The organism is uncultured Gemella sp. (genome assembly GCF_963525875.1).
Classification (GTDB): domain Bacteria; phylum Bacillota; class Bacilli; order Staphylococcales; family Gemellaceae; genus Gemella.
The window spans coordinates 1-57,671 of the sequence record NZ_CAURMG010000006.1 but is presented as its reverse complement, the minus strand read 5'-3'; the positions used below and the strand labels follow the sequence as shown (position 1 = coordinate 57,671).

The window sequence follows — 57,671 nt, the reverse complement described above, 5'->3', positions numbered from 1 at the left end:
AGTCAGCTAGATAATATAGTTGATTACAGTGATGAAAATGTAAAAAAATTGATAGATAAGTTTTGGCCAGGTCCTATGACTTTAATTTTAAATGTTAAAGAAAATAACGGTATTTCTAAAAAGGTTACTGCGGGCTTAAATACGTTAGCTGTCAGAATGCCGTCTAATGTTACTGCTAGAGAATTATTAAAAGAAACTAAAGTTCTATTAGCAGCACCGAGTGCTAATACAAGTGGAAAGCCATCTCCGACAAAATTTGAACATGTTTATCATGATTTGAATGGGAAAATAGATGTAATAATCGAAGATGAACAATCAGATATTGGTTTAGAAAGTACGGTTATTGATTGTACAAGATATCCACTTGTTATTGCGCGCCCTGGGGATATTACTAAAGAAGATATTGAGTCTGTATTAGGAGAAGGTAGTGTGAAGTATAATGAAGAAGTACTTACACAGAATGCTGCACCTATATCGCCAGGAATGAAATATAGACATTATTCTCCTGAAGCGGAATTAGTATTGTTTAATGATTCATTTGAAAATTTAATAAATATTTTAAAAGATAAAAATCAAAAAACAGGTTTTATTACATACAAAGAAATGGAATCTAGAGTTAATGATTTAAATGTTTCTATAAAATATTTAGCAGATAATGAGAAAAGTGTTGAACAATCTAATAAAAATTTATATAATATTCTAAGGGAGTTTGATGAAGAAAAGGTAGAGGAGATTTTTATACTACCAATCGAAGAAACGAAAGAGAATAAAGCTTTGTTGAATAGACTTAATAAAGCTATAAGTAAAAAATAAAATAGGAGATTTGTAATGAAAAAGTTATATGTAGTTATACCTTGTTACAATGAAGAAGAGGTATTAAACGAAACTGCGAAAAGATTAGAAATTAAAATGAATTCTATGATAGAAGAAGATTTAATTTCAAAAGATAGCCGTGTTGTTTTAGTGAACGATGGTTCAAAGGATAAAACATGGAAAATGATAGAAGAACTTCATAAAAAGAATCCATTATTTAGTGGTATTAACTTAAGTAGAAATAGAGGTCACCAAAATGCGCTTTTAGCAGGACTTATGACTGTTAAAGATCACTGTGATGTAAGTATCTCAATGGATGCAGACCTACAAGATGACATTAATGCTATGGATGAAATGATGAAAAAATACCTTGAAGGTGCAGATGTAGTTTATGGTGTTCGTTCAGCAAGAACTACGGATACATTCTTTAAACGTTTCACAGCTGAAGGTTTCTACAAGGTTATGGAAAAGCTAGGAGCTAATACGGTATTTAATCATGCAGACTATCGTTTAATGAGTAAACGTGCGTTAGAGGGATTAGCTCAGTTTAAAGAGGTAAACTTATTCTTACGTGGTATTGTTCCTATGATAGGTTATCCAAGTGATATTGTTACATATGAACGTGCAGAAAGATTTGCTGGAGAAAGTAAGTATCCATTATCTAAGATGTTGGCATTTGCTTTTGAAGGAATTACTTCTTTATCCGTAAAATTAATTAGATTTATTACTATAGGTGGAGCATTAATGATATTTATTGCTGCGATAGTATTTTTCTACACATTGTATAGTTATTTTGCAGGATTTGCAAGACCAGGATGGTCGAGTTTAATGATATCAATGTGGTTTATCGGTGGGATGATTATGATTTCGCTAGGTATTGTGGGTGAATATGTTGGTAAAATTTACTTAGAAACAAAAGAACGCCCAAGATTCATTGTTGAAAAATTCTTAAACGAAGAGAAAAATGAAGAGGAATAATTGACAATGAACAAGGAAATATTAAATAAGTTTTCTAACTTTTTAGTAAAAGTTGTAGCTGTAATTTTTATGGTACTTATGGGGATAAATTCTTTATTAGTATTAACAAAAACAGCGGTATTTCCGAAAGATTATCAAGAAACTTTATATTATGAAAATGTTAGTGCTATACTAAATATTATATTCCTTATAATATTTAGTATAGTTATCTTAATATTAGCAAAGTATTTAAAGAAAATAATTAGTGTCCAAAGATTAGTATTAATAGTAATGATTTATGCATTTATTATTAGTATCTTGTTTGCGATATTGAGAAGAGACTATGTTCAGTTTGATCCATTTAACGTAATAGATCAAGCTAATAATTTTATAAGAGAAAATTACAGTGGACTTGATAAAGGAAATAATTATTTATACATATATTCTCATCAAATAACAACAGTATTTCTTTTCCAGATAATACTGTCACTATTTGGAAGAGCGACATTTATTTTATATATAATGCAAAGTTTTTCAATCAGTTACATTATTTTTATGTTATATAAAATTTCGAATATAATGTTTGATGATGAAGATACAAATTATATCGTTGTAATTCTTAGTGGTCTATGTTTTCCGTTAATATTTTATGTTGCATTTGTTTACGGATTATTACCTGGTATGTTTTTAACATTACTGGCTTACTATTATTTTATAAAGTATATTAAACATAAAAAATGGTATATGTTGGTAATAAGTACTATTAGTATTAATTTTGCAATGCTATTTATAGGTAATAACTTAATACATATGTTAGCTATATTCTCAGCGGCAGTTATTTATCTTATTAGAGTAAGGGATAAAAAAGTCATTGCGTTTATAATCAGCTGTCTATTTTTAATGAGTGCTTCTAAGAGTTTAATTTATAATTATTATGAAGTGAAGAGTCAAAAGACAATTGCTGACGGCGTACCGAAAATTACATGGATAGCGATGGGAATGCAAGAAGGTGATCGTGAAGCTGGTTGGTGGAATAGATTTAACTATGATATTATGCCAGAAGAAGATTATGATACAAAACGCATAATTGAAATCTCTAAAGATTCTATAAAACAAAGATTAGAAGTATTTAAGAAAAATCCTAGATATGCTGTAGATTTTTATCAAAGAAAATATGAAAATCAGTTTATAGAACCAACATTCCAGAGTTTATTAGTGACTGCACCTCAAAGGAATTTTGACAATGAAACTAAGTTAGAAAAAGTGAAAGACTTTTTTGTAAAACAAATTTACTTTGATGAAACTCATCACGTACTTACTTTTATTATGAAGGTATTTCAAGTATTTGTGTATATATTTTCTGTAGTATTTGCAGTAAATGTTTATAAAAAGAAAAAAGAAATACTAACGATAATTCCAGTTGCTTTTATCGGTGGAACGTTATTCCATATGATTTGGGAAGCGAAAAGTAGATATGTATTCCCGTACTTTGTATTTTTAATTCCACCTGCAGCATATGGACTAGTAATTGTAAGAAATAAAATAACTGAGTATAGAAAAAATAAAGAGGAAAAAAATGAAAAAGGTAATATATAAAGCTTTTATCATAACGTTATTAGGATTAACAGTATCTGCTCCTTCGATAAAGGCTAATGATGTCTATGTACCCTTTGGAGAAAAGAAATTTACTGAAATTGAAAATAGCGAAAAAATAGAGTTCGATGATCTAAATCTTAAAGCAGCTTTAATAGAGTACTATAAGTTTCATATTAATAAAGACTTTAAAGGTGAGGAAATGACTGTAGGTATGATGGAACAATTTACAAGTCTGTCATTACCTTGGAAAAACATTTTTTCTCTAAAAGGTTTAGAATATGCTGTTAACTTAAAAAATCTAAACTTATCTAATAATTTTATCGAAGATATTACACCATTAGAAAAGTTAGTTGAATTAGAAGATTTAAACCTTACTAACAATAAAATAAAAGATCCAAAGAGCTTAGCTAAATTAACAAAGTTAAGACAATTAGTGCTTAGAAAAAATTTAATGAATAATTTAGATTTTCTAAATGATCTAAAAGTAGAATCATTAGATATTTCTATGAACAGTGTTTTAAAAGATTATATTCCGAATAATTTAAAACTAGAAAATCTAAGAAGTCTAAATCTTTCAGGTATAGGTTTAGATAATATCTCATTTTTAAAAAATGCAGGGAAACTTGAGAGTCTAGTTGCTGAAGAAAATGCTATTAAAGATGTTATGCCATTAGCTGAATTGAAGTCTTTGAGGACTTTATATTTAGATAGAAATAATATTAGCGATATTACAGCGCTAAAAGATTTAGCCAGTTTAGAAGAACTACTATTATATAAAAACAATATCGAGAATGTAGATGCGTTAAAAGATAAAAAATATCTATATCGACTAATGTTGAATGATAATCTAGGTTTAAAAAATATAGATGCATTAAAAGATGTACCAAATATTTCTAGCTTAGATATATCTAATACTTCGGTAATCGATATTTCAGCATTAAAGGATGCTAAGTATCTATATTATATCGCTTTAAAAGATACTAAAATTAGTGACGGTGATATAACTGCATTTGAGAAAAGTAATCTAGAAGTTAAAAAATCTAATAACATAGATAAAAAGCTAGAAATAGTAAAAACAGAAGCTGCGAAATATTTTAGTATTAAAAATTATATATTTATGGTATTAATACTAATTTTCACTTTTAGTGGTATTAGAAGCTACTGGAGAAAAAATAAATAAAATTGTGTAAAGTATTAGTAAGAATACTAAAAAAATTATTACATTGATAAGAGCGCTAGAAATTAATTATGTAGGATTAAGGAGACATAACTATGGAATTAATAACAATTTATTATAAAGTTTCTAAAAATAGAATTTTAGGAATTTCTACAGAAATAAAAACAGAAGAATATGTAAATTTTATTGAAGCAGAAAATTTTGATAATGCAATATTAAAATTTAGTGAAAAAGAATATGAGTTAAGTGATGAACAAAGGGAAGAGTTAGAAGAAATTTTTATGGATGATGAATCTACTGCAGAATATACAAATGAGGATTTAAGTGAAGGATTTAAAATCAAACACTGGGTGAGTAATCGTTCTTTTGGAGAATTAATTGATATGTATGAGAATAAAGAAATAAAAATTCCAGAAATGCAAAGGGAGTTTGTTTGGAATTCTGGTAAAAGTTCAAGATTAATAGAATCAATTGTTTTAGGATTACCAATCCCCCCATTATTCTTATTAGAAGTTAATGATAATGAATATGAGATAATAGATGGATACCAGAGATTAACTACTGTATTTAATTTTGTGCAAGGAAATCCATGGGGAGGCAAAAAGGAGAAGGGAAGAAATATTGCTGCTAAATTGTCTTCAAAAAATATATTAAATGAGATAGCAGGGAAAAAATTTAATGATCTGGATGAGAAATATCAAAGAAAAATAAGACGAAGTACAATACCATTAATGGAATTTAAGCAATTAACTCCAGGTGATTTTAGTTCTAAATATTTAATTTTTGAGCGTATAAATACTGGATCGGATAAACTAAATGCCATGCAAATTAGGAAGTCTTTGGCTTATGGAGAATTTATGATTAATCTTTATAGATATGCAAATTCAGATGAAAATTACTTGAATTTATTTAGTGTTTCACAAATAAAGAGAGATATCCACGTAGAAGCGCTTTTACGTTTTTTAGCTATAACGGACTTGGTTTATGGAAAAATACAGATAAAGAGAAATGGAATAAAAAATATCTTAGATGAGTATTGTGAATTATGTAGGAATAGAAATATTTCAGAAGATAGAATTAAACAGTTCTTTAAAATTTTACATGAACTTTTGCAAATTTTTGGTTCGGAAAATATATTTAGAAGAGTGAATTCTGATGATAAATATGAGGGGGTGCTTAATATTGGTATTTTAGAAGCATTATTAGGGACTATTGTAGAAGAGGGGGTATCAGTAAAAGAAGATATCGAAAGTATGTATAAGTCTATTATGAAAAGAATATATGAAGATGCGATTTTAGATAAGAAACCTAATCCATTTTCTGCTAATACTGGTACTGAAGAAATGATAAAGAAAAGATATGAAATTACTAAAGAAATTATAGGTGTATAAAATGCTGATGTCGCGTGACTATACAGAGTTTAAAGAAAGATTACATACTATAGACGAGAAGATAAAGAAAGCAGACGATATCAATAAAAGCTTATCAGATAACCGAAATGCATATAGAGAATTTGCTAGTAGTATTGATATAGATTTTTCAGTACTACTTACGGCATTTGATTTTTATGTTCCAGCATTACTAATAGATATATATACTTTTTGTGAACAACTATTTAAGAAATTTATTTATAATATTTTAGATGCTGAAATAGACGAATTGGACAATAAGCATGTGTATAAATTTATAAAGTATCAATTACCTGAAAATAAATTTTCACCCGATGTTAAAATAAAGAGTATTAACTCACAATTTAAAAAGTATCTTTTTATGGATGAAAATGAAATAGATAGAATAACATTACTCAAAATACCCCAAAATGAAGATCTTTTTCGGTCTTATGATAAACTAATTGAACATCGTCATAAATATGCTCATAGAGGAATAAACTCAGGATTTGATTTAGATTTAATAAAAGATGGATTTAAAGTAGCTGAATTTCTTCTTAATGAAGTAATTAATATAAATAATTTTTTTACAGAAAGAGTTAGACTACAGGAAATAATTGAGGAAATAAGAGAAAAACAGAAAAAGTTAAAAGAAAACTCAGAAAAATATGAAACAAAACGAGCAATCAATGCTATGGCTGAAAAAATAAGAACACTTGCAATTGATGGGATTAATGTGTTAAAAAAAATAAATACAGATTCAGTATTATTACAAAACTTAAATAATAGTCTAACAGAGTTGTCTAAAATGGATTTACGTAATAAAGTGGAGATTAATTTAAGTATCCTAGAAAAGAATAAAATGTAAAAGATAGATGAGTTTCCCCTTGAAATTCATCTATCTTTGTGCTAGAATTACATTAATGAAATAAATTAACATATACTTAGGACAAGATATATATTTAACTTATTTAAGAGAGGGTATGGTGCTGAAAATACCTATAAGCAATATATGTTACTACCTAGCAATAGTATTAACATAGTTAGTGAGCTTTATTCACAAAGAGGAAGTAAATTTACTTCGAATTTGGGTGGTACCACGAAAAGATTCGTCCCTTCTTTAGTTTCGGCTAGAGAAGGGGTTTTTTAATTTTTGAGTAAGTTAGACTAAGTATATAAAAAAGAAGGAGACCTTAATATGGCTAAATTAGTTTTTCCAGATGGAAATGTAAGAGAATATGATAATAAAACACCATTAGAAATCGCTGAAAGTATTAGTGTAAGTCTTAAGAAAAAAGTGATTTCTGCAAAATTAGATGAGGACTATATTGAAGTTAACAAACCAATAACAAAAGATGGTCACTTAAAACTTATCGTTGCAGATGATGAAGATAAAGATAGTTTATATGTATTACGTCACACTTGTGCACACGTATTAGCGCAAGCATTAAGAAGACTGTATGGTAAAGATGTACACTTCGGTGTTGGTCCAGCTATTGATGGTGGATTCTACTATGATTTTGACGCTGAATACAAAGTATCAGAAGAAGACTTCAAAGCAATTGAAAAAGAAGTTAAGAAAATTATTAGCGAAAATCATGCAATTGAAGGTCGCGAAGTAAGTAAAGAAGAAGCTTTAGAAATCTTTAAAGAAGATCCTTATAAAGTAGAATTAATTAACGATCTTCCAGCTGATGAAGTTATTACAGTTTACACACAAGGAGACTTCACTGACCTTTGTCGTGGAGGACACGTAAGTGCAACTTCAAAAATTAAAGAATTTAAATTATTATCTGTAGCAGGTGCATACTGGAGAGGTAATAGTGATAATAAAATGCTACAACGTATCTATGGAACAGCTTATTTCACTAAAGAACATTTAGAACAACACTTAGTACGTCTACAAGAAGCACGTGAACGTGATCACAGAAAACTAGGTAAAGAATTAGGAATCTTCACAACAAGTCAAAAAGTTGGTGCTGGATTACCATTATGGTTACCAAATGGTGCTACTATCCGTCGTACTATCGAAAGATATATCGTTGATAAAGAAGTAGAATTAGGATACGATCACGTTTATACTCCAATTATGGGATCTAAAGATCTATATATTACAAGTGGACACTGGGAACACTACCAAGAAGATATGTTCCCACCAATGGAGATGGACCACGAAACAATGGTACTTCGTCCTATGAACTGTCCTCACCACATGATGGTTTATAAAAATGAACGTCACTCATACCGTGAACTTCCAATCCGTATCGCAGAGCTTGGAATGATGCACCGTTATGAAGCAAGTGGAGCAGTAAGTGGATTACAACGTGTTCGTGGTATGACTCTAAACGATGCTCACATTTTCGTTCGTCCAGACCAACTTAAAGATGAATTCAAACTTACTGTAGGTCTTATTGAAGAAGCGTATAAAGACTTAGGTATTAAAAACTTCAGCTACCGTCTATCATACAGAGACCCTGAAAACACTGAGAAATACTTCGATGATGATGCAATGTGGAATAATGCTCAACAAATGTTAAAAGAAACTGCTGATGAGTTAGGATTAGACTATGTTGAAGCTGAAGGGGAAGCTGCATTCTATGGACCAAAACTTGATGTTCAAGTAGAAACAGCAATTGGAAAACAAGAAACATTATCTACAATTCAATTAGACTTCTTATTACCAGAAAGATTCGAATTAGAATATATTGGTGAAGATGGAAAAGCTCACCGTCCAGTAGTTATCCACCGTGGTATCGTATCAACAATGGAGAGAATGGTTGCCTTCTTATTAGAAGAGTACAAAGGAGATTTACCAACATGGTTATCACCAAACCAAGTACGTATTATCCCAGTAAATAATGACTACCACTATGAATATTCTAAAGAAATTATGCAAGAACTTAAAAAAGCTGGTGTTAAAGTAGCTATCGATGATAGAGATGAAAAACTAGGATACAAAATCCGTGAAGCAGCAAGTAAAAAAATTCCATATACTTTAGTAATTGGAGATAAAGAAGTAGAAAACAGAAATGTTAATGTTAGAACATTCGGTTCATTAAACCAAAAAGAAGAAAGTTTTGCTGAATTCAAAGAAAATATCTTAAGAGAAATTAGCGAAAGATTAATCGAGAAAAATGCATAGTAAAATAAAATGAGGAGGGATGGAAGTTATCCCTTCTCACTAATAAGGAGAGATATAATGTTAACTCAATTAACAAAAAATGTAAAAAAAGGTCAAGTTAAAGTGAAAATTAAAACTACTCACGGAGATATGACTTTCAAATTATTTGAAAAAGATATTCCAAAAGCAGTAGAAAACTTTTTAACTCATGCAAAAAATGGGTACTATAAAGGTATTATTTTTCACCGTGTAATTAAAGACTTTATGATTCAAGGTGGAGATCCAACTGGTACAGGTATGGGAGGAGAGTCAATCTGGGGACGTAGTTTCGAAGATGAATTCTCAATGGATTACTTCCATTTCTATGGTGCGTTAAGTATGGCGAATGCTGGACCAAATACAAATGGAAGTCAATTCTTTATTGTTCAAAATTCTCACGTAGATGCTAGAACTTTACAAGCACTTGAACAAGGTGGTTGGCCACAAGAAGCTGTTGAAGGTTATGCTAAACTAGGGGGAACTCCTCACTTAGATCATCGTCATACAGTTTTTGGACACTTAATCGCTGGTGCGAAAACTCTTGAAAAAATTGCAGCAGTAAAAACTGGAGCTCAAGATAAGCCGGTTGAAGAAGTTGTGATTCTTGATATAGAAGTTAAATAAATATAAGAAAACAAGGTTAATGAGAGATTAATCTTGTTTTTATATATATTTATGAAGAAATAATAATTATATAATTTTAGAATTTAGATTTTAGAGTCTAAGATAATTTAAGAAATAAAATAAAAGTATTATTTATAATAAAATATTATTAGTTAATTTAAAATTTACTTAAAAATTAATTTAAAAAAATAGAAAAAAACACTTTCAAATTGACTATTCATGTGATATAATTATGAAAGTTTGAATATAAAAAAAGGAGAAGAAGAATGGCAGAAAAAACAAGAGTAAAACCAATTCTAGATGTTCATGAAAAGCCTAACTTAGCTCTATGGGTAACGTTAAGCTTACAACACTTATTCGCAATGTTTGGAGCGACGGTGTTAGTACCAATTTTAACAGGATTACCAGCAAGTACTGCTTTAACGACATCAGGTATTGGAACACTTACGTATTTATTAATAACTAGAGGTAAAATTCCAGCGTATTTAGGATCTTCATTTGCCTTCATTAATCCGATTATTGTGCTTTCAACTACTCACAGTGTTGAAACAGCAATGCTTGGTGCATTTTTAGCCAGCTTAGTTTATGGTGTTGTAGCAATGTTAATTTACAAATTTGGTGTAAATTGGTTATTGAAACTTTTACCACCAGTTGTAGTTGGACCTATTATCATTGTTATTGGACTTGGAATTGCTCCTACAGCAATTAGTATGGCGATGTACAAAACCGTAAATGGAGCTAAAGTTTATGATTTAAAATACTTCTTAGTAGCTCTTATAACATTAGCAGCAACAATCTTCTGTTGTGTTGCTTTAAGAGGATTTGCTAAACAGATTCCAGTACTATTAGGAATTGTATTTGGATATATCGTTGCTGTAATTGCAGGATTAGTTGATTTCCAACCAGTTATCGATGCTCCTTGGTTTAGCTTACCGAAATTCACAATTCCATTTGTAACATATGTACCTGAGTGGAATGTAGCAGCATTAGCAATGGTACCTATTGCTATTGTAACTATTAACGAACATATAGGTCACCAAATGGTATTATCTGAAGTAGTAGGAAGAAACTTCTTAAAAGATCCAGGATTACACCGTTCAATTTTAGCTGATGGAACAGCGATGATGTTTGCATCACTTTTAGGTGGACCACCAAGTACAACATATGGTGAAAACATTGGGGTTCTTGCTATTACACGTATCTTCTCTGTATTCGTATTAGGAGGAGCGGCGGTATTCGCACTTATCTTAAGTTTTGTAGGTAAGTTCTCAGCTCTAATCTCTACGATTCCATCACCAGTTATGGGTGGGGTATCAATTTTACTATTCGGTATAATCGCTTCAAGTGGACTTAGAATGTTAGTAGATGAAAAAGTAGACTTAAGTATCAATAGAAACTTAGTAATTTCATCAGTAATCATCGTTTTAGGTGTTGGTGGAGCAATGCTAAAATTCGAAAGCATTAACTTCGAACTTCCAGCAATGGCTCTTGCAGCTATCAGCGGTGTGTTATTAAATGCATTCTTACCAAAAGAAGATAAAAAATAGAAATTAATTAAATAGCTAGTAACTTGTATTAGCAAGTTACTGGCTATTTTTTTGTATAAAACAATATTGTAAATTAATATGTATATTATATTTATAACAGTAAAGTATATTTCTAAGTAGAAACTATGATATTTTAATCTCTTATTTCTAGTAATTTTGAAAAACTAAGTAAATTCCTAATATTTTTATTGGAAAACCAAAATAGAAATATACTAAAAATTAATAGCGAAGTAATAATTATAATAATCTTAGTATTGAATTTTATACTTAATATTCCTGCGAATAAAGCTCCAAGAGGGCTTAGAGCTATCGATAAACCTATCATGGTAGACATAGCGACATCTAATTTATCTTTACTTATGATACATTGAATCATTGTTTGAGAGTATGTATTTAAAATCCCGATTAATATCCAGCCAAAAAGAAATAATGAAAGATTGATAATTTTGTTTGTAATAGAATTATTGTTAAGTATGCTAAGTGCTCCCCAAGAAAGACCGATGCCTAGTGTAAATGTAGTGTATAAAACGCTCAATCTTATATTTTTTAATATTTGGCTGTTAGAAAGAAAGGCTCCTATTAGGATACCAAGACCAGATGCACTAAGTAAAATTCCATAAAAATAACTAGTTTCTGAATACTCAGGAAGTAGCGTTAGTAATGAACTGGTAGAAAAATTAATTATTATGATTCCAATTAATAATGGTTTTAATAATGGTGTATTCCAAATTTTTATACCGCTACTTAATTTTGTAAAGTAATTTTCTTGAATCGAATTAGTGTTTTTAGATAAATCATTTGATAGGAATATGAATATAGCACTATTGATAAAAAATGTAATGCTATTTATAATGAACGCATATATTGTCCCAAAAACTGTTATAATAAATCCGCCTATTGAATTAAAGAGTGCATCACTACCTTGATAAGCTATAGAAAATAATGAATTTTCTTTTACTAAATCTTCTTGTTTAACTATTTTTGGAAGTAAGGCAAGTTGAACAGGATAAACAATTTGATTAATGAAACTAATACAAACGATAAAAATTATTAGTGTAGTAATCTGTAGCTTATTTACGTAGATTAGATAAGTAATATATAGCTTGAAATAACTGTGAAATAATTAAAAACCTCTTTACATTAAATTTACTGATTAGTGGCGACACAAATATTTGTAATATAGCGGTAAATGAAATTAGAAATAAAGTAATACCACTATAAAAAGTAGATTTAGTTAATGTGTAAATTAATGTTAGAGTAGCTATTGAATATATGCTATCACCAAAATTAGTGATTAATCTACCGAATAGTAAAATTGAAAAGTTTTTATTTTTAAACATAGAGTCCACATCCTTTATAAAAATTTTAACGATAAAAAATATTTGACAGTTAAAATATTATTTTACAGCTCTTAACGAGCTGTTGAAATAATACTAATACTAACACCATCAGTATCTTTTGAGGAGAATTTTTTTTCTAGTTTTTTAACTTCATCCCAGAAATCTTTCACATCTTCTTTCTTTACATTAAAGTTAATTGAAGTATTGTTAAATAAGTCGTTAAAAATACTAGGAGAAGGTACAAACGCTTGTGCAGTCGGTAGATAGTATTTTTGGATTATTCCATTTATTGAATCTGTATCAACTACTTCGATAAAATTATTCTCTTCTAGTATATTAAGATGATAGTGTATTTTAGTTCTATTAATTTTTAATAGTTTAGCTAGTTGTTTTGAGTTTTTCTTTTCTGTACCGAGTGTAGTAAGAATACTTATTCTTAAAGGATCAGAAATGACCTTCAACTTCTCGATATCTGTAATATATTGTATATCTTTGATAATAATCATCCTTTCTTACTAATATTATATAACTATTAACAACAACTGTCAATATTTTTTAAACGTTATAATATATTTTATTGATGGAAATATGTAGAATCAAATTTTAGAAGATGAAATTTACTGAATTTTAGCTAAACAATAGTTTGACTACCACTTTTATATCTGATATAATTTACTAGGTATAATATTAGTAAAAAAAAAATACTAAAACTACAAAGTAGAAATAAAATATAAGGAGAATGAAATTGAAAAAACTATCAGCAATTTTATTAGGTTTGCTTGGTGTAGTTACTCTTTCAGGATGTTCACAAAATGATCGTTCTGGAACGTTTTACGAAATCTTCGTAAGACCAATGGACTTATCACTGAGTAAAATACATGAGTATACAGGAAGTTGGGGTTGGTCAATAGTTATTATTACTTTAGTAATCAGACTATTAGTTTTACCTTTCATGTTAAATAACTACAAAGTTCAAAACAAATCAAGAAAAGGACAAGAATTAGCTCGTCCAGAATTAGAAGTAGTTCAGAAGAAACAACAAGCAGCTAAAGAAAAAGAAGCAAGAGCTATCTCAAATGAAGAAAAAATGCAAGCTCGCAGTGAACTTATGGAATTACAAAGAGAACAAATGGCTATCATGAAAAAATATGATGCAATGCCATTAAGTTTAGGTGGATGTTTACCAATGCTTATTCCACTTCCATTCTTAACTGGATTGTTCTATACGTTATCTAATCCATTATACTCTGCTGGAATTATTGACTCAACATTCCTAGGAGTATTTAGTCTTGGTACTCGTTCATATACATTACCATTAATTGCGTTTGCTGTATATGCTATCCAAACAAAATTACAAATGAGTTTAATGCCGACACCAACTCAACCAGGTCAAGAGCATATGCAAAGTCAAATGAAGATGATGCAATGGTTATCACCGATAATGATTACAGGGTTCTCATTCATCGTAGCTGGAGCGGTAGCCGTGTATTATATCGTTGGGGGATTATTCATGATATTCCAAACTTACTTAGGACATGCTTTATATCCACCATATAAACCAGAAAAACAAAAGAAACAAGCGTTTGATCCTGAAAAAGTTACACTAGTTTCTAACAAGAAAAAACGTAAATAGTTTATTAAATCAGTAAACATTAGAAATATTGTTTACTGATTTAATTTTTTGAAAAAAAAGTAAGAAAAGTTATCAATATAGTTGACGTTAGAGTATATATGTGTTAGAATTGTATTGTTGTGTAGCTCCTAAATAGCTACTACAACCGCACGTATAAGGTAAATAAGAGAGAAATCCACCTTGTATGGCGAGTCTTAGTAAAAAATATTTAAGGAGGTGCAGATATGTACGCAGTAATTAAAACAGGTGGGAAACAACTACGTGTTGAAGAAGGACAAACAATCTTAGTTGAGAAATTAGCAGCTGAAGTTGATTCTACAGTTACTTTTGATGAAGTAGTATTAGTAGGTGGAGAAACAACAAAAGTTGGTGCTCCTTTAGTAGCTGGTGCAACAGTAACAGCTAAAGTAGTTGCTCAAGGTAAAGGTAAAAAAATCACAGTATTCAAATACAAACCTAAAAAGAACAATCACCGTAAATTAGGTCATCGTCAACCTTTCACTAAATTAGTAGTTGAAAAAATTAACGCTTAATCATGATTAAGGTGGAAATCGTAAAAGAAGTTGAAGTTATTAGACAGGTAACAGTCGACGGACATGCCGACTATGCTGAACATGGTTCTGATATAGTTTGTGCAGGTGTTTCTGCTGTTGTATTTGGTTTAATAAATGCGGTAGATGAACTAGATGAAGATGTACAGTTTGACATTTCAGCTAACGAAGATGTGACTGGGCACTTAACATATAGATCGTTAAAATCTACAGAGAAAGAGCAACTTCTACTAAATGCAATGTTAGTTGCATTAAAAACAATTGAAGAAAATTATTCAGATTATATAACTATTGAAGTAAGAGAGGTGAAATAGACATGATGTTACAATTAAATTTACAATTCTTCGCATCTAAAAAAGGGGTAGGTTCTACTAAAAACGGACGTGACTCTGAATCAAAACGTTTAGGTGCTAAAAGAGCTGATGGTCAGTACGTAACTGCAGGTTCTATCTTATACAGACAACGTGGGACAAAAATTTGGCCAGGAACTAACGTAGGAAAAGGTGGAGATGATACACTATTTTCACTAGTTGACGGAGTTGTACGTTTCGAAAGATACGGACGTAGCCGTAAAAAAGTTTCTGTTTATCCACAAGCTTAATAAGCATAATAAAAAGAGGTATTTACTTTATGTAGATATCTCTTTTCTTTTTGGAAAAATATTAATATAATAACACTATATTGTTAAGTAATTAATGTAAACAATTGTAATAATATTTTAATGTTACCATTTTAAATTTCTGTTGTACTTTTAAAATTTATATGGTAAAATTTATTTGTGTGTTATATGATACACGCAACATATACTAGGAGGACAAAAAAGTGTCAGAACTTTGGCAAGAAATATTTTTTTCATTTTTAGGAGGTCTGGGATTATTCTTATTCAGTATTAAGTACATGGGGGATGGACTTCAATTAATAGCTGGAGAAAAAATGCGATATGTTTTAGATAAATATACTTCTAAACCACTTATGGCCGTGTTAGCCGGAATAATTGTTACGATACTTATTCAGTCAAGTACAGGAACAATTGTAATTACGGTTAGTTTGGTAGGTGCAGGATTATTAAAAACTAAGCAAGCAATCGCTATCGTTATGGGTTCTAATATCGGAACCACATTAACATCATTTATTATTGGTTTTAATATATCTAAATATGCACTTCCTTTAATTTTCTTAGGGGCAGCGTTTTTATTCTTTACTCGTGCTAAATTAGTAAACAACATAGGTCGTGTTATATTTGGTTTTGGGGGTATTTTCTACGCCCTTAAAATGATGTCAACAGCTATGGGACCGATGAGAGATATGCCGTGGTTTCAAAATATTTTAACGCACATAAATGATAGTTCGGTAGTAGGGGTAGGAGTAGGTACATTTTTAACTGTTTTAATCCAGTCTTCAGCTGCAACTATCGCCATACTACAAAATTTATATGCTGATGCTGCCTTAAACCTACACGGAGCATTACCCGTTATATTCGGAGATAATATTGGAACAGCTATTACAACTGCTGTCCTTGCTATGATAGGTAGTAATATTGCGGCAAAACGTGTTGCGGCTTCTCACGTATTATTTAACGTTATTGGTACTGTAATATGTTTAATAGCAATAGTTCCCTATGAAGCATTCATTCAATATTTAGAAACAACGCTAGGTTTAGAACCGAAAATGACTATTGCATCAGCGCATGGTACGTTCAATATTCTAAATACATTCATTCAATTCCCATTTATTAGTTTATTAGTAGTTCTTGTTACGAAGCTAATTCCAGGGGAAGATGAACAAATAAAATATAGTACACAATATCTTGATAAATCACTTATTGCAAGTGCACCTGCAGTAGCTTTAGGTCAAGTGCAAAAAGAATTCGTGGAAATGTTAATCTTATCTAAGAAAAGCTTACGTAATTCAGTTGAATATTTCATGAATCGTGAAGAACAATTACGTGAAAAAGGTGAAACTTATGAAGATGCAATTAATAACTTTGATGAGCAGATGACTGATTATTTAACTTTATTATTTAGAGAAAAGCTAAGCCCTAAAGAAGGGGTAATTGCTTCAACATTATTAGATGGTACTCGTGATGTCGAAAGAATTGGAGACCATGCTAGAGATATTGTATTATCAGTAGATTATCAAATTAGGAAAAAATTAAAATTCTCTGATGATGCAAAAGCAGAAGTACAAGAAATGTATGATCTTTGTAATGATATAATTTTAAAAACTATTAAGTCTTTAGAAGAAAACAATATAGCGATAGCTGGAGCAGCTTTAGCGGCATGTGAAAATATTTATGCTTTAGAAAAAGCAGCTCGTAAAAAACATACTCAGCGTATGAAAGATGGGGATTGTGAGATTCCAGCGGGTGTAGTTTATATGGACTTAATTCAGCACTTTACTCGTGTATGTGAACATACTAGAAACATACTGGAAAAAGAGATTCAAGGTCACATATAATTATGTCTAATAAACAAAAAATTTATATTATTCTGTTTATTATTATGTTGCTAATAATATTAGTTTTATACAAACTATATCAGATACAATTAGGATAAAAAATATTAACGAAAATATAGAGAAATCACAGTTATTTCTACTATGTTTTCGTTTTTTTCTTTGTAAATACTAGCATTCATGATATAATAAAGTAGTCGATTTATATAAAGTTTAAGAAAATATTGAAAGGAAATAAACATGTTTCAAGATAAAAAAGTTTATACAACGCAGTGGGCTGGAAAAACATTAACAGTAGAGCTAGGGGAAATGGCTCGCCAAGCTAATGCAGCAGTAGTAGTAAAGTATGGGGATACTGTTGTATTAACAACAGCAGTTGCCTCTAAAGAAGCAAAAGATGTTGATTTTTTCCCACTAACAGTTAACTATGAAGAAAAAATGTATGCTGTAGGAAAAATACCTGGAGGATTCTTACGTAGAGAAGGGCGTCCTGGAACTGAAGCAACATTAGCAGCACGCCTTATTGATAGACCAATTAGACCGTTATTTGAAGATGGTTTTAGAAATGAAGTACAAGTTATTTCAACTGTATTATCGGTTGAGTATGATTGTGATCCTGTAATGGCAGCAATGCTAGGAAGCTCATTATCATTATCTGTATCAAATATCCCATTTAAAGGTCCAATCGCAGGGGTTACAGTTGGATATGTTGATGGAGAATATGTGATTAATCCAACAGTTGAACAAATGGAACGTTCTACAGTTGACCTAAAAGTAGCAGGAACGATTGATGCGATTAACATGGTTGAAGCAGGTGCAAAAGAAGTTTCTGAGGAAATTATGTTAAATGCTATCATGTTTGGTCATGAGGAAATTAAACGTCTAATTGCATTCCAACAACAAATTGTTGATGAAATTGGACAAGAAAAAATGGCTGTTGAGTTAAAAGTGATTGATGAAACTATCTATAATGAAGTTCTTTCAATGGCATTAGCTCAAATGAAAGAAGCAATTGCTATTAAAGATAAACAAGAGCGTGATGAAGCTATTTCGGCAGTCAAAGAAAAAGTTCTTGAAGTCTTTGAAGAACGTGTTACAGCTGAAGATGAAATTGATATAGTTAAAGAAGCAAAATTATCATTAGACAAAATTGTAAAAGATGAAGTTCGTCGCGAAATCACTGAAGATAAAGTTAGACCAGATGGCCGTGCATTAACAGAAATTAGACCATTAGCTTCAAGAGTAGATGTGCTTCCAAGAACACACGGTTCTGCACTATTTACTCGTGGACAAACACAATCACTAGGTGTTGTAACATTAGGTAACTTATCAGATGAGCAAATTATTGATGATTTAACACAAGAAGAAAACAAGAGATTTATGTTACACTATAACTTCCCTGCTTTCTCAGTTGGTGAAGTAGGATTCAGTCGTGCACCTGGTCGTCGTGAAATTGGTCACGGAGCCTTAGGTGAGCGTGCATTAGCACAGGTAATTCCATCTAAAGAAGATTTTCCATATACTATCCGTATTGTATCAGAAATTTTAGAATCTAACGGTTCAAGTTCACAAGCTACAATCTGTTCTGGATCTATGGCTCTTATGGCAGCAGGAGTTCCTATTAAGGCTCAAGTAGCAGGTATTGCTATGGGATTAGTTAAAAAAGATGAGCACTACACTATTTTAACTGATATTCAAGGTATGGAAGACCACCTTGGAGATATGGACTTTAAAGTAGCAGGTACTGCTGAAGGTATTACTGCACTTCAAATGGATATCAAAATTGATGGTTTAAGTGAACAAATCTTAAAAGAATCTCTAGAACAAGCACGTGTTGGTAGATTACAAATTTTAGATCACATGAACAGTGTAATTGCTGAACCTCGTAAAGAAGTTTCGACATTTGCACCAAAAATTAAAATTATTAAAATTAAGCCTGAAAAAATTAAAGATGTTATCGGTTCAGGTGGTAAAGTTATCAATGAAATCATTGAAAAAACAGGTGTTAAAATTGATATTGAACAAAATGGAGATGTCTTTATCTCTTCACCTGAAATTGAAGGAATTAATAAAGCAATTGAAATCATCGAGAATATTACACGTGAAGCTGAAGTTGGCGAAATTTATCTTGCTGAAGTTAAGCGTATTGAAAAATTCGGTGCATTCGTTGAGTTATTCCCAGGTGTCGATGCTTTAGTTCATATTTCTAAATTAGCAGAAGAAAGAGTCAATAAAGTAGAAGATGTAGTAAAAGTGGGAGATACTCTGAAAGTCAAAGTAATTAAAATAGATGAGAAAGGTCGAGTAGACGCAGCAGCTCATTTCTAGGAGAAATTTATGGAGTTATTTGAAAAAGAAAGACGTGGAATATATGTCTATTTTAAAAGTTTTAAAGATTTAAATAAATTAGAAAAATATGGGAACTTTATTTCTTATTCTAAAAGAGGACGATATGCGTGTATCTATGTTGATGAAAACAGAATAGATAGTATTGTTGCAGATCTTAAGAAAAAGAAATTTGTAAAAAAAATAGAGTTATCTGGAATGTCAGACTTACATTTAAGTTTTGAACATTTAGATTCAAGTCTACAAACTAAGCAATAATAGAAATAAGGGACTTACACCAAAGTCCTAAATTTAAAAAAAGTGTATATGATAATTCATAGACGTAGTGGTTTATAGATATCTAAATTCGCCTCATAAAAGCTTTTTAGATATCTAATAAACTTTGCGGGGGTGACTCGACAAAATCTTGTTTCTACGAAATCACGATTTTTGGGTCACTCCCTTATTTTAAAGAAGTATTTAAAATAATGATACTTGGTGGCGAGGATAAATGAGAGTTATAGCAGGAAAATATAGATCTATAAAATTAAATGCAGTTGAAGGGATGAATACAAGACCTACAACGGATAAGATTAAAGAAAACTTATTTAATATGATAGATTGCTATGATTGTAAAGTGCTGGATCTTTTTGGAGGAACTGGAGGCTTAGGCATAGAAGCCTTAAGCCGTGGAGCAAACCATGCTACTTTTATAGATGGTAGTAATAATGCAATAAAAGTTATTAAAAGTAATATAGAAAAATGCAGAATAGATACATCAAATTATTCACTGTATAGAAATGATTTTAAGCGTGCATTGAAAATCTTTGGTAAAAAGGAAGAAAAATTCGATATTATCTTCTTAGATCCTCCGTATGATAAAGGATTAATAGATGATGCAATAAAGAATATTATTGATAACCAGTTGTGTAATGAAGGAACTTTGATTATTTGTGAGAAAAGTAATACTGAAGAAATTACTTTTCAAAATAAGAATATTGAGGTTATAAAAGAAAAGCAGTATGGAATAACAGACATAGTAATTTTTGAATATATGGAGAAATAAAATGAAAAGAAAAATAGCGATTGTACCGGGTAGCTTTGATCCTATTACTTATGGGCACATTGATATTATTAAAAGAAGTGCTGAGTTATTTGATGAAGTAATAGTAGCTATTCTAGTTAATCCTGACAAAAAATATTTATTTTCACTTGAAGAAAGAGTGGAGATGATTAACGAAACAATTGAGGACATTTCAAATGTTAAAGTCGACTCATTTTCAGGTTTATTAGTGAATTATGCAAAAAAAGTCGGATCAAATGTTATAGTAAGAGGATTGAGAGCCGTATCTGATTTTGAGTATGAGATGCAATTAACGTTTATGAATAAGGCACTGGATGAAAATATTGAAACTTTTTATATGATGGCAAATAAGCAGTACTCGTTTATTAGTTCTAGTATTGTAAAAGGTGTATCTGGTTTTGGTGCTGACTTATCTAAATTTGTTCCAAAGAGTGTGGAACAGCGCTTAGAAAAAAAGATGAAAGAGAGAGGATAAAAGTGAAAAAAGTCCTATTTACTGGAGGAGGTTCGGCAGGTCATGTTTCAGTGAATGTTGCGCTTATTCCAGAATTCAAAAAAAATGGATATGAAATTTCTTATATTGGTAGCAAAACTGGTATAGAAAAAGATATGATAGGTAAACTTTCAGATGTAAAGTATCATAAGATTAGCTCTGGGAAGTTACGAAGATACTTTTCTTGGGAAAATTTTATTGATCCATTTAAGGTTTTAAAAGGAATTATCGACTCATTAATCATATTAAAAAAAGAGAAGCCGAATTTTGTTTTTTCAAAAGGTGGATTTGTTAGTGTGCCAGTATGCGTGGCAGCGAAGCTACTTAAAATACCAGTTTTATTACATGAATCAGATTTGACACCAGGATTGGCAAATAAAATTAATATTAGATTTTGTAATCATATCTTTACAACTTTCGAGGATACTCAAAAGTATCTTCCAAAAGGAAAAGCTAGTTTAATAGGAGCGATAGTTCGTGATGATATTTATACCGGAGAAAGTCAAAAGGCCTTTGAATTGACTAGTTTTAATAATGACAAACCCGTTATACTTGTTATGGGAGGGTCATTAGGTTCAAAAATATTAAATGACTTTATTTGGAATAATATTGACGAACTTACTTCTAAATATCAAATTGTTCATCTTGTAGGTAAAGGGCTATTAAATAATAATATAGAAAAAGAAGGATATAAGCAATTCGAATTTTTATCTAAAGAGTTATTTGATATATTAAAAATTACAGACTTTGCGTTTTCAAGAGCTGGAGCAAATTCTCTATATGAATTTTTAGCATTGGACTTACCACCTATTTTAGTACCATTAGGAACTAATCAAAGTAGGGGAGATCAAATTGAAAATGCTAGATTTTTCGAAAAAAATGGTTTTGCAAAAGTTGTTACAGAAGAAGAGTTACCAACACTGTTAGTTGCACAAATTAATGAGTTTTATGATAGCATAGATACTTACAAAAATTCAATGAAAATTTATAAAGAAGAGAAACGCGTCATAAACGATGTAAATGATTTTTATAATAAGATTCTTGAGAAAATTGGAGGTGTAAACTAGTATGAGACGATTAAGTGTATTTACTTATTTAAAAATATTAGTTTTTGTTGCACTAGCTATTGTTGCAATAAAGTTTCCAAACAATGACTTTGATAGAGTGTTAGCTGATTTAATTGAAATAAAGCTATTAGCTCAAATAGCCAAAGTAGTTTCACTTGTTTTTAATGATAAATTATTGCTATTAATAATGATATTATTGTCAGCATTTTTAGTATGGATTAAAGAAGTTAAGAAAGCTGTATTTATTTTCTTTAGCGCAGGTCTTGGAGGTTTCTTTTTAACAGTATTAAAATACAGTATACAAAGGGTTAGACCATTACCGGAAATTCATGATGGATATAGTTTTCCTAGTGGTCATTCTACTTTTGTTGCATTATTTTTCTTAGCATTAATTTTTGTAATAAATAAAAAGGAAATATTAACAGTTCTAGCAACCTTTGCAATTATTGCAGTACCAATTTCGAGAATGGTTTTAGGAGCACATTTTCTAAGTGATGTAACAGCAGGGCTATTACTTGGAAGTATTATAGTAGACTTTATGAAAGTATACTATTCAAATATCTATATTATTATAATGAGGTTATTAGGAAAAAAATATGAACAAATTGAAAAATAAAGAAGGGATAATTGCCATTTTTATAGCAATAATTCACTTTACATTATGGTATTATTTTGCTTATGTAAAATTTGATGTAAATAATGTTAAATCATATAAGTATATTTTAGGATTACCTGAGTGGTTTTTCTATAGCTCGGTAGCAGTAAGTATTATTATAATTATATTAGTAATAGTATGTACGAATCTTTTACTTAACGATGAAATAAAAGAGGAGGAAAAATAATGGCAAATACGTTAGACTATAAAATATTATTGTTATTTGTAGCAATTTTCTTAGCGATTATTTTATTACCATTGATTACAAATCGTTTAAGTAGAACAGAAAATCATGGAGGATTTTTTGAAAAATACTATTTAGCAGATAGAAATGTTAGTGGAATAGTACTTGCGATTACATTAATGTCTACATATGGTTCGGCTTCTACATTTTTAGGAGGGCCAGGAGTTGCCTATAAATTAGGTTATGGTTGGGTACTCCTAGCGGTAATTCAAGTAATTACTGGGTATTTTGTATTACTTGTTTTAGCGAAAAAATTTAAAAGTGCTGCACAAAAAATAAACGCAATAACAATTAGTGATTACTTAAGAACAAGATACCAATCGAAATTAGTTGCTTATCTATCTACTCTGGCTATGATAGTCTTCTTAATTGCTGCTATGAGTGCTCAGTGGGTTGGAGGAGCAAAATTATTAAAAGCATTTATGGGAATTGAATATAAAACAGGAATATTTCTTATTTCAATAATAATAATTTTTTGTGTTGTGTTCGGAGGATTAAAAAATATTTTAATAACAGATATGATTCAAGGCTTAATAATGATTTTTTCTACTATAATTTTACTTTATGCTATTATAAATTATGGTGGTGGTATTGATCAAATAACAGCCAATTTAATCAATATCAATGAGAAAATATTAACGCCGTTTGGAGCAAATGGAAGTTTAACACCAAGTTATGTTAGTTCATTTTGGGTTCTAGTTGGAGTTGGGGTAATAGGTATTCCTCAGATTGCTATTAACTCAATGTTGTATAAAAATAAGAGAAGTTTAAAACAATCCATAATTGTTGGAACTATAGTAATATTTATAGTTATGTTCGGAGTACATTTGATAGGGGTTATGGCTAGAGGAGTATTTCCTGATATTACAGACTATGATTCTGTAATACCTATAATCACATTGAAAGTACTGCCGTGGTATTTAGCGGCTTTAGTCTTAGCTGCTCCAATGGCTGCTATAATAACAACAGTTAATGCTCAATTTTTACTAATTTCATCGGCATTAATAAAAGATTTACTATTTAATAGCAAAGTAGTTAAAGAAAAAATTACAGGAAGAAAAGTTCCAATATTTGTATATGGTGTAAATATCTTGGTAATAGTATTAATTATGCTTTTAAGTATGAGACCACCTAGTTTAATAGTTAATGTTAACTTATTTGCTTTTGGTGGATTAGAGGCAACATTCTTATGGCCAATATTATTAGGGTTATATTGGAAAAAAGCAGAGAAATATGGAGCAATCAGTTCAATATTATTAGGTTTAATAAGTTATATACTTATTAAAACAGTATATGTAATTAAGTTTATAGAACCTGTTGTAATTTCTCTATCAATTTCATTTATTGTTTTTGTAATAGTTTCTTATATAATGAATAAAAAACATTTGAAAAAATAGTTATATTGTAATAAAATAAACATGTAAAGAGTAAGGAGGAACAAAAAATGTCAAAAAAAGTTATAGTAAAACACACAGATGCTGAAAAATTCACTGTTAGTAATATGCTTACAGTAGGAAAGGAATATGAGGTTGTTAATGAAACTGAAGAATATATCTTCGTAGTGGATAACAGTGGAAAAGTTGGTGGTTATTATCACGAATACTTTGAAGAAGTAAAATAATTTTAGAGGCAAAAAAATGAAAAAAAATACTATAAAGAATACAGTCTTAGTTGTATTATTTATAATACTAGCCCCATTAATTCTTATAGGAGTAACTACTTTAGGGAATTCACTTGGTGGTAAGTCAAAAGATAAAGTAGTCCAAACTACAGAACAAGCAGCTAAAGTTCCAGAAGAGACAAAAGCGGAGAGTAATAATAATATCCCGAAAGCTAATGAAACAAAAGTAACTGATGAAAATACTACTAAGAAAGAGAAGACAAACAACAAATCAGAAAAAACTGAAACTGAGGGTGTTGTGAGTGTTACACCTGTAGCGGGTCAAGACTATATTGTTAAGTCTGGTGATTCATTATTTACAATTGCATCAATTGCTTATGGAGAAGCCAATTCTCAAAGTGGTGTTGAAAAAATAAAAGAGGCTAATAATATTAGTAATAATAATATAGCAGCTGGACAAAAACTTCAAATACCAAAAATTTAATAAAAAGAAATCATCTCATTAAGTTTTGAGATGATTTCTTTTTATTTAAAATGCTTTACGTTTTGAAAAAATTGAATAAATTATACTAATAACTAATCCAACAATTACTATTGCAATTGCTACATAAAATGCATCCGTAAAGTCACCGTTGTGTTTTGCTGCAATGCCTGCAGCGTATTTTGGAGCAAAAAATGCAGCAGTTGAGAATCCTATAAATACAATTCCATAGTTCACACCTTGGTTAATAGGGCCAAATGTTTTCATTACTAATGGTGCAAATACTCCCATTGTTCCCCCGAAACACAAACCAAGAAGAACAAGTCCAACTGTTAGTCCAAGAGTAGTTCTTATATTAACTAAAATTAGTAAAGAAATAGCAATTACAGAGTAAATAGCAATAAGAGTTTTTTCATGACCTATTTTATCTGATACAATTCCCCAAACAATACGTCCAAAACAATTCGATAATGCATAAATACTAACGAATGTTGCAGCAACAGATGCCGTTAATCCGAACATTGATTGACTAATTACAGAAGCATTAGATGCAACCATCAGCCCTGAAAATGCACCAATTGCAAACATTGATATTATAAAGTAAAATGAAAGACTTCTTAACATTTGTTTCCAATTTTTGTTTACAGCTTCTTGCTTAATTTCAGCAATAGGTTGAACCCATCCTTCTGGTTGATAATTTGCAGGTGCAACTCTTATGAAGAAAAAAGCAATTATAATAATTATTAGATATGCTGTTCCTAAATATATAAACGCTTTATGCACTCCAAAATTAGCTATAAGACTATGAGCTATTGGAGCAGCTATTACACTAGCTCCTCCCATAGCACCTGTTATTAGACCGGCAGCTAATCCTCTTTTATCTGGGAAAAATCTAAGAGCATTACTTATACATCCAGAATAAGCAAATGCTTGACCAACACCAGAAAGCACTCCGTAGCTAAAGTAAAGCATTCCTTTTGAAGAAGCAAAACCTGTAAGTATAAATCCAGTTGCAAATAATATTCCACCTAAGATTATAGAAATATTTGCTTTTCCTTTGTCTGTGATAAATCCTCCAAGAATTGTAGGTATTGGAGCAATTGCTGCGTTAATAGTAAATGCAAGCATAACATCAGGCATACTCCATCCTTTTGAAATGCTCAGAGGTTTTGCAAAAACACTAAAAGAATATAGTGATCCTGCACATAACAAAATTGCCATTGAGGCGAATAAGACAGTCCATCTTGTATTATTTTTCATTTAATCATCCTTTCAAAAAAATATTTATGTAAACTCATATGTTAACATTAAAAATTCGGCTAATCAATAGATTAGTCGAATTTTTAATGAAATGTAATATTATTAATTATTATTCAAATCATTATTTAGTACTTCTAATTTTTTTATTAATATGTCAATTTGTTCATCTGAAAGACTCAAACTTAATCTAATATATTCTTCTCCACCTTTACCAAAAACATGCCCCGGCATTGTTACTATTCTATATTTTTTTAATAAAAGTTCAAAGAAACTTTGGCTTTTAAATCCAGGTTTTACTTTTAACCAAATGAAAATTCCTCCTTCAGGTTTAAAATAGGAATATCCTAGTTCATCAAGTTTAGTAGTAATTTTATCTATTCTTTTAGAATATGTTTCTTTTATATGACTAGTTAAATGTTTGTGATTTTTTAATGCTGTAATTACTACATCTTGAACGGCACCGTAAATATTTGCATGGAATATTGTATTATATTCCTTTAGACCACGAATTATTTCTTTATTACCTACTGCAAAACCGATTCTTAGACCCGAAATTGAAAAATTCTTAGAAAATGAGAAAAATTCAATTCCTACTTCTTTTGCTCCTTTAGTTTGCATAAATGCAGGAGAGCAGCCTTCTTTATAATAGAAGTCAGAATATGCATGATCTTGAAGCACTATTATATTATTTTCTTTTGCCCAATTAACCGTTCCTTCATAGAATTCTTTTGTTGCGACAGCACCAATAGGATTAGATGGATAGTTAAGGAATATAAGCTTAGCATCTTTAACCACTTTTTCAGGAATATTAGAGTAATCAACTAAATAATTATTCTCTTGTTTTAATTCGATTTCTTCATATTTAGCCTGAGCTAAGGCTATTCCTTGAATATAGTCGGGGTAGCTCGGTACGGGTAATAATACTGTATCATTTGGATTCAATAGTACTGAAGGAATACTAGATAATCCAGATTTTGTCCCAAATACTAAAGCAATTTCTTCTTTAGGATCTGCGTCTATATTATAGTTTTCTTTAAGCCACTGTGAAATTTCATTCAATAACGTTACTTTTCCATCAAATGATCCATATCTCATATTCTCAGGCTTTCTAATAGCTACTTCTAATTCTTTAAGTAAAAGTTCAGGGGTATCAGAGTCTGGAACTCCGATACCCGCATTTAATAATGGATTACCATTTGAACTTTCCTCAGAGATTAATTTGAAAATAGGGTAGAATACATTTTCAGGAATATTTTTAATTGTATTTGATAATTCAATTTTCATAATTAATCACTTCCTTATTGATTATTTTCCAGGTTTATCAAATCCTTTGAAGTCTTTGTTGATGATTTCATCAAATTCCTTAGATTGAACGATTTCTACTAAATCTTTAGCGAATTGTTTGTCTTTATTTGCTGTAGTTACAACTACATTGTTACGGTTGTTTTCGTTCATTTTTTCTAAGATTAATGCTTTTGTTAAATCAAATTTAGCTGCAAGAGCAAAGTTACCAGGAACTGCTGCAAGAGTAGTACTACTTAATGATCTAGCAAGTTGACCAGCTTCTAATTCTGTGAATTTAAGTTTTTTAGGATTTTCTACTACATCATTTTTTGTGATTTTTAGTACATCAGTATTAGGTTTAATTTTGATTAAATCAGCAGCAGCTAATAAAGCATAGGCACGAGCAGCATTAGAAGGGTCGTTTGGAAGAGTTACTTCCGCACCTTCAGGTAAATCTTTAAGGTCTTTAACTTTATCAGAGTATAATCCCATTGGAGCAGTTGGAACTGGAGCAAGAGCTGTTAAATCCATTCCATTTTGTTCAGCAAATTTTTTCATGTAGATTTTGTGTTGGAATAAGTTTGCATCTAATTCACCGCTATTTAACGCTTTGTTAGGTTGGATGTAATCAGAGAATTCAGTAACTTTAACAGTGTAACCTTTTTTCTCAAGAAGTGGTTTAAGTCCTTTATTTACCATATCAGCATATGGTCCAGATGTAGCACCAATTTTTACTTCTTTTTTCTCTCCACTATTATTGTTTGAGCTTGTAGCACCACAAGCAGCTAATGTAATAGCTAAAAATGCTGTAAAGACAATTGTTAATATTTTTTTTAGTTTGTTCATAAATATAAATCTCCTTTAAATTAATTTTTTTTGAATTTTTTTGAAATTGTATTTCCTATATATTGTGTAATTTGGACTAAGATAATTAAAAGAATTACTGTAATCCACATTATAAAGTTATCGAAACGATAATAACCATATCTGATAGCAAGGTCACCGATTCCACCACCACCAACAACACCAGCCATTGCAGAGAATGCAATTAGATTGATTAGTGTTAGTGTAATTGATTGGATGATACCGAACATTGCCTCGGGTATTAATACTTCTTTAACTATTAATTTCAGAGAAGCACCAGAAGCAACTGCCGATTCAATAACTCCGTAGTCTATTTCATTTAGAGAAGTATCAACTAGTCTTGTGAATAAAGGAATAGCAGCAACTGTAAGTGGTACGATTGCTCCAGTAGGACCAGTTGATTTTCCTAATAAAAATAGGGTAAATGGTATTAAGAATACCAAAAGAATAATAAATGGAATAGAACGAATTGTATTAACTAGAAAATCTACAGTTTTGTAAATAAATACATTTTTGAATAAGAGTCTATTACTTGTTAAAAATAATACAATACCTAAAAATAATCCAACGATTACAGTGATAATTATAGAAACACTTATCATGTATAATGAATCTCCAAATGATTTAATTAATTCAGGTTGTAGAGTTTTCCATTGTTCTACTAAACTTAGATTATTTTCCATATACATTCACCTCCACATCATTAACTTGATCAATTAAGTGATTTACAAATTTTTCTGTGTTATCAGGTTCACCAACTACTGAAAAAGTTAAACTTCCTAATTGTTTATTTTGAATGTATTCAATTCGGCCAGCAAGAATATTAGTAGTAACATTATATTTATTTGCTAAAGTCTGAATTAACGGTTCTTTGGTTGCCTCTCCTTTAAAGATAACCCTTATTACAGTCTCATTATTATAATGTTCAGCAAGATGTTCTTCAAAATCCTCATCATTGTGTAAATTGGCTATAAATTCTTGCATTAATTTTGTTTTTGGATTTGAGAAAATCTCATAAACGGAATTCAATTCAATAATTTCACCATTTTCCATAACTGCTACATTATCACAAATTTGTTTTATTACTTCCATTTCATGAGTAACTAGAATAATAGTAATTCCAAGTTTGCGATTAATTTCTTTTAATAGAGATAAAATTTGCTTAGTTGTAACAGGATCTAGCGCACTAGTTGCTTCATCACAAAGTAATAGTTTAGGATTATTAGCTAATGCTTTAGCAATACCAACACGTTGTTTTTGTCCACCAGAAAGTTGATTTGGATAAACATTCTTTTTATCAGAAAGTCCAACAAGTTCTAATAGTTCATCAATTCTTTTTGGAATATCTTTAGGCGGTACTTCACCGGCTTTTAGATTGAATGCAATATTCTCTCCTACAGTTTTTGAACTAAGTAGGTTGAATTGTTGGAAAATCATTCCGATTTTTTGTCTATAAGTACGTAATTCTTTTCTATTAAGCTTATTAACAACTTGATTATCAACTATTACTTCACCATCTGTTGGCGTTTCTAATAAGTTTAGACATCTAAGTAAGGTGCTTTTTCCGGCTCCTGAGTAACCAATAATTCCAAATATTTCCCCAGCTTTCACATGGAGATTAGTAGGTTTAAGTGCTTGAATTTCTTTACCTTTTTGATAAAAAGTTTTACTTACATTGTTAAGATTAATCATATATTTCTCCTTTCATAATAATAAAAAGGCGCACTTTAGCTTTTGCTAAAGGACGCCTTACCGTGTTACCACCTTTATTTGTACAATAATCACTTATTGTACCTTAATAAGTTACAAATATAACTTTTGCTATAACGGGCAAAACCGTAGTAAAAACTATATGCTCCGAGTCCATTTCTTTTACCTTAAACTATTCCCTTTCACCAAACGGGAACTCTCTATAAGTTAAGTATAAAATTCTACTCATCAATGCATTTAATTATTAATGAAACTATTCTATCATAAATATTCTGACAATGCAACATAAAAAACGAAAATTTAAAATAAAAATTTGAAATTAATGAAGAAATACAGATTCGATACAGAAAACTTTAATGACAAGATTATTAACATATAGAATAAGTTTATATGACTATTTTAATAATATCATGTTTCTTTTAGAATATAAGAATCATTAAAAGTTTGTTGCATTAAATCTTTTATGATATAATGTAATGTAACATTAGGAGGAATTATGTTTAAATTTTTTAAAAAAAATGAATTAGTGGGAAAAATTGAAAAACAAGAGTTGAAGAAAATTCCGACACACGTTGCTATTATAATGGATGGTAATGGGCGTTGGGCTAAAAAAAGAAATATGCCTAGAATAAAAGGTCATTATGAAGGAATGCAAACAGTAAAGAAAATTACTAAATATGCTTCAAAATTAGGAGTAAAGTATTTAACATTATATGCTTTTTCAACTGAAAACTGGGCTAGACCTAAAGAAGAGGTTAGTTATCTGATGGATCTACCAGAAAAAATGTTTACTAGTTTCATGCCAGAACTTATGGAAAATAATGTTAAAGTTGAAGTAATTGGTTTTATAGAAAAACTTCCGGAAAATACTAGAAAAGCTGTAAATGATGCAATAGAGCAAACTAAGAATAATACAGGATTAAAATTAATCTTTGCACTTAATTATGGTTCTAAAGATGAAATTTTAAGGGCTGTTAAGCAGATTGCTAGAGATGTTCAAGATAATAAATATAGTATAGAGGAAATTTCAGAGGAACATGTTAGTAGTAATTTATATACATCTGATACGCCTGATCCCGATTTATTAATCAGAACTTCTGGAGAACAAAGAATTTCAAACTTTTTACTTTGGCAAATTGCTTACAGTGAATTTTTATTTACTAAGGTAGCGTGGCCAGATTTTACAGAAGAGGAATTTTATAATGCTTTACTTGAATATCAAAGTAGAGATAGAAGGTTTGGAGGTTTAAATGAAGACTAGGGTAATAACAGCTGTAGTAGCGTTAATTGTTTTCTTACCATTATTATTTTTAGGTGGGGATTATTTTAAATTTACAACATTCGCATTAGGCGTAATGGCAATGTATGAAATTGTAAGGATGACATTTAAAGAAACTAACATTGTTATCCTAACGTTATCATCAACAGTAGGAGCATTATTATTTTTACATAAAGATATCTCAAGCCTGATGCAATACGCAATAGTGTATTTAGTATTAATAGTGATGCTAGCGACTATTGTATGTACAGGTCATAAGATTAAGATAGTTGAAATAGGTGTGATAATATTTGTTACAGCATATATATTTGTAGGATTTTATTGCTTATATATGTTAAGAAATTTTAGTTTATCTCACGTGGCTTACTTGTTACTTACAATTTGGTTTACAGATAGTTTTGCATATTTTGGGGGAATGAAGTTTGGGAAAAATAAACTTTCACCAAAGATAAGTCCCAATAAGTCTATTGAAGGCTCTGTAATTGGTAGTCTATCATCAATAGTAATAGCAATTTTATTTTTCAATACAACTAGCATATTTTCAAATTTACTTATTGCAATCATCGTAACTTTAATTGTTAGTGTTGTCGGTCAATTTGGTGATTTAATTGAATCAGCTTATAAGAGAGAATATCAAGTAAAAGACAGTAGTAACTTATTACCTGGGCATGGTGGTATTTTTGATAGATTTGACTCGGTTATTTTATCAGCACCATGTTTAATAATTTTACTAAATATATTTTAGAGGATAGAAAGGAGTAATAGATGCAAGGTATTATAGCATTTATATTAATATTTTTTGTAGTTGTAACTATACATGAATTTGGACACTTTATTGCTGCGAAAAGAGCAGGAATTTTATGTCAAGAATTTGCAATCGGAATGGGGCCTAAAATATTCCATAAAAAAATAGGAGAGACTAATTTTACAATCAGACTTCTTCCAGTTGGGGGATATGTTAAGATGCCAGATAATGTTTTTGATTTTAACAATGACGTGTCTGTTTATGATCTGAAAAAAGGAATGAAGGTTAGTTTAAAATTAGATGAAAATGATAAAGTTGAAAAAATCATTTTAGATAAAAGTAATGATATGGATTTACTTCCATTAGAGCTAAATGAGTTTGATCTTACTGAAAAACTTTTTGTAGAAGGTTTTGTGGGAGATAAAATAGAGAGTTATGAAGTTAAAAAAGACGCTTGTGTAGCATTTGGTGGAATGGAAGAACAAATAGCTCCAGTTGATAGAATGTTTTCATCGCACTCATGGGGGAAAAAATTCTGGACTTTATTTGCTGGTCCATTAATGAATTTTATATTAGCACTAGCAATTTTCCTAGGTATTTCAATGTATAGTGGTGTTCCTTCTAATAGCACACGTTTAGGTGAGCTTGCATCTAATTATCCAGCTTATTCATCAGGACTAAAACAAGGTGATGTAGTTGAACAGGTAAACGGTAAAAGTGTTAATACATGGAAAGAAATGACTAACGAGATAGTTAATTCTAATGGAGCTGAACTTACATTAAAAGTTTCTCGTGATGGTTCACAACAAGAAATTAAAGTTACACCAAAAGAAGAAGTGACAGTTGAAAAAGGTAAAGAAGTTAAAACTTATAAACTTGGTATAAGCCAAGCTTATGAAAAAAATTTAGCAGGTTCAATTAAAAGTGGATTTGAACAAACATTATTCTATGGAACTAGAATTTTTATGGGAATTATTAATCTATTTGTTTCATTATTTAGTGGAGGATTTAGTTTAAATCAACTTGGAGGACCGGTAGCGATTTATGAAGTGTCATCTGCTGCGGCACAAAGTGGATTAATAACGACATTAAGGTGGACAGGAATTCTGAGTGTAAACTTAGGTCTTATGAACTTAATTCCAATTCCAGTTCTTGATGGTGGTCGTATCATATTCGTAATTTATGAAGCAATCTTCAAGAAACCAATTAATAAAAAAGCTCAGTACTACTTAACTGTGGCATTTGGATTATTAATGGTTGCTTTAATGTTAGCAGTAACATGGAATGATATTCAAAGATTATTTGGAAAATAGAAAAATGTGAAGGGAGTGACTCAAAAATCGTGATTTTGTAGAGTCACTCCCGTATAGTTTATTAGATATCTAAAAAGCTTTTATAAAACGAATTTAGATATCATTAAACCACTGCGTTTATGAGTTCTCATATGAACTTTGTTACATTTTAGGACTTTTGGTCAGCCTCTTTATCAGGCTGTTGATAAATGAAAAATATGCATGGGGCAATAGCCTGTAAAAAAAGACGACTAATTAGTCGTCTTTTTTAATTAATTTATTTATTTTTTTATTTTTAAATTTTTTATATGAATCTTGAATAATTATAGTTAGGATTATCATTAAGTATAGTATAACAAAGGTTTTTATATGCTCTTGATTTATGTTTATATTTAATATGTTTTTTATATAAGAAAAGTATAGAATAGGAAAAATTACTAGACCTATTATATCATAATATTTAATATTCATGATTAAATCACAACATAAGATACATAGTTTAAGCTCATTATACTTTTACTTATATGATAATATACGTCAATACCTTTACCTTGCCAATATGCTTGTTGTATAGCTTGTTCAAATGCACTTGGACCACTGAAAGATTGAATTAATCCTAAAGCTCCTAATCCCCAACCATAAGGTCCTCCAATTAATCTACCCGTAATAAAACTAATTGTTGTACTTAAACCTTTAGATTTAGGTAGTGCATTATTATAAATTTCTTTTATACCCCAATTATTTATATATGCAACTTTTCTAGCTGGATAATAAGGTCCGTAAGCACGTAGAGCTGCTCTAAATTTAGCTTGACTGCTTATATTATTAATTTCAGGTTTCAATATTGATTTGATTAAACTATATTCTTCTTGTGTTATTTTTTTTTCTTTTAGTAATTGTTGAGCTTTAAGTAATTCATTTTCGACGTCAATCTTAGATAAATCTATTGTTGTTGTAAATGTATTATTTGCTTTTATATTTTTATTTTGTATATCTGTTTTAGCATTAGCAATATTAGAATTATTAATTAAAGTAGAGATAGGAGTAATTAATATTGCTAAAGATATAATTGAAGTAGCTATTTTAAATTTTTTGTTTTTCATAAGAATAACCTCCTTTATGAAATAAAACTTAAATATGTATTTGCAACTACATATTAATTTAATAAGTATATACTTAAATCTATCTTAAATATATCATGAAAGTTTGATGGAAACAATATGAAATTAATGATAATATATTTTCTAAAAAATACGATAAAAGTATGATATAATAAAATAGTTAGAGTTTTTTTATTTAATGTAAAAAATAAATAAAATTTGAGTTGAGATATTATGATATAATAAATCGATAGAGTAAAAATAAAAACTGCCGAATAGCAGATTACGAGTGATTCTGTGAGTACTGATATTTGGACCACACGCTACAAAAACGAACAAGCAGAAGCTACTAGCCAGGTGTGCCTTTAGGTACGCTGGGAGTGACTCAAAAGTCGTGATTTCGGAGAAATCGATTTTGTGGAGTCCCTTCGCACAGTTTATTAGATATCTAAAAAGCTTTTATGAAGTGAATTTAGATATCAATAAACCACTGCATCTATGGGTTTTTATGTAAACTATTTTTTAATCTAGTATCTTTGAATCAGCCTCTTCATTTTTTATTATATAGATAAAAAAGATTTAGTATTAGGAAATCGCTTTTAATTTTAATAAATTTAATATATAATATCGATAGGTATTAAATACCTATTAAACTATTTTTTACAATTTTAAAATACTAAAGAGTCATGCAATAATGCAAGACTCTTTTTTTCATATTAGTTATAGAAGTGTATCTAACAATATTTTATCGTTCTCTGTTATTTTATTTCGTTTTAAGATATAATATAATAGAGATAGTTTATAGAAAAAAGGTGATTATATGGTTAAATTTTTACATACTGCAGATTGGCATATTGGAAGAAAATTACAAGGAAAAGATTTATTAGAAGATCAAAAATATGTAATGGAAGATTTAATGAATAAAATAGATGAAGTTAAACCGGATTTTTTGATTATTGCCGGGGATTTATATGATAGAAGTGTTCCTAGTAAAGAAGCAACATCAATTTTACAAGAGCTTTTAGTAAGAATTAATATAGAATGTAATGTGCCGATTTTTGCCATAAGTGGAAACCATGATAGTAGAGAAAGATTAGCGATTGGGGAAGCTTGGTTTAGTAAACATAAATTTTATCTTCACACGAGATTAGAACAAGCTTTTGAAAGAATTTCTTATGAAAATACTGACATATATTTATTACCATATTTTGAACCTTTTGAGGCAAGAGAATATTTTGAAGATATTACATTAACTACACATAATGCTGCAACAAAAAGGGTAATTGATGAAATTTATAAAGATTTAGATACTAATAAAACCAATATTTTAGTAGCTCATACGTTTGTATCCGGAGGATTAGAAACTGATTCTGAAAGAGAGATTTCAGTAGGAACGGTAGAAAATGTTGCTGTAGAAATTTTTGATAAATTTGATTATGTTGCCTTAGGTCACCTTCATAATCCAAATGCTATTAGTGAGGAACGTTTGAAATATAGCGGTAGTCCTATGGCATATTCTTTTTCAGAAGCTTCACAAACTAAAGGGATGAGACTTGTAGAGGTAACAAAAGAAAGTTATAGTGAAAAGTTTATTCCTTTAAAACAAAAACGAAAATTGCATAATATTAGTACGTCATATGAAGATGTTTTTACAAAAGAATTTCAACAACATTTCGATTGTAAAAAAGACTACTTTAGTATGGAGTTAACTGGAATGGAAGGTATAACAGATCCTCTTCCTAGAATTAAGGAATATTATCCTAATACATTGATATTAAAGCAGAAACGAAAAACAATAGCTGAAAATGAAATGAAAATAGATAGAGAAATGCTGACTAAGAGCCCTTTTGAATTGATAGAAGGATTTTATAATGAACAAACTGGCAGTCAATTAACGATGGGACAAAAAAAGGTATTAGTAAATATTATAGATAAGGTGAATCAAAATGAAACCAATTAGATTAGAGTTAAAAGAGTTTGGTCCGTATAAAGATGAAATAATAGAATGGGATAAAATAATTAATGAGCCGATATTTTTAATTACTGGAAAAACTGGTTCGGGAAAATCAACGTTATTTGATGCTATTACTTATGCACTGTATAATAAAACAACAGGTGGAAAAGATATAGCTTCATTAAGAACAAAAACAGCAGCTGATAAGGATAAGACACAAGTAAATTTTGATTTTGAATTAAGTGGTAAAAGATATAGAATTGAAAGAACCTTGGCTTATTTAAAGACTGGTAATAAAAATTTAACTTCCGGGAAAGTTGTTTTAATGGAATATAATTCTGAAAAGCAGGATATAATTGCAACAAAAGAACAAGAGGTTAAAGAAAAGATAGAAGAGTTAATTGGTTTAGATGATAAGCAGTTTTGTCAGATTATTATCTTACCTCAAGGTAAATTCAAAGAATTCCTATTATCAAAATCTAGTGAAAAGAAAGAAACATTGAGATCGCTCTTTAATACTTATTTCTATCAAAAGTTTGTGGATTTAGTACAAGAACAGGCCAAGAAATTAGATAGTAAGCACAAACAAAAAGAAAAAGAATTAATAACTAGATTTGAGCAGTTTGATATAGAGGGTGAGCTAACAAAGTATGAGTTTTTAAAAGATGAAAACTTCGAAGAGATAAATAATCTAATTTTATCGCAAGAAAATGAGATAAAATTAGAAAAAAAAGAACAAGTAAAATTAGAAAAAAATCTTCAGAATGTTAAAGATAATTTTATAGAGTTGAGTAAACTTAATGATAAATTTTTAAACCTTGAAGATAATAAATTAAATTATGAGGCATTGCATAAAAAAGAAGATTACTTAAGTGATCTGAAAGAACTAGTAGGTAAGTTAACCGAGTTACAAAAAAGTAAGGATAAAATTAGAGAATATAGAGGTTTAATTAATAAACACCTTCAACTTAAAAAGCTTGAAATGATACTTTTAGATGAAGAGAAAAAATATAAAATAGACTTAGAAAATAATATTGAATTAGAATCGAAATTAACTGAACTTAAAGATGATATTGAAATATATAGACAAATAGCTGCTGATCAAAAATTCTTTTATAATAATATCGATGAATTTATAACAGCTAAAAAAAATATAAGTGTTTATAATAAAAAATTAGAAGAACTAAGTTATAAAAAGAATTTTTTACAGAGTCTAGAAGCTAATTTGAAAATAAAAAATGATATTCTTTTGGAATCTAATGAGGAGAAGAATATATTAGACGGAAGTATCGGGAAATTAAAACTAGAAATTTTAAAGAAAACACAAGAAGTAGATAAATTTAAAGAATTTGAAAATAGTCAATCTGAGCTTAGAGAAAAAAAATCAAAATATGAGATTGCCAAAAAACAATTAGAAGAATTTCATATATCTAGAGAAGAACTAGAAAAAGGATTTTTATTGTTGAAAAGTAATAGGGAAAAAGAGATTCTAAACAGTTTTATATTGAATTTACACGAAGGAGATGATTGTCCGTTGTGTAAGCAAAGAATCGATCATCTTCCAGATATAACATCAATAGTTCAAGTTGATGAAAATATAGAAAAATCTCTTCAAGATGTTACTACAAAAATAATTAAACTAGAAACACTGTTACAAAAAGATGAACAAGAAATTAATAATTTAAGTAAAATTATAAAAGATCAAGAAGAGATAGTAAACTTCAAAGCTTTAGAAGAACTAATTCAGTTAGAAGAAGAATTGAAACAAGAGACGGTTAATTTGAAACGTGTAGTTGATGAAATAAAATTAGTAGAAAAAGAAATCAAAAGACTAAAAAAAGATATAGAAGAAGCATCAATTCTATTAAATGAGGAAGAACAGTTAAAACAAAGTCACTTAGAAGCAAAAAATAAAATCAATCAATTCGAAAACAATGTTGAAGTTAAGTTAGAAGAATTTAAAGATTATTATGAAAACATCGCTTCTCAGGTTGATGAGTACGATAACATGAACAAATCCTTTCAAAATAATAGCAATGATTTACTGATTAGAAAAACGAAAATAGAAACTGAGCAGAAAAATAATATTAAAAATATAGAAGAAGTTACTAATGAAATTGAGCTTCTAAAAAATAGCTTTACTAATTCTAAGCTTAGTAAGTATTACTGTTCTTTAGAAGAGGCAGAAGAAAATGCTATTGAATTAGATAAACTAGAACAATATCAAGTTCAGATTGATGAGTTTGAAGATAGTAAAAAAATACTACTAAATTCTATAGAAAAACTTGAACAAGAACTAACTGGAATAAACCAGCCTGATTTAGAACAAGAGCGTGAAAAACTACAGAGTTTTGAAAATGAAGTTTCTAACTTTATAGAAAAAATGGCAGTACTTACTACTAGATTAGATAGTAACAAGAAGTTATATAAAAGAATCCATGATGACTATCTTGAATTATTGAATTCATCTAAAGATATAAGAGAAATAATAGAATTTAGTGATGTAGTTAATGGGAAAACAGAAAGTAGAAAATCATTAGAAACCTATGTTCAAGGTTATTATTTAGATTTGATACTTGTAGCAGGAACGAAAAGATTATTGCAGATGACAAATGATCGCTATAGATTTATTAGACGAGAAGAAAAATCTAAAGGTGGAGGACTTCAGGGTCTGGAGATAGAAATCCATGATATTTACCTAAATAGCACACGTATTATAAGTTCGCTTTCAGGAGGAGAATTATTCTTGGCTTCATTAGCATTAGCGTTAGGGTTAGCTGAAGTAATTCAAAATGAAAGTGGAGGAATTTCGTTAGAGACAATCTTCATAGATGAAGGATTTGGTTCATTAGATGCAGAAACTTTAGATACAGCGTTAACAACTCTAATAGACTTACAATCTTATGGAAGAAATATAGGGATAATTTCTCATGTTAGTGAGTTAAAAGAGCGAATCAGGCCGAAAATAGAAGTGTATGCTCAGGAAAATTATGCTAAAGTTAAAATGACAGGAATATAAGAAATAACAAAAGAAAGGAGAAAAAATGAATTTAGAATTATTAATTGGACCAAGTGGTGTTGGTAAAACAAGCTATATGTTAAATGACATTGAATTGAACAGAGATAATAGTAAAATAATAGTACTAACACCTGAACAAAACAGTTTTAATTTTGAAAAAGCATTATGTGATAAGTTTGGAGGCACATTTAATATCGATGTTGTAAATTTTTCAAGTCTAACTAGAAGACTAGCAAAGCAACTTGGAATGGATAGTCTGAGAAAACTTGGAGATAATATTAAACCATTTTATTTCTATAAAGCTGCTAAAAACTTAGAAAATAATGGAAATTTTTTAGTGAAGAGAATTCTACAAGATATAAGTTTTATAGAAGTTGTTGAAGAGATTATCAATGAGTTAAAAGAATACACAGTAAGTATAAATACATTGGAAGATTATTTAGAAAAAAACACTAACTTAGATGAAAGCCATAGAGAAAAATTAGAAGCTATACTAGAAATTTATGTAGAGTATACAAAATTATTAAAAGAACATACAATTTTTGATAAGGTTGATTATATAAAAGAACTATTATTATATTTAGAGTACGTAGATTTAAGTGATTATATCTTTTATGTAGACGCATATTATAACTTTACAGCACAAGAGTATAATTATATTGAGAAATTAGCTGAGAAATCAAAAAAATTAGTAGTTAGTGTAGTTAGTGATGCAAATAGATATTTCAACTTCAATCTTTCTCAGTTATTCCAAGGGTACGAATTAGATAAGATGAAATATAATAGCTTTTATCTATCTGATCTTTACAGTAATGAGAAGTATAGACTAGATATTTTTAGAAAATCTCATGAAATTGTTGCTAGTATAAATGAGATAGTGAAAAATAATAAAGATGTTAATCTTTCGATTGTTGCCTTTATTAATAATGAAAATGTTAACGTGATAAAATTTGATATCAAAGATAATAAAGTTGAAAATTACAGTGTGTTAAAAAATCATTCTGGACGATATAATGGTATTTCTAATAGTATTTTGGCTGAAAAATACTATAATAACTTTACTTCGCAATATGAGATTGATGATAGTGTTAAAATAATATGTGCTAAAAATAAGGAATTGGAAGTAAAGCAAGTAGCTCGTGAAATAGTTAAGTTGAAGACTAAAAATAATATTGACTATAATGAAATAGCTGTATTGTATCGAGATAATATATATGAGAACTATGTGAATATTTTTAAAGACTACAATTTAGAAGTTCACTTAGATAAGAATATTGAAACTAATAACCACCGTTTAGTTAAATTTATCCAAGAAACATTAAGTTTTGGTGAAGGGAGTTTTAAATCAAAACTATTAAATTTATTAAAAACTAGGTTAACAAATTTCGAGAATATATATCGTCAAAAAATAATTTCTTATGTTTTATTAGAAGATTCAACTATTAATGAAAAGCAGCTAGAAAAACTTATAGATGAATTAGCTGAAAATGAAGTTAGAGAAAGGATTTCAAAAAGTAATTTAGTTAGCAATGTTAGTAGTAACTATTCTTATAAAAATTTATTAGAAAAAGTTAAAGCGATCTCTGTTGATGATGTTGAAAATATATTGAATGAGAAATTGGTAAATTCAGCTGAAGACATTCTAAAAGACTATTTTATTGAAGAAACAAATAAATATACAACAAAACAACTTGAAATATGCAAAGAAGTCTTATTAGAACTCATTAGCAAAGTATCCGAAGTTTCTGTAAAAAATAATCTTCAAGTTAAAAGATATGTAAAGAAATTAATAGATGTGTTTGATTATTGTAAAATTCGAATGTATCTTGATAAAGAAGATGGGGAATATGACGACATAGAGGAGTTGAAAATTGACAGTATTGATAGGCAAGTTTATAAAAAAGTTCTTGAATATATATATGAATTAAATGAGAATTTTGGAAATGAAAAGTTTGAATTTCAAAAGTTTACAGCATTATTTAATGTAGGCTTGACAACTATCAAGTATCGTTCAATACCTGAAATAAACAACTCAATAATAATGTCTACAATGGATTTAGCTAAGGTAGAAAATAAAAAGGTTGTTTTTGTTATAGGTTTTAATAAAGATATTTTGCCGGTTTCTAAAAGTACGGGATTAATAGATGATAAGGATAAAGAAGAACTTATATTAAGGGACATCTTCTTGTCTCCGACAAAAGAAGCGGCACTTATAGATGAGGAATTTGTAGCGTATATAGCACTAACGCGCGCTAAAGAAAAAACATATGTAAGTTATAGTTTATTAGATAAAAGTTTTAAAGAAAATTTTGCTTCTCCGTATTTAAATACAGTGAAAAAACTGTTTCCTAAATTAGAAGAAATGCAAACTTCAAAAATATTGGAATTTTCTATTTCGAATTATAGTTACTATTTAGATAATTTCTTGGAAATTCTTTCAGATAGAGAATTTAGTTATTTGTTTTCAAAAATTTATTGTAGATTCTTGGAAGTGAAAGATAGTAAGACGAAAGAAGTTGAAGTTTTAGCAGAGCTGATGATTAAGTTTTTAGAAAAGTATCAGTTTATAACATCTTCTGAAAGTTATGAAAACTATGAAGTATTAGATGAATTAAATGATAGAATATACTTTACAAAAGAAGCGGGTATTAAAAATTATTTGGCTAAAATAATAAAAGATTATAGGTTTGAACTTAATGAAAGAACAATCGATAAATTTTTAGAAGTTAAGAAAGAGAGCTTTTCTAAGTTCAGTATATCTAAAGTTTCTGATTTTGAGAAGAATCCTTATCAATTTTTTATTAAAAGAGTATTAGGTATAGCAGAAGAACGAGATATTGATCTCGATAATTTGATTTCTGGAAGATTTTTCCATGCTGTAATGGCGGAAGAAAGGATTATAAAATTCATTGCTGAATGCGGTGAAAAAATTGATTTAGAAGTTATAGAAGATGATGACATTACTAAAAAATATAAGATTAAAGAAACAATAAGAGATGTTGTCTATTCGAGTGAGAATAAAGATATATTAGAAACTTTGAAATTAATAGATTTATTAAATACGCATAGATATATTTTAAATAATATGCTTTATAGATTAGAGGTAGCTATAGCTATTGAGATAAAGTATTACTCTTTAACGAAGTTTATGCCAACGTTCCTAGAAAAACCATTTAGTCTGGAAATAGTAGACAATGTTATTACGTGTGAAGATGTCGAAACTAGAGAAATCAATAAGAAAGAACTGAAACAGAAATATAATATACCGCAAATTAAATTTACAGGGGTAATTGATAGAGTAGACGTTAATGGAAAGAATATTTCTATAATTGATTATAAGAGTAGTCAAACTGATTTTACACTAGATAGTATTGAATTAGGATTTATTTCTCAAATTTTAACTTATGCATTAGCATGTGAATTGATGTTTAATAAAAAATCTGAGGATATACTAGGGATATTTTATAGAGAAATAGCTAAGTTAGGTAAAGGTTTAAAACCCTATAGACTACGAGGATTAGTTAATAGCGATTTAATATTAAAAGATGATTTCTGTGAATTAGCTTCGGAAGTTATGTATATCAGGACTACACAAAAGGGTACTATTCATGGATCAGATGTACATAAAGCATATACTAGTCCAGAACTAGAAAAACTAGTTGATATAAATCTCCATAATGTAATGAGTTTATTAGAAAAGATATTTTCATTTGATTTTTCATTAAATAACTATGAGATTGAAAATCAATATTTAGCAGAAAAACAAATATTATTTAATTATGCAACTAATAATGACACACGATTAAATTTAAAAAATAAAGTGAATCTAAAATCAAAAGAATTAAAAGAAAAGCTATTGAATAATAATACCCAGTGAAACAAAGAACAATCACTGATAAATGAGTTACATTAAATATTTTTCTGCAATTAGTAGTAGTTTTTCTCGAAAAGGGAACTAATATTTTAGGGTTAACTTGATGAAATTTTTTATAAAATAATAATTTTATTGAGTTTTCCCTAATTTTTTTATTTTTTTTATTAATTTTTAAGTACATTTACTTAATTTTATATTATAATAGTATAATGAAGGAAGTATCATTTTTTACTTTTAATTGGTAACATTAGAATATAGGCATTTTTAAATGTTAAATAATAGCGATAAAGGCAAGGATATAATAGATATGAAATTAACTTTTTTTGAAAAACTAGAACAGTTTAAAAACAGTTCTAAAGAAGTATATATTAATAATATATACCGAAATGAAAATCTAACATACAAAAATTTAATAGAGTATTCAGATAAACTTGCGTTTTATCTTGAAGAAAAATTAGGAAGTGATAAGAATCCTATAGTAGTCTATGGGCATAAACATCCATTTATGTTAGTGTACTTTTTAGCGTGTGTAAAATCAGGAAGAGCATTTTGTCCAGTAGATATAAACACACCAAAAGAACGTGTAGAAGAAATAGTAGAAACAACAGACTCAAAAGTAGTACTAGTCACAGAAAAAATAGAACTATCTAGAGAAATGCTAGGTGTTGAGTCAGCTAAAGAAATAATCGCAAGTACTCGAAATGCTATTTCTAAAGAAAATTATGTGAGAGATGAAGAAATATTCTATATAATTTTCACATCGGGAAGTACTGGAAAACCTAAAGGGGTATGTATAACATACAATAATCTAAATAACTTCTTACATTGGTATACAGGATACTATGATGAAAAAGAAGAATTAGTATTTTTAGGGCATCCACCGTTCTCATTTGATTTATCGGTAATGTCATTATGGCCAAGTATTTATCTAGGTGCTACTTTAGTACAAATAGATAAAAAACATCAAGAGAACTTCAAAGTAATGTTCGAAGAACTAAATAAATCAAATGCAACAATATGGATTTCAACACCGTCATTTATAGAAATGTGCTTCATTGATAAAAACTTTAATCAAAGTCTAATGCCAAAAGTAAAACAATTCGTCTTTTGTGGCGAAAAACTATTTAGTACAACTGTAGAAAAAATTCATGCTAACTTTAAAGATGCACAAGTTATAAATACATATGGGCCTACAGAATCGACAGTAATGGTTACATGGGTAGAAATAACAAAAGAAGTGAATGAAAAATATTATGAGAATCTACCTGTCGGAGAAATAAAATGGGGTACGAAAGTACACCTAGCAAATCCTGATGAAGAAAATAAAGGCGAAATAGTAATCACAGGAAACACAGTTGCTAAAGGATACTTCAAAAATGACGCTATAACAAGTGAAAAATTTGGTCTAGGAGAAGTAGACGGGAAAGAAGAGAGAAGTTACCTAACAGGAGATTTAGGATACTTTAAAGACGGTATGCTGTTTTGTGAAGGACGTATAGACTTCCAAGTAAAACTACACGGACACAGAATAGAGCTAGAAGATATAGATAATAATCTACTTAAAAATAAAAAAATTCGTCAAGCGGCGACAGTTCCAAGTTATGAAGATGGAAAAGTAAAGGCGCTGACATCATTTGTAGTATATAACGAAAAAATAGAAAAGCGTTTTGAAGTAACTAAACAAATAAAACAAGAGCTTAAAAAATTAGTGCCAGAATACATGGTACCTAAAAAAATAGTATTCATAGAAGAAATGCCACTAAACAATAATGGTAAAATAGACAAGAAAAAGTTAAAGGAGTTAGTATAAAATGAGCTATTTTGACGGGAATGAATTTTTCTTTTTCTTAACTATAGCTCTGGTGATAGGTTTTATAATAAATTACCTAGGTAAAAGAATTGAATATTATATATTGGCTCTGTCGTTAATATTCGCTGGTTTTATATATGGTAAAAATACAACGATGTTATCTTATCTATTAGGTTTTATTATCTATGAGTATGTATTAGTAGAAATAGCACAAAAAATAGAAAATAAAAAATATCTAAAAGTATTAGTAGTATTATCAATATTACCACTAATAATAAACAAAGTATTCGCAATAACACATTTGCATCTGTTAGCCTTTATTGGAATATCATATATGTCATTTAAAACGATACAAATTATGATAGAAATATCAGATGGACTAATAAAAGATAAGATCAATTTAGTAGATTATGTACAATTCTTACTATTTTTCCCAACCGTAAGTGCAGGTCCGATAGATAGAAGTAGACGTTTTATGAGTGAAATTAAAGAAAGAATGCCGAGGACAGAGTACTTAGAATTAGCTGGAGAAGGTGTATATAGACTAATTTTAGGATTATTATATAAAGTAGTATTCTCAACATTAAGTTATCACTATTTAGTAGGTCTTGGGACTCATACATCATTTACACATTCTGTAAAATATATGTACTTATACACACTGTATTTATTTTTTGATTTTGCAGGATACAGTTTAATGGCGGTAGGGAGTAGTAATATTTTAGGGGTAAGAACACCAATGAACTTCGACAAACCATTCCTAAGTATTGATATAAAAGACTTCTGGAATAGATGGCATATTACATTATCAACGTGGTTAAGAGATTTCGTATTCTCAAGAGTCTTTATGGAAGCTACAAAGAAAAAACGCTTCAAAAAACGACTAACAACAGCGATGTATGCCTACATGGTAAATATGGTACTTATGGGATTTTGGCACGGTTTAACGATAAGCTATATAGTATATGGATTCTACCATGGTTTATTAATGGCAGGATTTGAATACTATCAGAAGAAAAGTAAATTTTATAAAAAGAATAAAAATGAAACATGGTACAAAGTACTTAGTTGGTTCATAACGATCAACTTAGTAATAATAGGTTTATATATCTTCTCAGGAGAACCTTATAAACTATTAAGCCATGTACTTAAAAAATAATATCGAGTTAGGAGAAAAAGCATGATAAAAGAGCAAGTATTAGAAATGTTAGAAGAAATCTGTGAAGACGAAGTAGTAAGAGAAGATTTAGATATAAACATGAAAGAAGAAGGGTTAATGGATTCTTTAGCTTTTGTAGAAATGTTAGTGAAAATCGAAGAAATCTTCGGACTAAGCATAGCTCCTACAGAAGTGACATATGAAGAAATAGACACACCAAATAAAGTAATTTCGTACATAGAAAATAGGAAATAAAGATGATAAAATTAAAAGCATTTTTAATATCAATAGTATTGGTATTAATTACACTTGTAATTTTAGACAGGACGTATATAAAAAAAATAGAAGACTATTATAAAGTAAATGATAATAGTGTCAGATATAGTACATCATTTGAAAAGTACAAGAGTAAGGATATAATATTAGAAAACATGACTCCTAAAACACTTTTACTTTTAGGTTCGTCTGAATTAACTACAACAATAAATGAAAACTATCATCCTAAGAAAATATTTAATTATAATGATTTTAATATTATGCAGGTAGGAGTTGGAAACTCTCAAAATATTATACATGCAGCAACGATAGGTTCTATTGGAAATGATGTGGCGAATAATCAAATCGTAATGATTCAATCTATTCAGTGGTTTGATAATAAGAATGGTATTTTGAAAGATGCATTTTTATCAAGAATATCTAGTGAGCATGTTTATAATACTATGGCTAATGATAGAATTAGTAAAGAAACTAAAGAAAAGTTTATCAATAGAGTTATTGAACTATCAGCTACAAATAAAGAGTTAAATAAAAAGTATAGAAGCTATAAACGATACTTTCTAAGAGAAAAGGGTAATTTCTTCACTGGGACATTTTTGAAGATAGATAATTATGTCTTTAGCCTAAAAAATAAATATAATTTTTATAAAAATAAAGGAAGAGAAAATTATCCTTTAAGCGGAGATATGACGCCAAATTACAATTGGGATGAATTAGATAAAAAAGTAATGGAAGAAGCAAAAGAAAGAACTAATAACAATGATTATCAAATTGATAATACTTATTATGATAAATACATAAGATCAAAGTATGAACAATTAAAAAATAGTTCTAAAAATACAAAATATGATGAGGCTAAAGAATATGAAGATTTAGATATATTCTTATCAATTGTTAAAGATTTGGGATTAAATATCAAATTCGCGATTCTTCCAGCGCATGGTAGATGGAGTGATTACACAGGAATTGATAGTTCAAAAAGGGAAGTCGCTTATAAAAAACTAAAAGAAATTGCATCGAAAAATAATATTGAAGTTATGGATTATTCAGGTAAAGAATATGAAGATTACTATATGTATGATGCGATGCATTTAGGTTGGAGAGGATGGATTGATTTTGAAAGAGATCTATACAAACTTAAAAAGTAAACTAAGCTATAATCAAAGTCTTGCACTTTGGGTACTATTCTTTTATATAGTTATAATGGGAATAATAATATATTGTTTTGTGACTGATTTTTCAAATGTCCAAGAATATGTATATAGTGAATTTTAATAGTGACAAGGGGCTGACTCAAAAGTCCTAAAATTCAACAAAGTTCATATGAGAACTCATAGATGAAGTAGTTTATTGATATCTAAATTCGCTTTATGGAAGCTTTTTAGATATCTAATAAACTTTGCGGGGGTGACTCGACAAAATCTTGTTTGATATGTACCCAAAATTCTGGACACATATATATTTAGTTTAGACATGTGGATGTTATCCTGTACTGTACAGGTGCCATCCATTTTGTTTTTGATTGAATTCTCTTGTTGTTATAATAAGCTATATATTCATATACAGCTTTACTAAACTCTTCAAATGACATATAATTCTTTTCATAACCATAAAATATTTCCGTCTTCATTCTTCCGAAAAATGATTCCATGATACTATTATCATAACAATTTCCCTTCCTAGACATTGATTGAATGATTCCATGTTTTTTTAACTCACTTCTATAGTGTGAATGTTGATATTGCCACCCTTGATCCGAATGCATAATTAATCCTTCTGTTTTTGAAAATTTATTAAATGCTTTTTCTAACATCCTTTTTATCTGATTTAAATCTGGATGTAAAGATAAATCATATGATATTATTTCATTTGTATGCATATCTAGAATCGCTGAAAAATAACACTTTCCCCATGGAAAATTGAATTGCGATACATCTGTAGTCCATTTCTGTAAAGGTGCAGTTGTGCTGAAATCACGATTTATTATATTATCAGCGACTTTTCCTACTGTTCCCTTATATGAATGGTATCTTTCTTTAGGAGTCTTCCCTTTTAATCCTTCTTTATGCATAAGATTTTGTACACGTTTATGATTTACTTTAAAACCTCTATTAATTAGTTCATTGTGAACTCTACGAACACCATATAGTCCTTTATTTTCGTCAAAGATAGTTTTAATTTCTTTTAACAATGGTTCATTGCGAATAGCCACAACATCTATTTTTCCTTTATTTATCAAATAATAATATGTTGATTTTGCCATTCCTATTTCTTGTAAAAGACATTTTAATTGATATCCTTCTTCTCTAAGTTCTTTAATAATCGCTGCTTTTTCGCCTTGAGTTGCGCAGCCCATTTTTCTCGCCTCAAGGCTATTAATTTTTTTATTATTTCTTTTTCCGCCTTAATATTTTCGATTTCCGTTTTTATAAATTTATTTTCTGCTCGTAATCTAATTAATTCTTCTCTTTCTGATTCTTTTAATGGTTTAGGACTACTATTTTCTTTCATGATAGGCACCTTTCTTGGTCTTCCTTTCTTCTCATCTACAAGTCCATTATAACCTTTTTCTTTATATTTTTGAACCCAATTATATAATATTCTATAGTTAATTCCATTCTCTAGTGCAACAGAATTATATGAATAACCAGCTAAAATTTTAGAAACTAATACTAGTTTTTCTTCTGGATTCCACTTCTTATTTTTCGATTTATGTCGTAAGACATCTACTCCTAATGAATCAACCATTCTTTTCCATTTCCTAATAGTATCTTTAAATTTCCTAGTGGTTATTCCATTAGGTGTATCTGGATATTCTCCTCTTTCATACATCTCAACACATTTTACTTTAAATTCATAACTATAACGCATAAAAAATACCCCTTTCACTGGCTTGTCCAGTAAAAGGGGTACATATCAGTTTCAAAAGGAATCATGATATTGTTGAGACGCTCCCTTCTTTATTGGCTTTTTGTCAAGTTCGGGGCATGGGAAAAATTCACTCTAGAAATCTAGGCAGCATTTTTGGATATTTGTCTTTTTGTATATAAAAATTGAAATTCGGAGCTGGAATTTTTTCCATGCCCCGGATTTAGTATACAACCAATATTTTCCAGTTACTACTACTTGGCTTAGCATTAAAGTTATTATGAAGTCCTTGAGCAGTTTTTTCACGTACCTGCTCGGCAGTTAGTTCGTGCAATTTTTTATTGACATTTACAATTATTTTGATTCTTTATGAATGAACTATTTTCTTATAAAAAACGATTGATTTTTTTTTTTTTTTGATATAATAATGGCTAGAAAAGTATAAAAGATAATTATTTTTTTAAAATTAAATAAAAAATTATAATTTAATTATAAAAGAGATAATTTATGGAGGTATATATAATGAATAAAAATACAAAAAGAGTTTTATCGGCAATAACGACTGCAAGTTTAGCAGGAGTACTTGGTGGGGTAGCTCCAGCAGTAGCTCCGTCAGTGCTTAATTTAAATGGTGGGGTGGTTCACGCTGCTGAAGAAACTCACAAAGTAACGATTCACTACGATTTTTACGACGATCCAATGAGTCCATTCAGTAGCAGTAGTAGTAGCAAAGTAGTTGACGTTACTCCTAACCAACCATTGTCAGATCATATCCCAGAAACATTCCCTGGTGGATATGTATTCGCTGGTGCAGTAGTAAATAGGGGTGGCAGTGAAGGTACATCTCTAAACAGTCGTAACGATCTTTTTGGCGACTGGACTAATTTCTATGTCACATACCCTAGAAGAAGCAATGGATCTAGAACTAACCCTAGCAACGCTGGTACTAACAATAATGAAAAACCTCACAAAGTAACGATCCACTACAGTCTTTCCAACGGTTATCATCCAGTAGAGTCGCCTAGTAGCGAAGTATTTTATGTTACTCCTAACCAACCATTGTCAGATCATATCCCAGAAACATTGCCTGGTGGATATGTATTTACTGGTGCAAGTGCATTTGTTGAAGGCAGTGAAGGTGTAACCCTAAGCTCACGTAACGATCTTTTTGGTAACGAGACTACTTTCTATGCCCGCTACTTACCTAAAAGCGAAATATCTAGAACTAACCCTAGCAACGCTGGTACTAACAACAATGCTGGCACAGAAGTGAAACCAAACAATGGTAACACTAACTCAGGTAACAATAATTCTAATGCTGAAGAAAACATAGTAAATATTTCTTACCATTTCGAAGGAGATGATAACAAAACTGTAACTAAAGTTAAGGTAAATATTGCAGAAAATCCTAATGCTACCGTTGGAGACTACTATCCATTATCTAAGAATGGTGGTGATTTAAAATATATTACCAAAGGCAAAGGAATGATGTGGGTATATAAAGTAGATCCTGATCATAACTATAGAGTTGATCATAGAGGTGATTTACTTTCTAAATATGCACATCTGCATCTGTTAGGCGAATATACCAAACCAAACAACGCTGGTACAGAAGTGAAACCAAACAATGATGGTAACGCAAACGCTGGTACTAACAATAATGCTAGCACAGAAGTGAAACCAAACAATGGTAACACAAACGCTGGTACTAACAACAATGCTGGCACTAACACTGGTACTAACAACAATGCTGACACAAACGCTGGTACTAACAACAATGCTGGCACAGAAGTGAAACCTGGAAATAATGATAACACAGGAAATAATAAACCTGAAAACAAACCTGCTCCAGAAAATAAACCTAATAATAATTCAAATGCGGAAAATACTAACACAAACAACAATGCAACTCCATCTGAAGATATAATAAACAATATATTCTTAAATGATGCTTCAGGGGTTAAAGTTACTTTAACTGATAAAACAACTGCAGCAAAACTTTCTGCAACTCCTGTAGAAGATAAAGCCTTAGCAAGTTCAGTTCTAGAAAAATTAAACTTACCTGCAGACAATCAAATCAGAATATTAGATTTAAAACTTCTAGACAAAGACAATCAGGTAGTTAATTCAAATGCAAAACGTACAGTTGCCATTGTCTTAAAAGAAGGAGAAAAAGATGTAGATGTTTATCACATAAAAGATAACGGAGAGTTAAAATTAATAGACTCTACTACAAAAGATGGTGTTGTAACATTTAAAATAGATCACTTCAGTAAATTCGCAATAGTATCTAATACAAACAAACCAGCAATTAACGAAGTTCCCGAGTATGACTTATCTAAACTTCCTCAACCAGGTGTACCAACTCCAGGTGTAACTGATGGAAATAGCTTTGGACCAAAAACTGAAGCTAAAGATGAAGCTAAAGATAAAGATAAAGAAGGTTCTCTACCAAACACAGGTATGACTACTTCTAGCACTGCAGCATTAGGATTAAGTTTAATCGCTTTAGTAGGTCTTGCTGTGAGACGTAAATTAAACAACTAATCGTTAATTAGTGTATAAAAAACATTAGAGAGTGTGGAAATTTTTCCATACTCTCTTTCTGGTTCTTTGTCAAATACGGTTGATTTTGAAAATTAGGAAGAAGCTATGCTATATTAAGTAGTATAGCTTTTTTCCTATTTTTTCGTTTTATCTATTATTTTAATATAAAGATTACACTAGTATGAAAAATAATATGAAAATGTTAGTTTTCAGAAAAATCGTGAAAGAATACACTCAATTATTTGATTTTATAAGAGAAATATTGTAAAATTATAGCTATAACAATAATTTTAAAGGAAAATAAAATGAATAGAGATGCGTATTTTTATTTAGAGATGAAGGAGCATGAGTTGAAAGTTCCTTATACGGGGAAAAATCGTCGTATTAGAGTTCTTTTACCGAAAGGTTATGCTCAAGATGAACACAAACACTATCCTGTAGTATATATGAATGACGGTCAAAATGTTTTTTATAGCGGGGAATCATTTAGTGGGCATTCATGGAAAGTTATACCAGCAATAAAAAGAAATCCAGATATGCCAAAAATGATAATAGTTGGAATTGATAATGATAACGAGGGAAGAATGAATGAATATGCACCTTGGAAGTTTTCAAGTTTACCAATATTAAATTTTGGACTAACTTTAGGTGGACTAGGTTCTGAGTATGCTGATTTTTTTGTGAATGTTGTTAAACCATTTGTAGATAGTACTTATCGAACAAAGCCACAACGTGAATATACGGCGATGATAGGTAGTTCTTTAGGAGCTAATATTTCACAATATATTGGTTTAGAATATAAAGATGTCGTAGGCTGCTTAGGAGTATTTTCATCTGCGAATTGGTTAAATAAACCTGAATTTGATAGATTTATTTCAAAACATAAGGTCTCAGATCAAAGAGTATATATCGAAGTTGGAACGAACGAGGGAGATGATACAGATAAGCAATTGGCAAATGGTAACCTAAAACAATTATATATTGATGCAAGTTTAGATTATTATCGTCAGCTAATTGATGCTGGTTTATCTACAAGTGAGTTAAAATTAAATGTTGTAGCTAATGGCGAACATAGTGAAGAGTGTTGGGCAAAATATTTGCCAGAGTGTTTAAGATTTATTAGTGAAAACTGGTAAAAGAAATTTATAGAAAATGGAGGTTTTTAGTTTGAATATAGAGTATCTAAGTCATTATAGTGGAAATTTAGGAAGAGAGATGGTACTTAATAGGTATGGTCATGCAGGATTACCTATTGTTGTGTTCCCATCGTCAGGAGGAACACATAATGAATACTATGATTTTGGAATGATTCATGCATGTGAGAGATTTATAAATGAAGGTAAGGTTCAATTTTTCACTTTATCAAGTGTTGATAGTGAATCATGGTTATGTGATTGGAAAAATGGTCATGATAGAGCCTTAGCTCATACACAATATGAAAAATATGTTATAGAAGAGGCTATACCATTTATTAAACATAAAACAGGTTGGTTCGGACAAATGATGGCTACTGGATGCAGTATGGGAGGATATCACTCATTTAATATCTTCTTACAACATCCTGATGTATTTGGAAAAGTAATTTCACTTAGTGGTGTATACGATGCTAGATTTTTTGTTGGAGAATACGGTAATGATGAGCTAATCTACAGAAATTCACCAAGTGATAATATTTGGAATCAAAATGATGGATGGTTTATTAATCATTATAGAAATTCTGACATTATTGTATGTACAGGTTTAGGGCCATGGGAACAAGATGGGTTACCATCCTTCTACAGTTTGAAAAAAGCATTTGAAGAAAAAAATATTCCAGCATGGTTTGATGTTTGGGGAGAAGATGTTGCTCATGACTGGCCTTGGTGGAGAATACAAATGCCATACTTTTTAGATAAGTTAAATTTATAATAAAGTTAAGAGGAGACAAAGATTTATGAATTACATAGTTATATCACCATATTACCCACACAATTTCCAAAAATTTTCTATTGAGTTAAAAAATCAGGGGATTAATGTATTAGGAATTGGGGAAGAACCATACGAACAGTTGGACCAAAGACTTAAGGAAGCATTAACTGAGTATTTTAGAGTTAATAGTCTTGATGATGTTGATGAAGTAAAACGAGCGGTTGCATTCTTATATCACAAGCATGGACATATTGATAGAATAGAATCACAAAATGAGCACTGGATGGAATTAGATTCAGCCTTACGTACTCAGTTTAATGTGTTCGGCTTAAAAGAGAACGACCTTAAAAAGACAAAACATAAATCAGAGATGAAAAAATACTTTGAAAAAGCAGGGGTTCCTGTTGTACCAGGTTTCTTAGTGAAAAAAGAAGGGGACATCGAAAAAGGTGTGAAAAAATTAAAACTTCCACTGATTGCGAAGCCTGATAATGGAGTAGGAGCTTCGGCGACTTATAAACTTAAAGATAAGAAAGATGTGGAAAATTTCAAGAAAGAATGGGATGGAACTACACATTACTTCTTAGAACCATTTGTTGATAACTCAGATATAGTGACTTTTGATGGATTAGTAGATGCTGAGGGGAATATTGTTTTCTATACTAGTATCGTTTATTACCACACTCCATTAGACTTATTGAATAATAATACTTTGGATTGGGTATATTATATCGATAAAGATTTAGATCCAAAATTAGTAGAGTACGGTAAAAAATCTGTTAAAGCATTTGGTATGAAAGAGAGATTTTTCCATATTGAATTTTTCAAAACAAAAGACGATTATATTGCAATTGAATACAATAACCGTCCTGCGGGTGCATTTGCAGTAGACGTGTATAATTTTGCTCATTCAACAGATTATTTCAGAGTTTATGCTGAAGTGGCTAATGGAACATTTAATGGTTTAAGTGTTGATGAAAAATACGGTTTAGCCTCAACAAGACGTGATTATAAAGATTATGTTTACTCAGATGAAGATATTAGAAATAAATATCAAGATAAATTAAAAGCAGTTCTAAGAATGCCTGAAGCTTTTGCTGAACTTCAGGGAAATACAATGTATGTTCTTGTAGCTGATACTCTTGAAGAAATGAAAGAGATGGAAAAATTTGTAGGGAAATTAAAATAGAATAATATCAAAGCAATGTGAAATTAATTTAAGAAAATTTTAGTTTAACATTGCTTTGATTTTTACTATTGCGAAATAGCATTAAATCTGAGGATTAATTAGGTAATAATGTTATTCTAAGTATAGTTTAGAAACTACGATATATATTAAAATTATTATGTTTAGTAAATGATAATTTTAAAAGAATTATATTTGTAATTTAAAAATTAGTATATTGAATTTTTAGAAAATTTAAATTTTATGTTGACAATAGAGAAAAAGTATATTATACTAATCATTAGTTAATTGAATATATACCTCACAAAATAAGTGAGGTAGAGGTTGCGATTTTTATCAGTAGAGTAATTGAGAGTATAGGGCTTGATGATATTACTTGAAAGGAAACGTCGCCGAAATGATATTAAACCTATGTTAATATTGTTGGGCCTATATTGAACTAAGTATAGGACTGTCATAGTCGTGAGGCTATGTTGCGCTACTAATATCTTGTTTTGGAGAGATAATGTGAAGTATAACTCCGTGCAAATATGGTAGGAGGTTATGCTTTTTTATTTTTATCAAGGAGGTTTTTATTATGACAAACAACAGCAATAACAACAATGCAACAGAAGTAAAAAGAAATTTACGATCACGTCATATTAGTATGATTGCTATCGGAGGATGTATCGGTAGTGGATTATTCATGACAAGTGGTCAAGCAATTCAAAGTGCGGGACCTGGGGGAGCTATTGTAGCTTACCTTTGTATCGGACTTATGGTATATTTCTTAATGACATCACTTGGGGAAATGGCAACGTATCTTCCAACGTCAGGGTCATTTAGTACATATGCTACACGTTATGTGGATCCTTCATTAGGATTTGCATTAGGATGGAACTATTGGTTTAACTGGGTAATTACAGTGGCAGCTGACGTAGAATTATCAGCGCTAGCAATTAGCTATTGGGAGCCTATGCGTGTTCTTCCTCACTGGGCTTGGAGTTTACTATTCTTAGTAATTATTATTGCTTTAAACGCACTAAGTGTTAAAGTATATGGTGAAAGTGAATATTGGTTTGCTTTAATTAAAGTAGTTGTAGTTATTATCTTTATAGTAGTAGGATGTTTAACAATTTTCGGTATTTTAGGTGGAGAATATATCGGATTCAAAAACCTTACAATTGGTGATGCACCATTCATTGGAGAAGACACTTCATTATCAAGTCAACTTCTAGCAACTTTAGGGGTATTCTTAATTGCAGGATATTCTTTCCAAGGAACTGAGTTAATCGGTATTACTGCTGGTGAAAGTGAAAATCCAGAGAGAAGTATTCCTAAAGCAGTTAAACAAGTATTCTGGAGAATTTTAATTTTCTACGTATTAGCTATTTTAGTAATTGGATTATTAATACCTTATACTTCACCTGATTTATTAGGAGCTGCAAGTGCAGAGGAAATTGCTAAATCACCATTTACAATTGTTTTCAAAAATGCAGGATTTGCTTTAGCGGCAAGTGTTATGAATGCAGTAATCTTAACATCAATCCTATCAGCAGGTAACTCTGGTATGTATGCATCAACAAGAATGCTTTATGCTATGAGTAAAGAAAAATTAGCTTATCCAATATTTGGACGTGTAACAAAATACGGGACACCAGTTATCTCATTAATCGCAACTGCTGTAGTAGTATTCTTAATATTCTTAATCCAACTTACAAGTGCTAATGCTTATACATATATCGTAGCAGCAAGTGGATTAACTGGATTTATCGCTTGGTTAGGAATTGCGCTAAGTCACTATAGATTTAGAAGAGCTTATGTGACTCAAGGTAAAGATTTAAATGATCTTAAATATAGAGCTAAATGGTTCCCGGTAGGTCCAATCATTGCTTTAGTATTATGTATCATCGTTATTATCGGTCAAGATACAGAACTTATTACTAAAGGTGTGGTAAACTGGAGTGGTATGTTGACAACATATATGGGAGTTCCAATCTTCTTATTCTTCTACCTATACCACAAAATTAGATATAAAACAAAAATGATACCTCTAGATAAAGTTGATTTATCTCAAGATGTAGATGTTAAATAATTAATATTATCCTAGTTCATTTTGAACTAGGATTTTTCATTTTTTTTTACTAAAAGTGAAGGGGCTGACCCAAAAGTCCTAAATTTCAACAAAATGTATATGATAATTCGTAGACGCAGTGGTTTATTGACACCTAAATTCGCTTTATTAAAGCTTTTTAGATATCTAATAAACTTTGCGGGGATGACTCGACTGAGAATGATAAAATAAGAATGTACAGTTTTGATAAAATAAAAATGTACAAATAGGTTA

At 29.7% G+C, this 57,671-nt stretch carries 49 protein-coding genes, 1 riboswitch and 2 other annotated features (1 of these 52 running past the window's edge); of the genes, 39 read left to right on the top strand and 10 right to left on the bottom strand.

Annotation, left to right across the window (positions count from 1 at the left end):
• The 9 genes from RWQ73_RS02160 to RWQ73_RS02120 all read left to right on the top strand — a co-directional run.
• Window positions 1-813: the 3' portion of an L-threonylcarbamoyladenylate synthase gene (locus RWQ73_RS02160; RefSeq protein WP_314406490.1), read on the top strand. Its footprint begins 219 nt before the window's first position; the window shows 813 of its 1,032 coding nt (coding positions 220-1,032); the start codon falls outside the window, past its left edge; the stop codon is at window positions 811-813.
• A 15-nt stretch (window positions 814-828) separates the two neighbouring features.
• Window positions 829-1,791 (top strand): glycosyltransferase family 2 protein, encoded by a 963-nt coding sequence (locus RWQ73_RS02155; protein ID WP_314406489.1) that lies wholly within the window; start codon window positions 829-831, stop codon window positions 1,789-1,791.
• Window positions 1,792-1,797: 6 nt separating this feature from the next.
• Complete coding sequence (locus RWQ73_RS02150) at window positions 1,798-3,366, top strand: hypothetical protein (protein WP_314406488.1); 1,569 nt, start codon at window positions 1,798-1,800, stop codon at window positions 3,364-3,366.
• Complete coding sequence (locus RWQ73_RS02145; protein ID WP_314406487.1) at window positions 3,347-4,546, top strand: leucine-rich repeat domain-containing protein; 1,200 nt, start codon at window positions 3,347-3,349, stop codon at window positions 4,544-4,546. Before RWQ73_RS02150 ends, RWQ73_RS02145 begins: the two co-directional genes overlap by 20 nt.
• A 92-nt stretch (window positions 4,547-4,638) precedes the next feature.
• A complete protein-coding gene (locus RWQ73_RS02140) occupies window positions 4,639-5,934 on the top strand; it encodes a DUF262 domain-containing protein (protein WP_314406486.1) in 1,296 nt (431 codons plus the stop codon).
• A gap of 1 nt (window position 5,935) precedes the next feature.
• A complete protein-coding gene (locus RWQ73_RS02135) occupies window positions 5,936-6,799 on the top strand; it encodes a hypothetical protein (protein WP_314406485.1) in 864 nt (287 codons plus the stop codon).
• 330 nt (window positions 6,800-7,129) lie between these two features.
• On the top strand, window positions 7,130-9,073 hold the full coding sequence (thrS, locus tag RWQ73_RS02130; protein ID WP_314406484.1) for a threonine--tRNA ligase: 1,944 nt from the start codon (window positions 7,130-7,132) through the stop codon (window positions 9,071-9,073).
• 57 nt (window positions 9,074-9,130) lie between these two features.
• Window positions 9,131-9,715, top strand: a complete 585-nt coding sequence (locus RWQ73_RS02125) for a peptidylprolyl isomerase (protein WP_314406483.1) — start codon at window positions 9,131-9,133, stop codon at window positions 9,713-9,715.
• A 266-nt stretch (window positions 9,716-9,981) separates the two neighbouring features.
• A complete protein-coding gene (locus tag RWQ73_RS02120; RefSeq protein ID WP_314085280.1) occupies window positions 9,982-11,262 on the top strand; it encodes a solute carrier family 23 protein in 1,281 nt (426 codons plus the stop codon).
• A gap of 133 nt (window positions 11,263-11,395) precedes the next feature.
• Here RWQ73_RS02120 and RWQ73_RS02115 read toward each other — a convergent pair whose 3' ends face one another.
• On the bottom strand, window positions 11,396-12,304 hold the full coding sequence (locus tag RWQ73_RS02115) for an MFS transporter (protein ID WP_314406504.1): 909 nt from the start codon (window positions 12,302-12,304) through the stop codon (window positions 11,396-11,398).
• A gap of 369 nt (window positions 12,305-12,673) precedes the next feature.
• Entirely contained in the window at window positions 12,674-13,108 is a 435-nt protein-coding gene (locus tag RWQ73_RS02110) for a helix-turn-helix domain-containing protein (RefSeq protein ID WP_314406482.1), read from the bottom strand.
• 233 nt (window positions 13,109-13,341) lie between these two features.
• Between RWQ73_RS02110 and RWQ73_RS02105 the strand changes: the two genes are divergently transcribed.
• The 15 genes from RWQ73_RS02105 to RWQ73_RS02035 all read left to right on the top strand — a co-directional run bounded on the left by RWQ73_RS02105 (window position 13,342) and on the right by RWQ73_RS02035 (window position 25,213).
• The gene (locus RWQ73_RS02105; RefSeq protein WP_314406481.1) at window positions 13,342-14,235 is read left to right on the top strand and encodes a membrane protein insertase YidC; all 894 of its coding nucleotides are present in this window, start codon (window positions 13,342-13,344) and stop codon (window positions 14,233-14,235) included.
• A gap of 133 nt (window positions 14,236-14,368) precedes the next feature.
• Window positions 14,369-14,440: a sequence feature (ribosomal protein L21 leader region), on the top strand.
• A 19-nt stretch (window positions 14,441-14,459) separates the two neighbouring features.
• Window positions 14,460-14,768 carry a 50S ribosomal protein L21 gene (gene rplU, locus RWQ73_RS02100; RefSeq protein WP_003144981.1) on the top strand — a complete coding sequence of 103 codons (309 nt, stop codon included), beginning with the start codon at window positions 14,460-14,462 and terminating at the stop codon, window positions 14,766-14,768.
• A gap of 2 nt (window positions 14,769-14,770) precedes the next feature.
• Window positions 14,771-15,100: a ribosomal-processing cysteine protease Prp gene (locus tag RWQ73_RS02095; RefSeq protein ID WP_314406480.1), complete on the top strand. Its 330-nt coding sequence runs from the start codon at window positions 14,771-14,773 to the stop codon at window positions 15,098-15,100.
• A 5-nt stretch (window positions 15,101-15,105) separates the two neighbouring features.
• Window positions 15,106-15,387 carry a 50S ribosomal protein L27 gene (gene rpmA / locus RWQ73_RS02090; RefSeq protein WP_003145565.1) on the top strand — a complete coding sequence of 94 codons (282 nt, stop codon included), beginning with the start codon at window positions 15,106-15,108 and terminating at the stop codon, window positions 15,385-15,387.
• A 221-nt stretch (window positions 15,388-15,608) separates the two neighbouring features.
• On the top strand, window positions 15,609-17,243 hold the full coding sequence (locus RWQ73_RS02085) for a Na/Pi cotransporter family protein (RefSeq protein ID WP_314406479.1): 1,635 nt from the start codon (window positions 15,609-15,611) through the stop codon (window positions 17,241-17,243).
• A gap of 237 nt (window positions 17,244-17,480) precedes the next feature.
• Window positions 17,481-19,568 (top strand): polyribonucleotide nucleotidyltransferase, encoded by a 2,088-nt coding sequence (pnp, locus tag RWQ73_RS02080; protein ID WP_314406478.1) that lies wholly within the window; start codon window positions 17,481-17,483, stop codon window positions 19,566-19,568.
• 9 nt (window positions 19,569-19,577) lie between these two features.
• Window positions 19,578-19,844, top strand: coding sequence for a DUF2129 domain-containing protein (locus tag RWQ73_RS02075; RefSeq protein WP_314085294.1), 267 nt, complete (start codon window positions 19,578-19,580; stop codon window positions 19,842-19,844).
• Between the two features lie 232 nt (window positions 19,845-20,076).
• The gene (gene rsmD / locus RWQ73_RS02070) at window positions 20,077-20,631 is read left to right on the top strand and encodes a 16S rRNA (guanine(966)-N(2))-methyltransferase RsmD (protein ID WP_314406476.1); all 555 of its coding nucleotides are present in this window, start codon (window positions 20,077-20,079) and stop codon (window positions 20,629-20,631) included.
• A 1-nt stretch (window position 20,632) separates the two neighbouring features.
• Window positions 20,633-21,124, top strand: coding sequence for a pantetheine-phosphate adenylyltransferase (gene coaD, locus RWQ73_RS02065; protein ID WP_314406475.1), 492 nt, complete (start codon window positions 20,633-20,635; stop codon window positions 21,122-21,124).
• A gap of 2 nt (window positions 21,125-21,126) precedes the next feature.
• Window positions 21,127-22,209, top strand: a complete 1,083-nt coding sequence (locus RWQ73_RS02060; protein ID WP_314406474.1) for an undecaprenyldiphospho-muramoylpentapeptide beta-N-acetylglucosaminyltransferase — start codon at window positions 21,127-21,129, stop codon at window positions 22,207-22,209.
• 1 nt (window position 22,210) lies between these two features.
• A complete protein-coding gene (locus tag RWQ73_RS02055) occupies window positions 22,211-22,825 on the top strand; it encodes a phosphatase PAP2 family protein (RefSeq protein ID WP_314406473.1) in 615 nt (204 codons plus the stop codon).
• Window positions 22,806-23,051 carry a DUF997 family protein gene (locus RWQ73_RS02050; RefSeq protein ID WP_314406472.1) on the top strand — a complete coding sequence of 82 codons (246 nt, stop codon included), beginning with the start codon at window positions 22,806-22,808 and terminating at the stop codon, window positions 23,049-23,051. The genes RWQ73_RS02055 and RWQ73_RS02050 overlap by 20 nt, the downstream gene beginning before the upstream one ends.
• Entirely contained in the window at window positions 23,051-24,505 is a 1,455-nt protein-coding gene (gene panF, locus RWQ73_RS02045; protein WP_314406471.1) for a sodium/pantothenate symporter, read from the top strand. The genes RWQ73_RS02050 and panF overlap by 1 nt, the downstream gene beginning before the upstream one ends.
• A gap of 47 nt (window positions 24,506-24,552) precedes the next feature.
• A complete protein-coding gene (locus RWQ73_RS02040) occupies window positions 24,553-24,729 on the top strand; it encodes a DUF6501 family protein (RefSeq protein ID WP_314085307.1) in 177 nt (58 codons plus the stop codon).
• A 16-nt stretch (window positions 24,730-24,745) separates the two neighbouring features.
• Complete coding sequence (locus RWQ73_RS02035) at window positions 24,746-25,213, top strand: LysM peptidoglycan-binding domain-containing protein (protein ID WP_314406470.1); 468 nt, start codon at window positions 24,746-24,748, stop codon at window positions 25,211-25,213.
• Window positions 25,214-25,258: 45 nt separating this feature from the next.
• On the opposite strand, the gene RWQ73_RS02030 is transcribed toward RWQ73_RS02035, so the two are convergent.
• The 5 genes from RWQ73_RS02030 to RWQ73_RS02010 all read right to left on the bottom strand — a co-directional run bounded on the left by RWQ73_RS02030 (window position 25,259) and on the right by RWQ73_RS02010 (window position 30,310).
• Window positions 25,259-26,470: an OFA family MFS transporter gene (locus RWQ73_RS02030; RefSeq protein ID WP_314406469.1), complete on the bottom strand. Its 1,212-nt coding sequence runs from the start codon at window positions 26,468-26,470 to the stop codon at window positions 25,259-25,261.
• Between the two features lie 102 nt (window positions 26,471-26,572).
• On the bottom strand, window positions 26,573-27,754 hold the full coding sequence (locus tag RWQ73_RS02025; RefSeq protein ID WP_314406468.1) for an aminotransferase class I/II-fold pyridoxal phosphate-dependent enzyme: 1,182 nt from the start codon (window positions 27,752-27,754) through the stop codon (window positions 26,573-26,575).
• Window positions 27,755-27,775: 21 nt separating this feature from the next.
• A complete protein-coding gene (locus RWQ73_RS02020; protein ID WP_314406467.1) occupies window positions 27,776-28,600 on the bottom strand; it encodes a MetQ/NlpA family ABC transporter substrate-binding protein in 825 nt (274 codons plus the stop codon).
• Between the two features lie 20 nt (window positions 28,601-28,620).
• Window positions 28,621-29,301, bottom strand: coding sequence for a methionine ABC transporter permease (locus RWQ73_RS02015; protein WP_314406466.1), 681 nt, complete (start codon window positions 29,299-29,301; stop codon window positions 28,621-28,623).
• A complete protein-coding gene (locus RWQ73_RS02010) occupies window positions 29,291-30,310 on the bottom strand; it encodes a methionine ABC transporter ATP-binding protein (RefSeq protein WP_314406465.1) in 1,020 nt (339 codons plus the stop codon). Before RWQ73_RS02010 ends, RWQ73_RS02015 begins: the two co-directional genes overlap by 11 nt.
• Window positions 30,311-30,355: 45 nt before the next feature.
• Window positions 30,356-30,569 (bottom strand) — a binding site (T-box leader).
• A 255-nt stretch (window positions 30,570-30,824) separates the two neighbouring features.
• Between RWQ73_RS02010 and RWQ73_RS02005 the strand changes: the two genes are divergently transcribed.
• From RWQ73_RS02005 to rseP, 3 genes are read left to right on the top strand one after another with little or no spacing between them, the layout of a single operon-like run.
• A complete protein-coding gene (locus RWQ73_RS02005) occupies window positions 30,825-31,589 on the top strand; it encodes an isoprenyl transferase (RefSeq protein WP_314406464.1) in 765 nt (254 codons plus the stop codon).
• Window positions 31,579-32,352: a phosphatidate cytidylyltransferase gene (locus RWQ73_RS02000; protein WP_314406462.1), complete on the top strand. Its 774-nt coding sequence runs from the start codon at window positions 31,579-31,581 to the stop codon at window positions 32,350-32,352. The genes RWQ73_RS02005 and RWQ73_RS02000 overlap by 11 nt, the downstream gene beginning before the upstream one ends.
• Before the next feature lie 20 nt (window positions 32,353-32,372).
• Window positions 32,373-33,665: an RIP metalloprotease RseP gene (rseP, locus tag RWQ73_RS01995; protein WP_314406461.1), complete on the top strand. Its 1,293-nt coding sequence runs from the start codon at window positions 32,373-32,375 to the stop codon at window positions 33,663-33,665.
• Window positions 33,666-34,117: 452 nt separating this feature from the next.
• Here rseP and RWQ73_RS01990 read toward each other — a convergent pair whose 3' ends face one another.
• Entirely contained in the window at window positions 34,118-34,747 is a 630-nt protein-coding gene (locus tag RWQ73_RS01990; RefSeq protein WP_314406460.1) for a hypothetical protein, read from the bottom strand.
• An 817-nt stretch (window positions 34,748-35,564) separates the two neighbouring features.
• On the opposite strand from RWQ73_RS01990, the gene RWQ73_RS01985 reads away from it, so the two are divergent.
• The 7 genes from RWQ73_RS01985 (at window position 35,565) to dltD (ending at window position 47,984) form a co-directional block, all read left to right on the top strand.
• On the top strand, window positions 35,565-36,704 hold the full coding sequence (locus tag RWQ73_RS01985; protein WP_314406459.1) for an exonuclease SbcCD subunit D: 1,140 nt from the start codon (window positions 35,565-35,567) through the stop codon (window positions 36,702-36,704).
• Entirely contained in the window at window positions 36,691-39,717 is a 3,027-nt protein-coding gene (locus RWQ73_RS01980; RefSeq protein WP_314406458.1) for an AAA family ATPase, read from the top strand. The genes RWQ73_RS01985 and RWQ73_RS01980 overlap by 14 nt, the downstream gene beginning before the upstream one ends.
• Window positions 39,718-39,742: 25 nt before the next feature.
• Window positions 39,743-43,594 (top strand): PD-(D/E)XK nuclease family protein, encoded by a 3,852-nt coding sequence (locus RWQ73_RS01975; RefSeq protein ID WP_314406456.1) that lies wholly within the window; start codon window positions 39,743-39,745, stop codon window positions 43,592-43,594.
• A 304-nt stretch (window positions 43,595-43,898) separates the two neighbouring features.
• The gene (gene dltA, locus RWQ73_RS01970) at window positions 43,899-45,401 is read left to right on the top strand and encodes a D-alanine--poly(phosphoribitol) ligase subunit DltA (protein WP_314406455.1); all 1,503 of its coding nucleotides are present in this window, start codon (window positions 43,899-43,901) and stop codon (window positions 45,399-45,401) included.
• 1 nt (window position 45,402) lies between these two features.
• Entirely contained in the window at window positions 45,403-46,560 is a 1,158-nt protein-coding gene (gene dltB, locus RWQ73_RS01965) for a D-alanyl-lipoteichoic acid biosynthesis protein DltB (protein ID WP_314406454.1), read from the top strand.
• A gap of 21 nt (window positions 46,561-46,581) precedes the next feature.
• Window positions 46,582-46,815, top strand: a complete 234-nt coding sequence (gene dltC / locus RWQ73_RS01960; RefSeq protein ID WP_003145008.1) for a D-alanine--poly(phosphoribitol) ligase subunit DltC — start codon at window positions 46,582-46,584, stop codon at window positions 46,813-46,815.
• 2 nt (window positions 46,816-46,817) lie between these two features.
• The gene (gene dltD / locus RWQ73_RS01955) at window positions 46,818-47,984 is read left to right on the top strand and encodes a D-alanyl-lipoteichoic acid biosynthesis protein DltD (protein WP_314406453.1); all 1,167 of its coding nucleotides are present in this window, start codon (window positions 46,818-46,820) and stop codon (window positions 47,982-47,984) included.
• Between the two features lie 314 nt (window positions 47,985-48,298).
• Here the strand turns inward: dltD and RWQ73_RS01950 are convergent, their stop codons facing one another.
• Window positions 48,299-49,192 (bottom strand): IS3 family transposase, encoded by an 894-nt coding sequence (locus RWQ73_RS01950; protein ID WP_314406452.1) that lies wholly within the window; start codon window positions 49,190-49,192, stop codon window positions 48,299-48,301.
• The gene (locus RWQ73_RS01945) at window positions 49,123-49,707 is read right to left on the bottom strand and encodes a helix-turn-helix domain containing protein (protein WP_314406451.1); all 585 of its coding nucleotides are present in this window, start codon (window positions 49,705-49,707) and stop codon (window positions 49,123-49,125) included. The genes RWQ73_RS01950 and RWQ73_RS01945 overlap by 70 nt, the downstream gene beginning before the upstream one ends.
• A gap of 519 nt (window positions 49,708-50,226) precedes the next feature.
• Between RWQ73_RS01945 and RWQ73_RS01940 the strand changes: the two genes are divergently transcribed.
• The 5 genes from RWQ73_RS01940 to RWQ73_RS01920 all read left to right on the top strand — a co-directional run bounded on the left by RWQ73_RS01940 (window position 50,227) and on the right by RWQ73_RS01920 (window position 57,419).
• Window positions 50,227-52,251 (top strand): LPXTG cell wall anchor domain-containing protein, encoded by a 2,025-nt coding sequence (locus RWQ73_RS01940; protein ID WP_314406450.1) that lies wholly within the window; start codon window positions 50,227-50,229, stop codon window positions 52,249-52,251.
• Between the two features lie 305 nt (window positions 52,252-52,556).
• Entirely contained in the window at window positions 52,557-53,387 is an 831-nt protein-coding gene (locus tag RWQ73_RS01935; protein ID WP_314406449.1) for an alpha/beta hydrolase-fold protein, read from the top strand.
• A 31-nt stretch (window positions 53,388-53,418) separates the two neighbouring features.
• Window positions 53,419-54,159: an alpha/beta hydrolase-fold protein gene (locus RWQ73_RS01930; protein WP_314406448.1), complete on the top strand. Its 741-nt coding sequence runs from the start codon at window positions 53,419-53,421 to the stop codon at window positions 54,157-54,159.
• A gap of 25 nt (window positions 54,160-54,184) precedes the next feature.
• Window positions 54,185-55,348, top strand: a complete 1,164-nt coding sequence (locus RWQ73_RS01925; RefSeq protein WP_314406447.1) for a carbamoyl phosphate synthase large subunit — start codon at window positions 54,185-54,187, stop codon at window positions 55,346-55,348.
• A gap of 307 nt (window positions 55,349-55,655) precedes the next feature.
• Window positions 55,656-55,834, top strand: a riboswitch (Lysine riboswitch).
• 88 nt (window positions 55,835-55,922) lie between these two features.
• Complete coding sequence (locus RWQ73_RS01920) at window positions 55,923-57,419, top strand: amino acid permease (RefSeq protein WP_314406446.1); 1,497 nt, start codon at window positions 55,923-55,925, stop codon at window positions 57,417-57,419.
• Window positions 57,420-57,671 lie beyond the last annotated feature (252 nt).

What these genes read in the sequence shown, in the direction of transcription:
- RWQ73_RS02155 (WP_314406489.1), top strand. Translation starts at nt 829, where the DNA reads ATGAAAAAGTTATATGTAGTTATACCTTGTTACAATGAAGAAGAGGTA.
- RWQ73_RS02150 (WP_314406488.1), top strand. Translation starts at nt 1,798, where the DNA reads ATGAACAAGGAAATATTAAATAAGTTTTCTAACTTTTTAGTAAAAGTT.
- RWQ73_RS02145 (WP_314406487.1), top strand. Translation starts at nt 3,347, where the DNA reads ATGAAAAAGGTAATATATAAAGCTTTTATCATAACGTTATTAGGATTA.
- RWQ73_RS02140 (WP_314406486.1), top strand. Translation starts at nt 4,639, where the DNA reads ATGGAATTAATAACAATTTATTATAAAGTTTCTAAAAATAGAATTTTA.
- RWQ73_RS02135 (WP_314406485.1), top strand. Translation starts at nt 5,936, where the DNA reads ATGCTGATGTCGCGTGACTATACAGAGTTTAAAGAAAGATTACATACT.
- thrS (WP_314406484.1), top strand. Translation starts at nt 7,130, where the DNA reads ATGGCTAAATTAGTTTTTCCAGATGGAAATGTAAGAGAATATGATAAT.
- RWQ73_RS02125 (WP_314406483.1), top strand. Translation starts at nt 9,131, where the DNA reads ATGTTAACTCAATTAACAAAAAATGTAAAAAAAGGTCAAGTTAAAGTG.
- RWQ73_RS02120 (WP_314085280.1), top strand. Translation starts at nt 9,982, where the DNA reads ATGGCAGAAAAAACAAGAGTAAAACCAATTCTAGATGTTCATGAAAAG.
- RWQ73_RS02110 (WP_314406482.1), bottom strand. Translation starts at nt 13,108, where the DNA reads ATGATTATTATCAAAGATATACAATATATTACAGATATCGAGAAGTTG.
- RWQ73_RS02105 (WP_314406481.1), top strand. Translation starts at nt 13,342, where the DNA reads ATGAAATTGAAAAAACTATCAGCAATTTTATTAGGTTTGCTTGGTGTA.
- rplU (WP_003144981.1), top strand. Translation starts at nt 14,460, where the DNA reads ATGTACGCAGTAATTAAAACAGGTGGGAAACAACTACGTGTTGAAGAA.
- RWQ73_RS02095 (WP_314406480.1), top strand. Translation starts at nt 14,771, where the DNA reads ATGATTAAGGTGGAAATCGTAAAAGAAGTTGAAGTTATTAGACAGGTA.
- rpmA (WP_003145565.1), top strand. Translation starts at nt 15,106, where the DNA reads ATGTTACAATTAAATTTACAATTCTTCGCATCTAAAAAAGGGGTAGGT.
- pnp (WP_314406478.1), top strand. Translation starts at nt 17,481, where the DNA reads ATGTTTCAAGATAAAAAAGTTTATACAACGCAGTGGGCTGGAAAAACA.
- RWQ73_RS02075 (WP_314085294.1), top strand. Translation starts at nt 19,578, where the DNA reads ATGGAGTTATTTGAAAAAGAAAGACGTGGAATATATGTCTATTTTAAA.
- rsmD (WP_314406476.1), top strand. Translation starts at nt 20,077, where the DNA reads ATGAGAGTTATAGCAGGAAAATATAGATCTATAAAATTAAATGCAGTT.
- coaD (WP_314406475.1), top strand. Translation starts at nt 20,633, where the DNA reads ATGAAAAGAAAAATAGCGATTGTACCGGGTAGCTTTGATCCTATTACT.
- RWQ73_RS02055 (WP_314406473.1), top strand. Translation starts at nt 22,211, where the DNA reads ATGAGACGATTAAGTGTATTTACTTATTTAAAAATATTAGTTTTTGTT.
- RWQ73_RS02050 (WP_314406472.1), top strand. Translation starts at nt 22,806, where the DNA reads ATGAACAAATTGAAAAATAAAGAAGGGATAATTGCCATTTTTATAGCA.
- panF (WP_314406471.1), top strand. Translation starts at nt 23,051, where the DNA reads ATGGCAAATACGTTAGACTATAAAATATTATTGTTATTTGTAGCAATT.
- RWQ73_RS02040 (WP_314085307.1), top strand. Translation starts at nt 24,553, where the DNA reads ATGTCAAAAAAAGTTATAGTAAAACACACAGATGCTGAAAAATTCACT.
- RWQ73_RS02035 (WP_314406470.1), top strand. Translation starts at nt 24,746, where the DNA reads ATGAAAAAAAATACTATAAAGAATACAGTCTTAGTTGTATTATTTATA.
- RWQ73_RS02030 (WP_314406469.1), bottom strand. Translation starts at nt 26,470, where the DNA reads ATGAAAAATAATACAAGATGGACTGTCTTATTCGCCTCAATGGCAATT.
- RWQ73_RS02025 (WP_314406468.1), bottom strand. Translation starts at nt 27,754, where the DNA reads ATGAAAATTGAATTATCAAATACAATTAAAAATATTCCTGAAAATGTA.
- RWQ73_RS02020 (WP_314406467.1), bottom strand. Translation starts at nt 28,600, where the DNA reads ATGAACAAACTAAAAAAAATATTAACAATTGTCTTTACAGCATTTTTA.
- RWQ73_RS02015 (WP_314406466.1), bottom strand. Translation starts at nt 29,301, where the DNA reads ATGGAAAATAATCTAAGTTTAGTAGAACAATGGAAAACTCTACAACCT.
- RWQ73_RS02010 (WP_314406465.1), bottom strand. Translation starts at nt 30,310, where the DNA reads ATGATTAATCTTAACAATGTAAGTAAAACTTTTTATCAAAAAGGTAAA.
- RWQ73_RS02005 (WP_314406464.1), top strand. Translation starts at nt 30,825, where the DNA reads ATGTTTAAATTTTTTAAAAAAAATGAATTAGTGGGAAAAATTGAAAAA.
- RWQ73_RS02000 (WP_314406462.1), top strand. Translation starts at nt 31,579, where the DNA reads ATGAAGACTAGGGTAATAACAGCTGTAGTAGCGTTAATTGTTTTCTTA.
- rseP (WP_314406461.1), top strand. Translation starts at nt 32,373, where the DNA reads ATGCAAGGTATTATAGCATTTATATTAATATTTTTTGTAGTTGTAACT.
- RWQ73_RS01990 (WP_314406460.1), bottom strand. Translation starts at nt 34,747, where the DNA reads ATGAAAAACAAAAAATTTAAAATAGCTACTTCAATTATATCTTTAGCA.
- RWQ73_RS01985 (WP_314406459.1), top strand. Translation starts at nt 35,565, where the DNA reads ATGGTTAAATTTTTACATACTGCAGATTGGCATATTGGAAGAAAATTA.
- RWQ73_RS01980 (WP_314406458.1), top strand. Translation starts at nt 36,691, where the DNA reads ATGAAACCAATTAGATTAGAGTTAAAAGAGTTTGGTCCGTATAAAGAT.
- RWQ73_RS01975 (WP_314406456.1), top strand. Translation starts at nt 39,743, where the DNA reads ATGAATTTAGAATTATTAATTGGACCAAGTGGTGTTGGTAAAACAAGC.
- dltA (WP_314406455.1), top strand. Translation starts at nt 43,899, where the DNA reads ATGAAATTAACTTTTTTTGAAAAACTAGAACAGTTTAAAAACAGTTCT.
- dltB (WP_314406454.1), top strand. Translation starts at nt 45,403, where the DNA reads ATGAGCTATTTTGACGGGAATGAATTTTTCTTTTTCTTAACTATAGCT.
- dltC (WP_003145008.1), top strand. Translation starts at nt 46,582, where the DNA reads ATGATAAAAGAGCAAGTATTAGAAATGTTAGAAGAAATCTGTGAAGAC.
- dltD (WP_314406453.1), top strand. Translation starts at nt 46,818, where the DNA reads ATGATAAAATTAAAAGCATTTTTAATATCAATAGTATTGGTATTAATT.
- RWQ73_RS01950 (WP_314406452.1), bottom strand. Translation starts at nt 49,192, where the DNA reads ATGGGCTGCGCAACTCAAGGCGAAAAAGCAGCGATTATTAAAGAACTT.
- RWQ73_RS01945 (WP_314406451.1), bottom strand. Translation starts at nt 49,707, where the DNA reads ATGCGTTATAGTTATGAATTTAAAGTAAAATGTGTTGAGATGTATGAA.
- RWQ73_RS01940 (WP_314406450.1), top strand. Translation starts at nt 50,227, where the DNA reads ATGAATAAAAATACAAAAAGAGTTTTATCGGCAATAACGACTGCAAGT.
- RWQ73_RS01935 (WP_314406449.1), top strand. Translation starts at nt 52,557, where the DNA reads ATGAATAGAGATGCGTATTTTTATTTAGAGATGAAGGAGCATGAGTTG.
- RWQ73_RS01925 (WP_314406447.1), top strand. Translation starts at nt 54,185, where the DNA reads ATGAATTACATAGTTATATCACCATATTACCCACACAATTTCCAAAAA.
- RWQ73_RS01920 (WP_314406446.1), top strand. Translation starts at nt 55,923, where the DNA reads ATGACAAACAACAGCAATAACAACAATGCAACAGAAGTAAAAAGAAAT.